This is a genomic window from Halobellus sp., assembly GCF_042218505.1.
Taxonomy (GTDB): domain Archaea; phylum Halobacteriota; class Halobacteria; order Halobacteriales; family Haloferacaceae; genus Haloquadratum.
The window spans coordinates 1-53,953 of record NZ_JBDGQZ010000047.1 but is presented as its reverse complement, the minus strand read 5'-3'; the positions used below and the strand labels follow the sequence as shown (position 1 = coordinate 53,953).

64 protein-coding genes, 2 tRNA genes and 1 pseudogene (1 of these 67 cut by a window edge) are annotated in these 53,953 nt (G+C 63.5%); 21 read left to right on the top strand and 46 right to left on the bottom strand.

What is annotated here, in order from left to right:
• The 5 genes from ABEI27_RS12460 to ABEI27_RS12440 form a co-directional block, all read left to right on the top strand.
• On the top strand, positions 1 to 759 hold the 3' portion of the coding sequence (locus ABEI27_RS12460) for a ring-cleaving dioxygenase (RefSeq protein WP_375799727.1). It extends 228 nt beyond the left edge of the window; only the last 759 of its 987 coding nucleotides appear in the window; the start codon falls outside the window, past its left edge; its stop codon occupies positions 757 to 759.
• Positions 756 to 1,403, top strand: coding sequence for an alpha/beta hydrolase (locus ABEI27_RS12455; RefSeq protein ID WP_375799726.1), 648 nt, complete (start codon positions 756 to 758; stop codon positions 1,401 to 1,403). The genes ABEI27_RS12460 and ABEI27_RS12455 overlap by 4 nt, the downstream gene beginning before the upstream one ends.
• A 73-nt stretch (positions 1,404 to 1,476) precedes the next feature.
• Entirely contained in the window at positions 1,477 to 2,367 is an 891-nt protein-coding gene (map, locus tag ABEI27_RS12450) for a type II methionyl aminopeptidase (RefSeq protein WP_375799725.1), read from the top strand.
• 5 nt (positions 2,368 to 2,372) lie between these two features.
• Positions 2,373 to 2,969, top strand: coding sequence for an HIT domain-containing protein (locus ABEI27_RS12445; protein ID WP_375799724.1), 597 nt, complete (start codon positions 2,373 to 2,375; stop codon positions 2,967 to 2,969).
• A gap of 121 nt (positions 2,970 to 3,090) precedes the next feature.
• Positions 3,091 to 4,122, top strand: coding sequence for a cation diffusion facilitator family transporter (locus ABEI27_RS12440; protein WP_375799723.1), 1,032 nt, complete (start codon positions 3,091 to 3,093; stop codon positions 4,120 to 4,122).
• Between the two features lie 31 nt (positions 4,123 to 4,153).
• Here ABEI27_RS12440 and ABEI27_RS12435 read toward each other — a convergent pair whose 3' ends face one another.
• The 30 genes from ABEI27_RS12435 to ABEI27_RS12290 all read right to left on the bottom strand — a co-directional run bounded on the left by ABEI27_RS12435 (position 4,154) and on the right by ABEI27_RS12290 (position 23,892).
• Positions 4,154 to 4,294 (bottom strand): hypothetical protein, encoded by a 141-nt coding sequence (locus ABEI27_RS12435; protein WP_375799722.1) that lies wholly within the window; start codon positions 4,292 to 4,294, stop codon positions 4,154 to 4,156.
• 516 nt (positions 4,295 to 4,810) lie between these two features.
• Entirely contained in the window at positions 4,811 to 6,064 is a 1,254-nt protein-coding gene (locus ABEI27_RS12430; RefSeq protein WP_375799721.1) for a tRNA (N(6)-L-threonylcarbamoyladenosine(37)-C(2))-methylthiotransferase, read from the bottom strand.
• A 72-nt stretch (positions 6,065 to 6,136) separates the two neighbouring features.
• Positions 6,137 to 7,282 carry an ABC transporter permease gene (locus ABEI27_RS12425; protein WP_375799720.1) on the bottom strand — a complete coding sequence of 382 codons (1,146 nt, stop codon included), beginning with the start codon at positions 7,280 to 7,282 and terminating at the stop codon, positions 6,137 to 6,139.
• Entirely contained in the window at positions 7,282 to 7,950 is a 669-nt protein-coding gene (locus ABEI27_RS12420) for an ABC transporter ATP-binding protein (RefSeq protein WP_375799719.1), read from the bottom strand. The genes ABEI27_RS12425 and ABEI27_RS12420 overlap by 1 nt, the downstream gene beginning before the upstream one ends.
• Entirely contained in the window at positions 7,947 to 9,137 is a 1,191-nt protein-coding gene (locus tag ABEI27_RS12415) for a hypothetical protein (protein WP_375799718.1), read from the bottom strand. Before ABEI27_RS12415 ends, ABEI27_RS12420 begins: the two co-directional genes overlap by 4 nt.
• 337 nt (positions 9,138 to 9,474) lie before the next feature.
• Positions 9,475 to 10,944 carry a preprotein translocase subunit SecY gene (secY, locus tag ABEI27_RS12410; RefSeq protein ID WP_375799717.1) on the bottom strand — a complete coding sequence of 490 codons (1,470 nt, stop codon included), beginning with the start codon at positions 10,942 to 10,944 and terminating at the stop codon, positions 9,475 to 9,477.
• 3 nt (positions 10,945 to 10,947) lie between these two features.
• Positions 10,948 to 11,448 (bottom strand): uL15m family ribosomal protein, encoded by a 501-nt coding sequence (locus ABEI27_RS12405; protein ID WP_375799716.1) that lies wholly within the window; start codon positions 11,446 to 11,448, stop codon positions 10,948 to 10,950.
• Positions 11,445 to 11,909 carry a 50S ribosomal protein L30 gene (locus ABEI27_RS12400; RefSeq protein WP_375799715.1) on the bottom strand — a complete coding sequence of 155 codons (465 nt, stop codon included), beginning with the start codon at positions 11,907 to 11,909 and terminating at the stop codon, positions 11,445 to 11,447. The genes ABEI27_RS12405 and ABEI27_RS12400 overlap by 4 nt, the downstream gene beginning before the upstream one ends.
• Entirely contained in the window at positions 11,909 to 12,562 is a 654-nt protein-coding gene (locus ABEI27_RS12395; RefSeq protein ID WP_375799714.1) for a 30S ribosomal protein S5, read from the bottom strand. Before ABEI27_RS12395 ends, ABEI27_RS12400 begins: the two co-directional genes overlap by 1 nt.
• On the bottom strand, positions 12,559 to 13,113 hold the full coding sequence (locus tag ABEI27_RS12390; RefSeq protein WP_375799713.1) for a 50S ribosomal protein L18: 555 nt from the start codon (positions 13,111 to 13,113) through the stop codon (positions 12,559 to 12,561). The genes ABEI27_RS12395 and ABEI27_RS12390 overlap by 4 nt, the downstream gene beginning before the upstream one ends.
• Positions 13,113 to 13,568 (bottom strand): 50S ribosomal protein L19e, encoded by a 456-nt coding sequence (locus tag ABEI27_RS12385; protein ID WP_375799712.1) that lies wholly within the window; start codon positions 13,566 to 13,568, stop codon positions 13,113 to 13,115. The genes ABEI27_RS12390 and ABEI27_RS12385 overlap by 1 nt, the downstream gene beginning before the upstream one ends.
• Complete coding sequence (locus ABEI27_RS12380; RefSeq protein WP_375799711.1) at positions 13,568 to 14,296, bottom strand: 50S ribosomal protein L32e; 729 nt, start codon at positions 14,294 to 14,296, stop codon at positions 13,568 to 13,570. Before ABEI27_RS12380 ends, ABEI27_RS12385 begins: the two co-directional genes overlap by 1 nt.
• A gap of 1 nt (position 14,297) precedes the next feature.
• Positions 14,298 to 14,834 carry a 50S ribosomal protein L6 gene (locus ABEI27_RS12375; protein WP_375799710.1) on the bottom strand — a complete coding sequence of 179 codons (537 nt, stop codon included), beginning with the start codon at positions 14,832 to 14,834 and terminating at the stop codon, positions 14,298 to 14,300.
• A gap of 4 nt (positions 14,835 to 14,838) precedes the next feature.
• On the bottom strand, positions 14,839 to 15,231 hold the full coding sequence (locus ABEI27_RS12370; protein ID WP_375799709.1) for a 30S ribosomal protein S8: 393 nt from the start codon (positions 15,229 to 15,231) through the stop codon (positions 14,839 to 14,841).
• Between the two features lie 2 nt (positions 15,232 to 15,233).
• Positions 15,234 to 15,410 (bottom strand): 30S ribosomal protein S14, encoded by a 177-nt coding sequence (locus tag ABEI27_RS12365; protein WP_089766856.1) that lies wholly within the window; start codon positions 15,408 to 15,410, stop codon positions 15,234 to 15,236.
• The gene (locus ABEI27_RS12360; RefSeq protein WP_375799708.1) at positions 15,407 to 15,934 is read right to left on the bottom strand and encodes a 50S ribosomal protein L5; all 528 of its coding nucleotides are present in this window, start codon (positions 15,932 to 15,934) and stop codon (positions 15,407 to 15,409) included. Before ABEI27_RS12360 ends, ABEI27_RS12365 begins: the two co-directional genes overlap by 4 nt.
• Positions 15,931 to 16,701: a 30S ribosomal protein S4e gene (locus tag ABEI27_RS12355; RefSeq protein ID WP_375799707.1), complete on the bottom strand. Its 771-nt coding sequence runs from the start codon at positions 16,699 to 16,701 to the stop codon at positions 15,931 to 15,933. Before ABEI27_RS12355 ends, ABEI27_RS12360 begins: the two co-directional genes overlap by 4 nt.
• A complete protein-coding gene (gene rplX / locus ABEI27_RS12350; protein WP_375799706.1) occupies positions 16,698 to 17,054 on the bottom strand; it encodes a 50S ribosomal protein L24 in 357 nt (118 codons plus the stop codon). The genes ABEI27_RS12355 and rplX overlap by 4 nt, the downstream gene beginning before the upstream one ends.
• A gap of 10 nt (positions 17,055 to 17,064) precedes the next feature.
• Positions 17,065 to 17,463, bottom strand: coding sequence for a 50S ribosomal protein L14 (locus tag ABEI27_RS12345; protein ID WP_089766860.1), 399 nt, complete (start codon positions 17,461 to 17,463; stop codon positions 17,065 to 17,067).
• A complete protein-coding gene (locus ABEI27_RS12340; protein ID WP_375799705.1) occupies positions 17,463 to 17,789 on the bottom strand; it encodes a 30S ribosomal protein S17 in 327 nt (108 codons plus the stop codon). Before ABEI27_RS12340 ends, ABEI27_RS12345 begins: the two co-directional genes overlap by 1 nt.
• Positions 17,780 to 18,262 carry a ribonuclease P protein component 1 gene (locus ABEI27_RS12335; protein ID WP_375799704.1) on the bottom strand — a complete coding sequence of 161 codons (483 nt, stop codon included), beginning with the start codon at positions 18,260 to 18,262 and terminating at the stop codon, positions 17,780 to 17,782. Before ABEI27_RS12335 ends, ABEI27_RS12340 begins: the two co-directional genes overlap by 10 nt.
• A 7-nt stretch (positions 18,263 to 18,269) precedes the next feature.
• On the bottom strand, positions 18,270 to 18,488 hold the full coding sequence (rpmC, locus tag ABEI27_RS12330) for a 50S ribosomal protein L29 (RefSeq protein ID WP_375799703.1): 219 nt from the start codon (positions 18,486 to 18,488) through the stop codon (positions 18,270 to 18,272).
• Entirely contained in the window at positions 18,488 to 19,405 is a 918-nt protein-coding gene (locus tag ABEI27_RS12325; protein ID WP_375799702.1) for a 30S ribosomal protein S3, read from the bottom strand. The genes rpmC and ABEI27_RS12325 overlap by 1 nt, the downstream gene beginning before the upstream one ends.
• Positions 19,405 to 19,875, bottom strand: coding sequence for a 50S ribosomal protein L22 (locus ABEI27_RS12320; protein WP_375799701.1), 471 nt, complete (start codon positions 19,873 to 19,875; stop codon positions 19,405 to 19,407). The genes ABEI27_RS12325 and ABEI27_RS12320 overlap by 1 nt, the downstream gene beginning before the upstream one ends.
• A 3-nt stretch (positions 19,876 to 19,878) precedes the next feature.
• A complete protein-coding gene (locus ABEI27_RS12315) occupies positions 19,879 to 20,301 on the bottom strand; it encodes a 30S ribosomal protein S19 (protein ID WP_375799700.1) in 423 nt (140 codons plus the stop codon).
• Position 20,302: 1 nt separating this feature from the next.
• Positions 20,303 to 21,034 carry a 50S ribosomal protein L2 gene (locus ABEI27_RS12310; RefSeq protein ID WP_375799699.1) on the bottom strand — a complete coding sequence of 244 codons (732 nt, stop codon included), beginning with the start codon at positions 21,032 to 21,034 and terminating at the stop codon, positions 20,303 to 20,305.
• Between the two features lie 2 nt (positions 21,035 to 21,036).
• The gene (locus ABEI27_RS12305) at positions 21,037 to 21,291 is read right to left on the bottom strand and encodes a 50S ribosomal protein L23 (protein ID WP_375799698.1); all 255 of its coding nucleotides are present in this window, start codon (positions 21,289 to 21,291) and stop codon (positions 21,037 to 21,039) included.
• A complete protein-coding gene (rpl4p, locus tag ABEI27_RS12300; protein ID WP_375799697.1) occupies positions 21,288 to 22,034 on the bottom strand; it encodes a 50S ribosomal protein L4 in 747 nt (248 codons plus the stop codon). Before rpl4p ends, ABEI27_RS12305 begins: the two co-directional genes overlap by 4 nt.
• 3 nt (positions 22,035 to 22,037) lie before the next feature.
• Entirely contained in the window at positions 22,038 to 23,054 is a 1,017-nt protein-coding gene (locus tag ABEI27_RS12295; protein WP_375799696.1) for a 50S ribosomal protein L3, read from the bottom strand.
• 4 nt (positions 23,055 to 23,058) lie between these two features.
• Entirely contained in the window at positions 23,059 to 23,892 is an 834-nt protein-coding gene (locus ABEI27_RS12290; RefSeq protein ID WP_375799695.1) for a putative RNA uridine N3 methyltransferase, read from the bottom strand.
• Positions 23,893 to 24,119: 227 nt separating this feature from the next.
• On the opposite strand from ABEI27_RS12290, the gene ABEI27_RS12285 reads away from it, so the two are divergent.
• From ABEI27_RS12285 to ABEI27_RS12270, 4 genes are all read left to right on the top strand, one after another.
• A tRNA-Gly gene (locus ABEI27_RS12285) sits at positions 24,120 to 24,190 on the top strand.
• A 293-nt stretch (positions 24,191 to 24,483) separates the two neighbouring features.
• Positions 24,484 to 24,735, top strand: coding sequence for a hypothetical protein (locus tag ABEI27_RS12280; protein ID WP_375799694.1), 252 nt, complete (start codon positions 24,484 to 24,486; stop codon positions 24,733 to 24,735).
• 153 nt (positions 24,736 to 24,888) lie between these two features.
• On the top strand, positions 24,889 to 26,049 hold the full coding sequence (locus ABEI27_RS12275; protein ID WP_375799693.1) for an AI-2E family transporter: 1,161 nt from the start codon (positions 24,889 to 24,891) through the stop codon (positions 26,047 to 26,049).
• Between the two features lie 193 nt (positions 26,050 to 26,242).
• Positions 26,243 to 26,569: an MTH1187 family thiamine-binding protein gene (locus ABEI27_RS12270; protein ID WP_375799692.1), complete on the top strand. Its 327-nt coding sequence runs from the start codon at positions 26,243 to 26,245 to the stop codon at positions 26,567 to 26,569.
• 63 nt (positions 26,570 to 26,632) lie between these two features.
• On the opposite strand, the gene ABEI27_RS12265 is transcribed toward ABEI27_RS12270, so the two are convergent.
• The 4 genes from ABEI27_RS12265 to ABEI27_RS12250 all read right to left on the bottom strand — a co-directional run bounded on the left by ABEI27_RS12265 (position 26,633) and on the right by ABEI27_RS12250 (position 31,734).
• Positions 26,633 to 29,860, bottom strand: coding sequence for a BGTF surface domain-containing protein (locus ABEI27_RS12265; protein ID WP_375799691.1), 3,228 nt, complete (start codon positions 29,858 to 29,860; stop codon positions 26,633 to 26,635).
• A gap of 510 nt (positions 29,861 to 30,370) precedes the next feature.
• Entirely contained in the window at positions 30,371 to 31,264 is an 894-nt protein-coding gene (locus ABEI27_RS12260; protein ID WP_375799690.1) for a hypothetical protein, read from the bottom strand.
• Positions 31,261 to 31,503, bottom strand: a complete 243-nt coding sequence (locus ABEI27_RS12255) for a hypothetical protein (RefSeq protein WP_375799689.1) — start codon at positions 31,501 to 31,503, stop codon at positions 31,261 to 31,263. The genes ABEI27_RS12260 and ABEI27_RS12255 overlap by 4 nt, the downstream gene beginning before the upstream one ends.
• A 42-nt stretch (positions 31,504 to 31,545) precedes the next feature.
• Positions 31,546 to 31,734, bottom strand: a complete 189-nt coding sequence (locus ABEI27_RS12250; RefSeq protein ID WP_375799688.1) for a hypothetical protein — start codon at positions 31,732 to 31,734, stop codon at positions 31,546 to 31,548.
• A gap of 87 nt (positions 31,735 to 31,821) precedes the next feature.
• On the opposite strand from ABEI27_RS12250, the gene ABEI27_RS12245 reads away from it, so the two are divergent.
• Positions 31,822 to 32,583: a competence/damage-inducible protein A gene (locus ABEI27_RS12245; RefSeq protein ID WP_375799687.1), complete on the top strand. Its 762-nt coding sequence runs from the start codon at positions 31,822 to 31,824 to the stop codon at positions 32,581 to 32,583.
• A 35-nt stretch (positions 32,584 to 32,618) separates the two neighbouring features.
• Here the strand turns inward: ABEI27_RS12245 and ABEI27_RS12240 are convergent, their stop codons facing one another.
• Entirely contained in the window at positions 32,619 to 33,794 is a 1,176-nt protein-coding gene (locus ABEI27_RS12240; protein ID WP_375799686.1) for a site-2 protease family protein, read from the bottom strand.
• 134 nt (positions 33,795 to 33,928) lie between these two features.
• Between ABEI27_RS12240 and ABEI27_RS12235 the strand changes: the two genes are divergently transcribed.
• From ABEI27_RS12235 to ABEI27_RS12215, 5 genes are all read left to right on the top strand, one after another.
• Positions 33,929 to 35,986 (top strand): DEAD/DEAH box helicase, encoded by a 2,058-nt coding sequence (locus ABEI27_RS12235; protein WP_375799685.1) that lies wholly within the window; start codon positions 33,929 to 33,931, stop codon positions 35,984 to 35,986.
• 235 nt (positions 35,987 to 36,221) lie between these two features.
• Entirely contained in the window at positions 36,222 to 38,072 is a 1,851-nt protein-coding gene (locus tag ABEI27_RS12230) for an SLC13 family permease (protein WP_375799684.1), read from the top strand.
• Between the two features lie 67 nt (positions 38,073 to 38,139).
• Positions 38,140 to 38,212: transfer RNA gene (locus ABEI27_RS12225), tRNA-Pro, on the top strand.
• Between the two features lie 648 nt (positions 38,213 to 38,860).
• Entirely contained in the window at positions 38,861 to 40,057 is a 1,197-nt protein-coding gene (locus ABEI27_RS12220) for a type I restriction enzyme HsdR N-terminal domain-containing protein (protein ID WP_375799683.1), read from the top strand.
• A gap of 27 nt (positions 40,058 to 40,084) precedes the next feature.
• The gene (locus ABEI27_RS12215) at positions 40,085 to 40,300 is read left to right on the top strand and encodes a hypothetical protein (protein ID WP_375799682.1); all 216 of its coding nucleotides are present in this window, start codon (positions 40,085 to 40,087) and stop codon (positions 40,298 to 40,300) included.
• A 44-nt stretch (positions 40,301 to 40,344) separates the two neighbouring features.
• Here ABEI27_RS12215 and ABEI27_RS12210 read toward each other — a convergent pair whose 3' ends face one another.
• Entirely contained in the window at positions 40,345 to 40,641 is a 297-nt protein-coding gene (locus ABEI27_RS12210; protein WP_375799681.1) for a hypothetical protein, read from the bottom strand.
• A 352-nt stretch (positions 40,642 to 40,993) separates the two neighbouring features.
• Complete coding sequence (locus ABEI27_RS12205) at positions 40,994 to 41,152, bottom strand: hypothetical protein (RefSeq protein ID WP_375799680.1); 159 nt, start codon at positions 41,150 to 41,152, stop codon at positions 40,994 to 40,996.
• A gap of 312 nt (positions 41,153 to 41,464) precedes the next feature.
• Here ABEI27_RS12205 and ABEI27_RS12200 point away from each other — a divergent pair, with 312 nt between their 5' ends.
• Positions 41,465 to 41,770: a hypothetical protein gene (locus ABEI27_RS12200; RefSeq protein ID WP_375799679.1), complete on the top strand. Its 306-nt coding sequence runs from the start codon at positions 41,465 to 41,467 to the stop codon at positions 41,768 to 41,770.
• Here the strand turns inward: ABEI27_RS12200 and ABEI27_RS12195 are convergent.
• From ABEI27_RS12195 to ABEI27_RS12185, 3 genes and pseudogenes are all read right to left on the bottom strand, one after another.
• A pseudogene (locus ABEI27_RS12195) lies at positions 41,771 to 42,477 on the bottom strand (type 1 glutamine amidotransferase).
• A 574-nt stretch (positions 42,478 to 43,051) separates the two neighbouring features.
• Positions 43,052 to 45,334, bottom strand: a complete 2,283-nt coding sequence (locus ABEI27_RS12190) for a hypothetical protein (RefSeq protein ID WP_375799678.1) — start codon at positions 45,332 to 45,334, stop codon at positions 43,052 to 43,054.
• A gap of 45 nt (positions 45,335 to 45,379) precedes the next feature.
• Positions 45,380 to 45,784 (bottom strand): DoxX family protein, encoded by a 405-nt coding sequence (locus tag ABEI27_RS12185; protein WP_375799677.1) that lies wholly within the window; start codon positions 45,782 to 45,784, stop codon positions 45,380 to 45,382.
• A 109-nt stretch (positions 45,785 to 45,893) separates the two neighbouring features.
• Here ABEI27_RS12185 and ABEI27_RS12180 point away from each other — a divergent pair, with 109 nt between their 5' ends.
• Positions 45,894 to 46,373: a peptidylprolyl isomerase gene (locus tag ABEI27_RS12180; RefSeq protein WP_375799676.1), complete on the top strand. Its 480-nt coding sequence runs from the start codon at positions 45,894 to 45,896 to the stop codon at positions 46,371 to 46,373.
• Between the two features lie 103 nt (positions 46,374 to 46,476).
• Positions 46,477 to 47,196, top strand: coding sequence for a hypothetical protein (locus ABEI27_RS12175; protein WP_375799675.1), 720 nt, complete (start codon positions 46,477 to 46,479; stop codon positions 47,194 to 47,196).
• A gap of 13 nt (positions 47,197 to 47,209) precedes the next feature.
• Here the strand turns inward: ABEI27_RS12175 and ABEI27_RS12170 are convergent, their stop codons facing one another.
• From ABEI27_RS12170 to ABEI27_RS12160, 3 genes are all read right to left on the bottom strand, one after another.
• Positions 47,210 to 47,860 (bottom strand): L-threonylcarbamoyladenylate synthase, encoded by a 651-nt coding sequence (locus tag ABEI27_RS12170; protein ID WP_375799674.1) that lies wholly within the window; start codon positions 47,858 to 47,860, stop codon positions 47,210 to 47,212.
• A gap of 69 nt (positions 47,861 to 47,929) precedes the next feature.
• Complete coding sequence (locus ABEI27_RS12165) at positions 47,930 to 48,439, bottom strand: redoxin domain-containing protein (RefSeq protein WP_375799673.1); 510 nt, start codon at positions 48,437 to 48,439, stop codon at positions 47,930 to 47,932.
• The gene (locus ABEI27_RS12160) at positions 48,439 to 48,708 is read right to left on the bottom strand and encodes a glutathione S-transferase N-terminal domain-containing protein (protein WP_375799672.1); all 270 of its coding nucleotides are present in this window, start codon (positions 48,706 to 48,708) and stop codon (positions 48,439 to 48,441) included. Before ABEI27_RS12160 ends, ABEI27_RS12165 begins: the two co-directional genes overlap by 1 nt.
• Positions 48,709 to 48,858: 150 nt before the next feature.
• Between ABEI27_RS12160 and ABEI27_RS12155 the strand changes: the two genes are divergently transcribed.
• Entirely contained in the window at positions 48,859 to 50,346 is a 1,488-nt protein-coding gene (locus tag ABEI27_RS12155; protein WP_375799671.1) for a hemolysin family protein, read from the top strand.
• Between the two features lie 19 nt (positions 50,347 to 50,365).
• Here ABEI27_RS12155 and ABEI27_RS12150 read toward each other — a convergent pair whose 3' ends face one another.
• On the bottom strand, positions 50,366 to 51,562 hold the full coding sequence (locus ABEI27_RS12150; protein ID WP_375799670.1) for an anion permease: 1,197 nt from the start codon (positions 51,560 to 51,562) through the stop codon (positions 50,366 to 50,368).
• A 5-nt stretch (positions 51,563 to 51,567) separates the two neighbouring features.
• On the bottom strand, positions 51,568 to 51,789 hold the full coding sequence (locus tag ABEI27_RS12145; RefSeq protein WP_375799669.1) for a hypothetical protein: 222 nt from the start codon (positions 51,787 to 51,789) through the stop codon (positions 51,568 to 51,570).
• A gap of 185 nt (positions 51,790 to 51,974) precedes the next feature.
• Between ABEI27_RS12145 and ABEI27_RS12140 the strand changes: the two genes are divergently transcribed.
• Entirely contained in the window at positions 51,975 to 52,820 is an 846-nt protein-coding gene (locus tag ABEI27_RS12140) for an ArsR/SmtB family transcription factor (RefSeq protein ID WP_375799668.1), read from the top strand.
• A 271-nt stretch (positions 52,821 to 53,091) separates the two neighbouring features.
• On the opposite strand, the gene ABEI27_RS12135 is transcribed toward ABEI27_RS12140, so the two are convergent.
• Positions 53,092 to 53,625 carry a metallophosphoesterase gene (locus ABEI27_RS12135; protein ID WP_375799667.1) on the bottom strand — a complete coding sequence of 178 codons (534 nt, stop codon included), beginning with the start codon at positions 53,623 to 53,625 and terminating at the stop codon, positions 53,092 to 53,094.
• A 102-nt stretch (positions 53,626 to 53,727) separates the two neighbouring features.
• Here ABEI27_RS12135 and ABEI27_RS12130 point away from each other — a divergent pair.
• Positions 53,728 to 53,953: cation diffusion facilitator family transporter (locus ABEI27_RS12130; protein ID WP_375799666.1), on the top strand; the 226-nt coding region annotated here is incomplete at its 3' end.

Below are 53,953 nucleotides of genomic sequence, written 5' to 3'. Positions count from 1 at the left end.
GCGGTCGCGACCGCTTTCGCCGTCCCCGAGGGAAGCCTCGATTACTGGGCGGACCGCCTCACCGACGCCGACGCGACGGTTGAGGGCCGACACACCCGGTTCGGTGCGGACGTGCTCTCGTTTACCGACCCCGACGGTCAACCGCTCGAACTCGTCGCGGCCGACTCCCCGATCGATCCCTGGCCGGGCGGTCCCGTCCCCGAGGAGTACGGACTCCGCGGCTTCGTCGGCGTGACCCTGCACTCCGGGGACCCGGAGGCGACCGCGAACGTGTTGGGTCGCCTCGGGTTCACCCGCGTCGGATCGACGACGGAACCGGACGACGGAGCCGACCGCGTTCGATTCACTGCCGAGGGCGATCACGCGACCGTCGTCGACGTCATCCACCGCGGTCCGCCGCGGGGTCGCCCAGGCGTCGGCACTGTCCACCACGTCGCCTTCCGCGTCCCCGACGAGGACACGCAGTTGGCCTGGCGCGACGAACGCAAAGACGCCGGACAGTTCGTGACGCCGCAGACGGATCGACAGTACTTCAGGTCGATCTACTTCCGCGGACCGGGCGGCATCCTCTTTGAGATCGCGACAGACGGCCCCGGATTCACGATCGACGAACCGGCTGCGGAACTCGGGTCGGAACTCAAACTGCCCGCGTGGCTCGAAGACGAGCGCGATCAGATCGAGGCGTCGCTCCCGTCACTCGCTGCCGAGACCGGCCCAGCGACCACTCCAGCAACGATGGACGGAGGTGCCGGCGAATGAGTGGAGCCGACCCCCACGCCGACCAGCCGATCCGCACCGCAGGCGTCTCGCCCGAGGATGCTGACGCGGCCGTCGTGCTCGTCCACGGCCGTGGCGCGCGCGCCGACGGAATGCTCCACCTCGCGCAGGAGTTCGCCCGCGAAGGCGTCCACTACGTTGCCCCGCAGGCTCAGCGCGGCACCTGGTATCCCAACCGCTTTCTCGCGTCGATCGAGGCGAATCAGCCACATCTCGACTCAGCCCTCGTGCATCTCGACCGCGCGGTCGAGGCCGCACAATCCGGTGGCCTTCCGGCCGAGAAGGTCCTCCTGGTCGGCTTCTCGCAGGGGGCGTGTCTCGTTTCGCACTTCGTCGCCCGCGATCCGAAACGCTACGGGGGACTCACGCTGCTCTCCGGCGGACTGATCGGCGAGGAGGGCACTGCGTTCGATTTCACCGGTGACGTCGGCGGGATGCCGTTCTTCCTCGGCGTCAGCGACGACGACCCACACATTCCGATGTCCCGCGCTGAGGGGACCGTCGCCGTCTTCGAGGAACTGAACGCCGACGTGCGATTCGACCGCTACCACGGTCGCGGACACGGCATCTTCACCGAGGAGATCGAGTATCTCGGTGACGTACTCGACGACGTCGTAGACGAGTAGACCACCTGACTGGGCGGCCGCGACGACTCTCGGCTTCGGAACCTCTTTTGTATCTTCGGCCGACAGTGTTTCTATGAGCCACGGACCACTCGACGACGAGACGATGGAGAAGTACCAGGAGGCTGGGTCTGTCCTCCGACAGGTGCTCGACGAAGCGGCCGAGAAGATCGAACCGGGCGTGACCCAACTGGCAGTCGCGGAGTTCGCCGAGGACCGCATCCTGGAACTCGCCGATGGCTGTGCCTTCCCCGCGAACATCAGCGTCGACGAGGAGGCCTCCCACGCCAGTCCCGGCCGCGACGACGACACCGAGTTCGGTGAGGAGTTGGTCTGTCTCGACTGCGGCGTCCACGTCGATGGGTACATTGCGGACGCGGCGGTGACGGTCGATCTCTCGGGGACCCCCGAACTCGTCGAGGCAGCCAAGGAGGCTCTCGACGCCGCACTCGACGTGGTTGGACCGGGCGTCGAGACCGGAGAAGTCGGCGCCGCAATCGAGGACGTGATCCGGGGCTACGGCTACACGCCCGTCCTCAACCTCTCGGGGCACGGTGTCGCCCAGTGGGACGCCCACACCGGGCCGACGATCCCAAACCGGGGAACCGAGCGCGGCGTCGAACTCGAAGTCGGCGACGTGGTCGCGATCGAGCCGTTCGCGACTACCGGGAGCGGAAAGGTCTCCGAGGGCACGAACGCGGAAATCTACAGCCTGGAGAACGACCGCTCGGTCCGGAACCGCGCCGCCCGGCAGGTCCTCGATCAGGTGAAAGACGAGCACAAGACGCTGCCCTTTGCGGCACGCTGGCTGGACGGCTCTCGTTCGGAGATGGCCGTCCGCCGGCTGGAACAGCAGGGCGTGCTCCACGGCTACCCGGTGCTGAAAGAGGACGACGGCGAACTGGTCAGTCAGGCCGAGCACACCGTTGTAATCACCGAGGACGGCTGCGAGATCATCACGACGTGAGCGAGATGGACCAGGTATTCGCCCCCTGGCGGATCGAGTGGGTCGAACGCGACGACCACGAGGACACCATCGACGGCTGCCCATTCTGCGTACTCCCCGAGCGCGAGGCGGACAGAGAGAGCCGGATCGTCGCCCGCAGCGACCGCTCGTTCGTCATCCTGAACAACTACCCCTACAACCCCGGTCACGTGATGATCATCCCCGACCGTCACACCGGTGAGTGGGGCGCGCTTTCCGACGCGGAACTCCTGGATCACACCCGTCTCAAGATCGCGACCATCGACGCGCTCGACGCCGCACTCGCGCCCGACGGCGTCAACGCCGGCGAGAACCTCGGTGGATCGGCCGCAGGCGGCTCGATCAGCGATCACGTCCACACGCACCTCGTTCCGCGCTGGAGCGGCGACACGAACTTTATGCCCGTGATCGGCGACACAAAGGTGCTCGTCGAAGCCCTCGACGACACTTACGACCGACTCCACGAGGCGTTCGCGTCGCTGTCGGCGGCAGCGCCCAGCGACAGGGACGGACGGGACGATCTCGAGGAACGAGACCACGACCCAGATCCAGATCGTGCGGTTCGGCTCCGTTTCGAGACCTGATCGTCCGCTGCGCTGTCCCGGTTCACGTCGCACTGTTGTGCCGTCTCTGTTCGCGTCGGTACTCTGCGCGCTGTCGTTCGGGACCGAAGCGACTTAGCCGTCCCACGGGAAGGTGCGATCAATGAGCGAGGACCGCAGACGCGTCGTCCGCCGGGTCGGGGCGGTCGTCCTCGGGGTCAACCTCGCGCTCGCGCTGGCGAAGGGCGGCGTCTGGTGGACGACTGGCAGTCTCGCCGTCGGTTCTGAGGCCGTCAACAGCCTCGCCGACAGCATTTACAGCCTCGTCGTCCTCGCCGGACTCTATCTCACAACCCAACCGCCGGACTTCGAGCACCCCCACGGGCACGAGCGGATCGAACCGTTCGTCTCGCTGTTCGTCGCGGTCGGCGTCTTCGTCGTCGGCGGCGCGGTGCTGTGGAACGCCACGACCTCGATCCTCGTGGGGTCCTACGGCGTCAACGGGGGAACCGCGGCGGTTGCGGTCCTCGTCGTCACTGCCGGCGCGAAGTACGGGCTCTACCGCTACTGCCTCCGGATCGGCGAGGAACGGCACTCACCCGCTATCGTCGCCGCCGCGCTGGACAACCGAAACGACATCCTCACTGCCGGCGCAGCGCTCGTCGGCGTCCTCGGCGCGTCCGCCGGCGTCCCCGTTCTCGATCCGATCGCCGGGGCCGTCGTCTCGCTCGGGATCTTCTACACCGGGTACGAAATCGTCCGCAACAACGTGAACTATCTGGTTGGAGCCGCGCCGCCCGAGGAACTCCGGCGGGAGATCCTCGCACGCGCGCTCGAACATCCGCAAGTCCGGGGTGCACACGACGTCGTCGCGCACTACGTCGGACCGGAGATCGACGTGAGCCTTCACATCGAAGTCGAGGGGCGGATGACGCTCTTCGAGGCGCACGACATCGAATCCGAAGTCGTCGAGTCCGTCGGCGCGATGCCGGAGGTCGACGACGTGTTCGTCCACGTCGATCCGAAGGAACTCGGCGAGTGGAAACCCAACGACGAGGCAGATCGACTCGTCGAATCCGAATCGGCTGACCGCGATAGGGGTGGCGGCGAATTCGATCCGGCGAGCGACGTTGAAGCCGACCGCGACGGCGAATCGAGGCCGGAAGACGACGCCGCTCCCGACCACTCGGCTTGACCCACCGAGAGTCGCTCGACGGAGAGATTACCTACGCGAGCGCTTCTCCGGCGACGAGAAGTTGAATCTGGCCCAACTCGGGGATGCGGAACTGGGCCTTCGCTTCGATCCACGGGGGTCGTCCGACCGGCGCAATTCCGGAGGCCTGGTCGCAGGCCGCGTTGTTGTCCACCCCTTGTGACGTACCCGTCGTACGGTGCGGGGCAGGCAGTCACCTCGCCGCAGTTGTCCGCGCCGCCGAGGCACGGGGCGTTGGCTTCGTCGTACCAGTTTTCGCCCGCCTCGACCCGGGACCGCGCGCGGTGAATGATCGGCGCGTCGGTCCGCTCGGGCGGATCGAAGACGACCACGTCGCCGCGACCGCTGAGCCGACTGTACCTGTCGGCGGCAGCGCTGGTGACGATCCCGCGGTCGTCGGCGACCGCGCCGCTGAAGCAGTCCGTTCCCGAGACCACTATCATATCGCCGCGCTCGAGTATGGCTCCACACTCGGGCTCTCGATCGCCACGAGTGGCGGCTACACACCAGCTACAGCAAAGAGCCCCGCTCCGACGACAAGCACGGTCCCGATCACAACAGCGACGTCGCGGAGGGACACCGTCGCACGCGACCGGGTCATTGACCCGCCGTCGGTGGCCGAAAAAACCCAACCGATCAGGTGTGTCGTCGTTCCCGTCTCGCACTCGGCTCAGATCGGATCGCCAAACGCGTAGACGGTCTGGTGGCTCGTCACGGTCACCGCGAACGTGTCACCTGGCTCGATCCCCTCCTCGGAGGCGTTCTGCACGATGATCTGCCGGTAGGCGTCGTCGCGGCACTTCATCGAATCGCCGGTTCCCTCTCTGACGGCCATCACCTCGCGGGTCTCGCCGACCATCGACTCGTACGCCTCCGCGACGATGTCGTACTTAAGTTCGGACATCTCCTTTGAGCGCTCCTTCTTGAGGGTTCCCCCGAGTCCCTTCAACTCGGCGGCGTCGGTGCCGGGCCGCTTCGAGAAGCGGGTGACGTTCACTTTCTCCGGACGGACCTCCCGGAAGAGCGCCATACTCTGGGCGTGATCCTCGTCGGTCTCCGTCGGGAAGCCGACGATGAAGTCCGTCGAGAGCGTCCAGTAGTCCAACGTCTCGTCGAACGTCTCGACAATCTCGGTGAACTTCTCGACGCGGTGCTGACGGCGCATCTCTTCGAGTACCGTATCGGAGCCCGACTGCACGGGCAGGTGAATGAAGTTGTAGAGTTCGTCGTGGCGGTCGAAGACGTCTGCCAGTTCGTCACGGATGCCGTGGATCCCACCGGGGTTCGCCATTCCCAGTCGAACTTTGAACTCGCCCTCGATTTCCGTACAGATCCGATCCAGAAGTTCGGGGAGCTTTCGCTCGCCCTCGTCCCAGCCGTAGACGCCGGTGTCCTGGCCCGTGATTCGAAGTTCGTTCGCTCCGGCGTGGACCAGTGCCCGGGCCTTCTCGACGTTCTCCTCGACCGGCGGGGAGTCGACGCGACCGGTCGCAAACTTCGTGATGCAGTACGAGCAGTTCGACAGACAGCCCCGGGCGATCGGCAGGATGCCGACGACGCCGTCGAGAACTGGCTCGGTTCCCGGGCCGGGCGTAGGGCACTCGCCGTTCGTGACGGCTGCGGGCACGTCATCCCAGTGGAGAACCTGCGCGTCGATCTCCTCCTCGCGGAACTCCTCGCCCTGTGCGAGGGCCATACAGCCCGTGATGATGAGATCTGCCGTCTCCGCTTCGAGTTCTTTGGCCCGACGGAGCATATTGCGCTCCGTCTTCTCGACCACCGTACAGGTGTTCATAATGGCGACGTCGGCCGCCTCCGGGCCGTCGACGGGGTAGTGGCCGGCGTCGCGGAGCGCACTCTCGATCTGCCGACTCTCGCCGCGGTTGGAGGTACAACCGTACGTCTCGATGTGGTATCGGGCCATTCAGTCACTCGTATGTACCGGATCTGCGGCCAAAAGCGCGACGATTCGGCCGACATCTCCGCCGCCGCCCGCTTAACTCCGGAGCGCCTCGACCGGCGGGTCGTTGGCGGCTTTCCACGCCGGATAGAGGCCGCTCAGCAGGCTGGCGACGACCGCAAAGCCGAAGCCGAGCAAGAGGTAGCGGAGACTCGCCCAACCGAACACGAGCGTCGCGTCCCCGGCGAGGACCTCGAAGGCGACGAGGCCGACGCCCAGCGACAGGAGCGCTCCGACGAACCCCCCGATGATGCCGAGGAAGGCGGCCTCGGCGAGGATCATCCGCAGGACCTCTCCACGGCGGATGCCGACTGCCCTGAGGACGCCGATCTCGCCCCGTCGTTCAATCGTGCTCATCAACATCACGTTGAGGATCGCGACGCTCGCGACGACCAGCGAGATCGAGCCGATACCGAGCAGCGCGAGGTTCAGCGTGTCCAGGAACGACCCGACGTTCTCCTGAATGCTCGCGAAGCTGGTGACGCTCAGGATTTCCTCGTTGCCCTCGTTGAACCGCGTTTCGACCGCGTCGGAGATCCGCTGCGCCTCGTCGCCGTCGGACGCGACGACCGTCACCGAGTCGTAGTGGTTCTGGTCTCTGAGCGCTGAGAGCGGTAAGACGAGTTCGCTGCCCCCACCGAACCCGCCGCCGCCGGACTCGATCAGCCCCCTGATTCGATAGAGTTGGCCGTCATACTCGACTGGGTCGCCGATTTCGAGCCCGAGCTGTCGTGCGGTGCTGTTAGTGAGCAATGCCCCGGAGCGGAGACGGTCAGGGTTGTCGCCCGAGGAAACCTCGTACAGGGCGCTCACCCGCGTCAATCCGGTCACGCTCACGAAACTCTCACTTCCGTCACGCGCCGTCAGCGTGGTGCTGTTCGTCTTTTCGGGGATGACGGTGGCGTCACCGACGACGTCTCGGATGCGATCCACCTGCTCTCGGGTGACGCCGTCAGTGGTGCTGTCCGTGCCGGACCTGATCGTCACCTCGTCGGCGATCCCGCCGAGATTCGACGTCGCCTGCTGTTGGATCGCGACGCCAGCCATCCCGAGCGAGGCGATGGCGACGACGCCGATGATGATTCCGAGCGTCGCCAGCGCCGTGCGGACTCGGCTCCGTCCGAGGTTCCGCCAGGCCATCCCGACGCTCGGGATTCGCCACAGGAGGTCGGTGATACTCATCAGCCGATCACCCCGTCGACGAGGTTCACCTCGCGGTCGGCGTACTCCGTCAGTTGCTCGTCGTGCGTGACCGCCACGATGGCGATGTTCTCCGCTTGTTTGAGGCGCGTGAGTTCGTCGAGGATGGTCGCGCCGGTGTCCTGATCGAGATTGCCCGTCGGTTCATCCGCTAGGAGAATATCGGGCTCGTTGATCAGTGCTCGCGCGAGGGCGACCCGTTGCTGCTGGCCTCCCGACAACTGATCCGGCGTGTGATTCAACCGATCGCTCAGACCGACACGCCCGAGCAGGTCGACCGCCCGCTCGCGCCGGTCGACGTCGGTATCCCACATCGAGGGGAGTTCCACGTTCTCGGTCGCGGTCAGCATCGGCAGCAAGTGAAACGCCTGGAAGACGAAGCCGATCCCCGACCGGCGTTCCTCGGTGAGTTCGTCTTCGCTGAAGTCCGTCACGTCGTGGCCGTCGAGGTGGACGGTCCCCTCACTCGGCGTGTCGAGCAGGCCGATCATATTGAGCATCGTACTCTTTCCCGAACCGGACGGCCCGATCACCGTCACCATCTCGCCGCGGCTGGCAGTAAAATCGACGCCTTTTAACGCCTCGATCGTCTCCTGACCGCTCTGGTACCGCTTCACCACGCCGTCGAGTTCAATGACGCTCTCGCTCATTGTCGCCAGCGGTAGATTCCGGCTCCGACGACGACGAGCGCCACGACGGCGCCCCCGATCAGCGTGAGCGGCAGTCCACCGGCGGTACCTGTGGGCCCGGCACTGCTGGGACCGCTTCCGGGGGCGGCTCGCTCGGCTCCGAGGACCGTCGCGGACGCGGGATCCACCTGCAACCGCTGGGTCTCCGTCACGCGCTCGTCGTCGACCACGTAGGTGATTTCGACGGGGATCGTCGATACCGACGCGTTCGGCGGGGTCGATGCGGTGAGTTCGAACGTGGCGAACTCACTGCCCTCGACCGCCCCGACGAAGTACTCGCCGGACGGGGCGACCGGGCGCACCGCCTCTGCCTCCGGAATCCGCACGAGGACGGACTCCGCATCCGTCGTGCCGAGGTTGGCGGCGTCACCCTCGATCCGGAGGCCGGCACCGGTCCGTGTCGCTTCGACGCTCGTCAGCCGAACGTCGCCGCGGACCGGTGCATTTTCGTCGAGATCGACGTCCAGCGTAGTGTTGTGTGTCGCACCGGCGGCCTCGTAACTTGCGGTGACCGTCATCTGTTCGCTGGCGAGGTCGTCGGTATCGAACGTCGTCGACTGGCTCGCACTGGGTTCGACGTCGAACAGGAAGTTCCGACCAATCCGTTCGCCGTCGGCGCTCGCTGTGAGTTCCACGTCGGTGAGGTTCGCGTTCCCGTAATTTGTGAGCGTGACTCTCGTACCGGAACTGTTGGCCGCAGACTCCGCCGTCAGGTCGGCCTTCACCGTCGGCTCGCTCACGTCGACGTAGATCGGGTAATTGTACCGCTGGAACCCTCCGCTGTGTCGTACGACGACGTTGACAGTGAGCCGCTTCTGACCGGGGTTCTCGAACGTCGCCGACACCGGAATCGAGACCGAGCCGCCGGGGGCGACCGCGCCGAGATTCTCTACGCGAGCATACTCGGTTGTCGTTCCGGGTTTCCGAACGTAAATATCGGTTATCGTGGCGGTCGAGTCGCTCTCTTGGAGGTTCGATATCTCCGTCTCGATCGTTACCTGCTCGCCGGTGTTCGGATCGTCCGGCGTCACCGTGACCGACGACACCTGGATTGCCGGTGCGGCCGCAGCCGGCGTTATCGCGACACCGGCACCGCTGATTACGAGTGATACCACGACGACTACGCGGAGGAGGGCTGACCAGTTCATCGTGTCTCTGGGGGACTGTGGGCGGTCGAAATCTGCTGGGCGGCAGTTGTGTGCGGACCGCATTCTGCGAACCGCAGCGGCCCGTGTTTCACCGACAAGGATGGTCGCCGTAATAAAAAGAATGCGGGTTTCGGCGATTACGATAGCGTCCCTCCCAAATCAAATCACTGTCATCGGACGTGGGGTTCCGGTCGGGTATCGTCGTTGTCGACCACGTGGGACGGATTTCGCTCGCGAACGGGTGCAGAAGCGTTACCGGACGTCCACATTCGGGACGACGTCCAGCGGGACAGTCAGCAGAAAACTGAACCACTGCCCACCGGTCGTGCCCGCCGCCTCAGTTGTTGAACATCTGGCGCATCATCGGGTGCATCTCCATCAACTGCTCCTCGGCGATCTCTTCGTACAGTTTGTACGTGATAGAGACCGTGAGCAGCAGCCCCGTTCCGGAGACGCCGCCGATGGTACCGAGCATATTCGCCAAGACGGCCAGGAGTCCCACCAGTGCACCACCGATGACAGTCACCTGTGGGATGTATCGCTCCATCACTTTCTCGATGACCTGCGGGTTCCGGCGGAATCCGGGGATCTGCATCCCCGAGTTCTGGATCTGCTTGGCGGTCGCTTCGGGGCCCATCCCCGTCGTCTCCACCCAGAAGATCGCGAAAATCGCGCCGCCGATGATCATAAACGTCAGGTCAATGAGGACCCGGACGGCGATGGCACCGGGATCCTGGGAGGTGAATCCGAGGAACCACATCCAGTCCTGTCGGGACTGGATCGGCGCCATATACCAGAACAGGCCACCGGTGACCTGCCCCTGGGTGTACTGACCGATCCAGGTGGGCATCCCCGCCCACCAGTTGTTCAGGATCTGCCCGAGGAACTGGAGGTTCGCTTGCAGCGCACGCACGAGGATCATCGGTAGGACGCTCGCGTAGATGAGCTTCACGGGGAAGCGACCGCGGGCGCCCTTGACATTGGCGTGCGAGAGCGGAATCTCGACCCGGACGCTCTCAGCGTAGACGACGATTGCGAAGATGAGAAGCGTCGTGATGAGCGCGAGAATCTGCCCCTGGCCGAGGAAGATATCCGAGAGCCCGCCGGCCGTCAGCGGCGATCCGATGTCAACGGCACCGGTGACGATACCGATCCACGTCGGGAAGAGGCCGCTCTGCCCGCCGAGACTCTGCCAACTGAACAGCCCGGCGACGAGCTGCTGGCTCACGCCGGCGATGATGAACAGGCCGACACCGGAGCCGACGCCCCACTTGCTCACGATCTCGTCCATAAACAGGATGAGGACGCCGCCGACGAACATCTGTGCGAAGATGATGCCGCGGACGCCGCCCATCCCGATGCCGAGCGACTGCGCGAGCGCCTCGCTCGGTGGCAGGAAGTTCCCGGCAAAGACCATCGGGAGCCCCGTCAGACAGATCATCACGACCACCAGTAGCTTCTGGAGGCCCTGATACAGCACCTGATCACGGGGGTCGTTGGTGTCCAATCCGAGCAGGTCGGCACCGCCGAGCAACTGCAGCACGATGCTCGCCGTGACGATCGGCCCGATCCCGAGTTGCAGGATCGAACCCTGTGACCCAGCGAGGATACTACGGAACTGCCCGTAGAAGTCCCCACCCTGGCCGCCGGTTTGTAGGCCGAACATCGTCACGTTCGTCAGGAAGAAATACAGCACGAGAATCCCGGCGGTCCAGCCGAGCTTCCGGCGGAACGGGACGTGCCCCTCCGGACGTTCGACTGACGGCATCCGCGTCAGCACCGGTTCGGCGGCCTCCTTCCATCCCATAGATTATTCCTCGTCGTTCTCGTCTTCTTCGGCTTCGGCTTCAGCCTCGGCGAGGAGTTCCTCGCCGCGTTCGGTGAGCTCGACACTGCCACCGGCGTCCTCGATGAGGTTGATCGCACTCTCGGAGAACGCGTCGGCGACGAGGTGGAGCTCTTGCCGGACTTGACCACCGCCCAGCACCTTCACGATGCCGGCGTCTTCGACGTCGTCGGCGACATCGCGTGCATCGACGTGGTACGCGTCGCCCTCGGTCTCGGCGACCCCGTCGGCCGCGAGCAGGGCTACGTCCTCGTCGATCTCACTGACGTTAACCTCAGCGACGGTTCGCTGGGAGTCGTCCGGCCGCTTGAAGCCGTGTTTCCCGATCGGTTCGTAGTTGTGGAACTCGTGTTTGTCGCGACCGGCACGGCCGCGACCGCCCCGATGACCGGCACCGCGGCGATTCTTGTGGGTGCCGCCGCCGTGCGTGCGCGAGCCCCGCTGGCGTCGTTTCTTCGAGGTCATCGCATTGCCTCCAGAAGTTCGTCGATTTCCTCGGTGTTATGCTTTCCGAGCTGACCTCCTTCGGTTGTCGGGTGCTTCTGGCCTCGGTGGCCGCCGCGCGGCGGGTGCAGCCGGAGAACCGGCGAGAGGCCCTGCTCGCGCAGTGTGGTTTCTTCTTCGATGAGCGCCTCGGCGAGCGACCCGAAGTCGTCGTACTCGGTGTGCTCGGCCAGCCACGCCTCGTCGACGTCGGCATCGCCCGAGTCGGGCTCCACGCGTGTGCGGAGGATGGTCTCGACGGCGTCCACGCTTGGCTCGCCGTGTGCGACGTACTCGTTAACTTTCGTGATCATCCCGCGGTACGTCTCCGTCTCCGGGACGAACGCGCAGTGATTCACGCGGTGGATGTTGAGCATTTTGAGTGTATCGTGCACGTCAGTGCTCATATTGACCTCGCCGCGGAGTTGAACGATCGCTTGCATCACTCGTTGACCTCCGCTTCCCGCTGCTTGGCCGCGGCGCGTCGAGGCGTCCGCGACTGTGAGGCGTTTTTCAGCGCGTTGTACGTCGCTTTCGCGAGGTTGACCGTCGTCCGCGTGTTCCCGTTCGAGCGGGTCCAGGCGTCCTGGACGCCCGCCAGTTCGAGGATGTTGCGGACGGTCTCGGCCGCCGCGAGCCCGAGTCCCTGCGGGGCGGGCATAATCTCGACGGTGACCGAACCGGCCTTGCCCTCGGCCTTCCGGGTGAGGGAGTTGACGCCGCCGGCGGAGTCCTCCCAGGATCCCGAGCCTCGGTCGACCGAGATGATGTTCAGCTTCGCGACGTCGATCGCCTTCTGAATCGCGGAGCCAACCTGGTCGTCCCGTGCTTCGGCGTAACCGAGGTAGCCGTCGCGATTACCGATTGCGACGACACAGCGGAACTTCACCCGACGGCCGGAGTCGGTCATCCGCTGGACCATATTGATGTCCAGCACCTCGTCGTCCAGCCCCGGAAGGAGCTGATCGACGAGTTCCGGCTCTTTAAGTGGCAGTCCCGTATTGAGGGCCTGCTCCATCGAGGTCACGTCGCCGTCCTGTACCATTCGGCCGAGCCGCGTGCGCGGCGTCCAGCCGTTGTCGTTGCGTTGGCTCATACGTCCTCCTGCAGTCGTTCGAGCACATCGTCGAAGTGCTCGGGTAGGTTCGTGGCGTCGAAGTCCCCCGAGTAGAGGGGCTCGTCAAGCTGTTCGGCGTACTCGGCGATGTGTTCGCCGCGGTTACGCGACCAGTCTGCAAGCACCGACTCGTTGTGCGGAATCTCGAGGCCAGCGTCTATTGCTCCTTCCTGCACCGCGAACACCTTGTTACCGGGCGTCGCAGTGTTCAGTCCGATGTCGAGGACGGCCTCGTCGAGGCCGGCCTGGCGGGCTCGCGTTCCAGCGAGGAATCCCGTGAGATACGCGCTCGGAAGGTTCCCAGTGGGAGCCTCCCAGCCGTATTCGGCGAGATCCTCGGAGGACGCGGCCGCGTGCGTTTCGTCTCCGTCGGGTCCGGGGGTGATCAGCTGCGCCCTGATGTGACTGTTGCTCACGCGAGCAACGAGGCGGGGCTTGCCCGATTTCAGCAGGCGCAACCTCTGATGGTAGTCCGTCCGGACCTCGCGGCGACGTCGCATCGGCACCTTGTAGCGTGGTCCTGTTGCCATTATTCTATCTCTACGTTGTAGTTGTTCTGTAGGTATGCTTCGAGCCGCGCCACGTCATCGAACTCGCCGCCCGACGCCTTGTTGTACGCTTCGCGGTACTGCGTCGGTGTGAGCGGTCCGTCGTCGCGCAGTTCCTTCAGACGACGACGCTGTGCGCGGATGCGGCTGACCCATTCGTCTTTCGAGTTCTTCCGGCCGCCGGACCGCCCTTTGCGGGAGCCGGGGCCCTTGCGGTGGCCGTACGCGCGCTTCGCTGCGCGCTCGCGAGCGCGACCCTTGGAGTTCCCTTTCGCGTCTTTGGCGCGAATAGTTCCCTCATCGACCAGGTCACGGATGTCCTCGCGGGTGATGGCGTCCGCAATCTCGGACTGTTCGTCGGGATCGAACCAGACGCGGTCCTTACCGACGTCGAGAACGTCGGCGGCCATACGTTTCTGTGCTTTCAGATCCGTCATTACTCTTCGACCTCCACTTCGACATAGGTCGGATTGAGGACGCGGATCTCGCGGTCCTCGGCTGCCTCTTCGATCTTCTCACGCTTGCGCCCGCCGACCTTCGAGGCGATGCGGACGGCCTGCGTGTCACCGTCGACACCCTCGAGATCGTCGACGTTGTGGACGCGGACCTCCTCGAAGCCCGAGGGGTGGAGTCCGCGGGCGGCCTTCGGCGAGCGGAAGCCCGCTTCGACCATATCGCCCTTCCCTTTGATGCCGCGGCGCTGCTTCGAGAGGTTGCCGCGGGGTTTGCGGTAGGATTCGGGGACGCGTTTCTTCGCGTGGTACTTCTGTCGACGGAACGCCGGCTTGCCCTCGCGGTGCTTCTGGCCGAGTGCACGCGCCGTCTCGTCGTCGAGTTCGGGCGTCTTGTCGGCGTAGCCGCGGGGACGAAGTTCCGTTTCGACCTCCTCGTCGGCTTCTTCGTCCTCGCTTTCGTCTTCGACTTCGGCCTCGGTCTCTTCGGCGACTTCGAGTCCGCCCACGTCGGCCTTGATCCGGGCCGCCAGGGCGTTACCGACGCCGTCGACGTCTGCGAGTTCTGACTGACTCGCTGCCTTCACGTCGTCGACCGACTCGTAGCCGGCCTCACGCAGCGCGTCGGCCTTCGAGGGGCCGACACCGCTGATGTCTTCGAGCGACTCGATTGCGTCGTCGTTCTCGGCTTCGACGTCTTCATCTTCGGACATTTCAGGCACCTCCAGTTTGCGGCTTCTGCGTGATGTAGACGCCGTCCTGGAAGACGCGCGTGTCCTTGTCCGTCACGCGAGTGAGTTGTTCGATGTCGGCGGCGGTCTGCCCAACGTCCTCTTTCGAGGGACCCGTCAGGGTGACCACTTCGCCGTCGACCTGTACGTCTGTGTCTCCGCGGATCGGCGTCCGTCGCGAGGACTTCTCTCCGAGGAAGTTCTCGATGACGACTTCGTCGCCATCGACGTTGACCTGCATCGGGAAGTGGGCGTAGTAGACTTCCATCTCGTACGTCCAGCCTTCGGTGACCCCGTGGATCATATTCGACACGTGGCTCTCGAAGGTCCCGACGGTCGCGTTCGTCTTCGCGTCCGATTCCTCGGACTCGACGACGACGGTGTCGCCCTCGACGCTGACGCTGACGGAGGGGTACCACAGCGTCCGCGTGACGCTGCCGTTCGGCCCCTCGACCGTCAGATCGAGGTTGGAGACCTCGGCGGAGACCTCGTCCGGAATCTCTATTTCTACTCTGTTCATTGTCTCAGTACACGTAGGCGATTACCTGTCCACCGATGCCCTCGTCGCGGGCGTCGTAGTGGCTCATAACGCCGTGGCTCGTCGTGACGATGAGCGTCCCGTAGTCACGGGCGGGGAGGTATCGCTTCTCCCACTTCTCGAACTCGTCTGCGCCCGCAGAGTAGCGGGGCTTGACGGCACCACATTCGTTGATTGCGCCGTTCAGTTCGACCTCGAATTGGCCGGCTCTGCCGTCGTCGACGAACTCGAAGCCGTCGATGTACCCACGGTCGTAGAAGACCTCGAGGACGGAGCCGATGACGTTTGAGGCGGGCTGTATCTCGTGCGACAGGTGCCCGACGCTCTCGGCGTTGTCCACACCGGCGAGCGCGTTGGCGAGTGGATCGTTTCCTGCCATAATTATCGGTACTTCTTGAATCCCATCTCGCGGGCGACCTCGCGGAAGCACTGGCGGCACAGGTAGATCTCGTACTTACCGACGAGACCCTGATTTCGGCCGCAGCGACGGCACTCGTGGGTCTGTCCCGTGCGCCGACTCGCGTGCTCGCCCGTCTGTTCTGTTTCTGATTCGCTCATACGTCTGTGACCTCTACGTCGAAGGCGTTCTCGAGGAACGCGATGGCGTCCTCGGGTGTCAGTCGGTGCGCCTGTGGGATCGAACGCGACGCCTTGTCGCGCTTTTTCACCCGGTAGCCCGGGCGAACGAGGTTGACCGTCACGTCCAGCCCGTAGATCCCGATCTGGGGATCGTACTCTTGGGAGGGGAACTCGGTGTGTTCCTGGACGCCGAAACTGAAGTTGCCTGTGTCGTCGAACTGCCGCGCGTTGAGATCTGCAATCGGCAGCGCCGTCTCCAGGAACGATTCGGCATCGTCGCCGCGAAGAGTGACCTTCGCGCCGACAGGATCACCGGAGCGCGCACCGAACTGCGTTGCGGCGCGCGTCGCCGTCGTTCGGACGGCTTCCTGCCCGGCGATCTCTTCGAGGATCTCCTCGGCGTTCGCGAGTTCGCGACCGCCCTCGCCGACGCCCATATGGGCGACGACCTTCTCGATCCGAGGCTCGCGCATCTCGTGGAACGACGCTTCGCTCTCGCTCATTCGTCGTCACCTCCGTCAGCGTCGGATTCGGCGGCCGTCTCGTCGTCGATGGCCACCGTGTCGTCGGCCTCGTCGTCGTCGACGAAGTTCTCGTCGATCACGACGACGTAAGCTTCGATTGTCTCGAAGGCCGCGTCGTCAGTATCGACGATGACGGTGTTGTCGCCGCTTCCGGCCGTCACGGTGATCTCGTCGATCACGCCGATCTCGCCGGAGTGCGACCCGTCGACGGCAGTGACCAATGCGCCCTCCTCGTAGGGGAAGTGCGCAACGATCTCTTTGTTCTCGTTGTCGATGACGAGCGAGTCCTTCGTGCTATACTCGCTTCCGTCTTCGACGCGGAGGTTCGCGCCGTCGTGCAGCGTCAGTTGCGTCTCGCCGCCCGAGACCAACTGCTTGCCGACGATCTTTCCGAGGCGGCTGCCGGCTGCGTCGGCGTCGATCGGGGTCAGCGCGAGGCGTCCGCCTTCTTGGGGAAAGACGCGGTAGTACTCTTCGCGCTCGGTGAACGCGAGGATGTCGAACATCCCCACCGGGCGCTGCTCGTCGGAGATCTCGTCGCCGTTGACGAGGACTGCGCCCTCGTTCAGTGCGTAGCGGGCCTCCTTCTTCGAGTCGACGTAGCCGAGCACGTCCCGAAGCAGGATGAGAAGGGGAACCCCGTCCTCACCGTGCGGGCCCGCGCCGGCCTTGACCGTGAACGTTCCCGTCTTCCGCTCGACGGGCCAGGCGTTCGGTGCCGACAGTCGTTTCTGGTGTCGGGTCATTCGTTATCCTCCGTGAGTCGCGCCTCGCGGCGGTCGTCTTCCAGGTCCAGTGCCGTCACGCGGAGATTCGACGCGTCGAGCGGCCGCGGCACTTCCTCGCCGTCGGCCTTCTCGATCGTCACGTCCTCGACGTGCACGACGGTGTCGCGGAGGTCTACCTCGACGACTTCGGCTTCTGTACCGGCGTCGTCGCCGCGGAGCACCTCGACGGTGTCGCCCACGTTGACGCGGACGTTGCGCTGGCCGTACTCCTCGCGGAGTTCGTCGGACAGCGTCGATCGGACCTGATCCTGCCGCTCGTGTAGGGGCGCGTTCTGCGTCCGTGTTCGCTGTTTGTGTGGTTGTTTGGTCATACGTTACACCTCAGACGATCATCGTCGCCGTGGAGGCGATGCTCCCGAAGCGCTCGGCCACTTCGCGCGCGATTGGACCCTTGATCTCGGTCCCGCGAGGCTCCTCCATCTCGTCGATGATGACGGCGGCGTTGTCCTCGAACTTCACGCGCGTCCCGTCAGGCCGGCGGATCGGTTTCCGCTGGCGGACGATGACGGCCTGCAGCACCTGGCGGCGCATCTCCGGCGTCCCTTTGGTCACCGAGACGGTGATCTGGTCGCCGATGCCCGCCTTCGGGTGTCGGTTCTTGGTTCCTGAGTAGCCCTTCACGCTGATGACCTTCAACTGGCGTGCGCCAGTGTTGTCGGCGCACGTGATGAGCGAGCCTCGTTCGAGGCCTTTGGTGACGTCGGCTTTCAGCGCCTCCATCACTCCTCACCTCCGAGGGTCTCGACCACGACGTGAGCCTTGGTCTTCGACAGCGGTCGGGTCTCTGCGATGCGTACCGCGTCGCCTTCCGCGAGATCCACGCACGGGGGTGCGTGGGCCGGAACGCGACTACGCCGCTTCATAAAGCGGTCGTACTTGGGAACGTGAACGTCGTATTCACGTTCCACAATGACGGTTTTCTCCATATCGGTGGAGGCGACCGTGCCCTCGAGCGTCTGTCCCCGCACGGAAAGTGTCCCGTGGAACGGACAGTTCTCGTCGGAGCAGGCCTCCTCCGGTTCTTCTACGTTCAGTCCTATCGCCATAGTGTGTCACCTGCCTTTTCGGTCCGCAAGGCGGGTCGTGAGAGCAGTCGTGTGCCATCCACCGTAACGTAGGCCGCGCCCTGGCAACGGCCAGACTGACCGGCTTCCAATCCGCCGGCAGTTTCCGACCGAAGTTCGGACGCGGTCCCCGACGCCTTCGCAGCGTCGGCGGCTTCATCTGTGCGTTCGTGTCCGCGTTCGTCGTTACCCGCTCCGGACGGGTCGTCCGGGGCGGGAAGCTCGAACTCCAGCGTGGAGCCCTGCTTCGGCACCTGTTTCACCCGAGTCGAGCCGTCGTCCGCGCTCTCGGCGGATGAGGCGTCGCTCTCGCTGACGTCGACGTGTAGGGTCTGCATCGTCTCGACGACGACGCGGCCTGCGGTCCCGACGAGGTCGGAATTGGGCGCGTCGACGACGGCCACGCGGAGGCCGTTGAGTTCGTGTCGTGTCAGTGTCTCGGGTGTCAGTGCCATCGGGATCTTACTCCTGGTCCGCGTCGAAGTCGCCTTCTTCCTGTTGGATCGTCTTGATCCGCGCGATCGTCCTCTTCAGTTCGCTGACGCGCCCCGGGTTCTCCGGGGCACCGCCGGCGGCCTGAACGGCCCGCGTGTTGAGCAGTTCAGTTTCGAGCTCCTCGAGCTCGGCTTCGCGCTCTGCGGCCGTCATATCGCGGATCTCTTCGGCGTAGAGGATCGCCATTACTCCTCACTCCCCTCGTCGGCCGCTTCCATCTCATCGAGGAGTTCTTCGGCCTCGGCCTCGACGTCCTCGTCGAGTTCGTCGAGTTCCTCTTCGACGTCGGATTCGGTTGGCACGTCGACGTCGTCGTCGACGTCCGCAGTCTCGGTGGACTCTTCGACGACCTCTTCGACGACTTCCTCGTCGATGACCTCTTCAGGCGTCTCGTCGGGAACCTCGACGTCCTCGTCCTCGCCGACGTCGGGGATCTCTTCGGGTTCTTCCTCGAGGAGTTCCTCGACGCCTTCGCTCTCTGCAACCTGCTCGACGGGTTCGACGTCCACGTCCTCGTGGATCTCGAAGTCGTCGGGCAGTTCTGCACCCGGCGGGATGATTTTCACCGTCACGCCGATCGTGCCGAGTTTCATCACGGCGACGCCCTGCCCCTCGTCGACGATCTCCTGGGCGGGTTCGCCGTTGTGCTTGATGTAGCCACGGTTGAACTTCTCGACGCGCGAGCGCGCGCCGGTGACCTTCCCGCTCAGGACGATCTCGGCGCCGAGTGCGCCGGACTCCATAATGCGGTCGATCGTCGTGTGGCCCGCCTTGCGGAAGTACCAGCCACGCTCGAGCGCGTTGGCCAGCCGATCCGCGACGATGCGGGCGTTGAGGTCCGGTTCGTCGACCTCCTGCACGTCGATCTGGGGGTCGTCGAGGTCGAATCGCTCTTCGAGTTCGCGGGTGACCTTCCGGATGTTCTTTCCGCCCTTGCCGATGACCATCCCGGGCTTTTCGGCCTTCAGAACGATCTGGGTACCCATCGGAGTCTTCGCGACGTCCATCCCGCCGTAGCCGGCGCGACCGAGTTCGTCAGCGAAGAACTCGTCGATCTGTGAGCGCTGCAGTCCGTCTTCGATGAACTGGTGTTCGTCGGCCATTAGACTTCGACCTCCTCGGGTTCTTCGATGATGAGTTCGACGTCGCACTCGACCGTGTTCCACGGATCGGCGCTACCGAACGCCCGGGGCTTGCGGCCCTGGCGCTCGCCGACCTTGTGGGGGGCGACGTGTTTGATGACCATCGAGCGGCCCTCGAAGCCCTGCTCGTTCGCGTTCGACGCGACGTTGTGCAGGAGTTCGAGGAACGCCTTCGACGCCTTCTCGGGGTACCGTCCCGCGTCCCAGCCGTCGATGTCCGAGCGGTGACCGACGCCGGTGTTGTGCTGCCGGAACGGTACGGACTGCTTCTTGTCGATGACGTCTTCGAGGTAGGATTCGGCGTCTGCGACGGTCATCCCCTTGATCTCGCGGGAGACGGCCTTGCTGTGCTTCAGGCTGATGGGCCGCTCGCGGAGCATTCCCTTGGCGGTGGTCTCCGGGTCGGCCTCGACGCTGTAGTTGATACCCATAGGTTATTTGAGCGGCACGAACTTCGAGGACCGGGTCGCGCCGATTCCGGCCTGCCCGTGTTCGACCGACGTCCGGGTCAGCTGGAATTCGCCCAGATAGTGCCCGATCATCTCGGGTTCGACGCGGACGCGCTCGAACGACTGCCCGGTGTATACCTCGAACGTCTTCTCGACGAAGTCGGGAAGGACGGGCATATCTCGGAGGTGCGTCCGGATCGGGTCGTTGGCCGTCTCTTGGACGCCGGCCTCGCGGGCCTCCTCCAGCAGTTTCTCCTGCTGGATGGAGAGTCCTCGGTTAATGGTTCGCCGCTGTCGAGCGGGGAGCAGTTCCGCGACCTCTTCGAGCGACATCTCCTGCAGCTCGTCGAGCGTGTAGCCGCGGTAGGTGAACTCACCTTCGCGGCCGGTACGGTATTCCGAACTCATATTAGTCCTTGCCTCCTTTGCCACCGCGACCGGTGCGCTTCGAGGCGATGTCGCCGACTTTCCGTCCCGGCGGGGCGTCCCGCGAGACGGACTTCGGCTGTCCGGGGTGCTGTCGGCCGCCGCCACCGAACGGGTGGTCGACGGCGTTCATCGCGACACCGCGAACGCGCGGCCACTTGATGCCGCGGGCTTTCATCTTGTGGTGCTTCTTACCGGCCTTCACGAACGGCTTCTCCGTTCGACCGCCACCGGCGACCACGCCGACCGTGGCGCGGCACTGCGGGTTCAGCCGCTTGACCTCCCCGGAGGGGAGTTGGACGACCGCCACACGGCGGTCGTGTGTCATCAGTTGCGCGCTCGTTCCGGACGCGCGGGCGAACTTCCCGCCGTCGCCGGGTTGGCGCTCGACGTTACAGACCGGGACCCCTTCGGGGATCTCAGCGAGCGGGAGCGTGTTCCCGGGCTTGATCTCTGCGCTCACGCCGACCTGAATTGTGTCGCCGACGGCGACGCCCTCGGGTGCGAGGATGAGGCGCTGGTCGCCGTCCTCGAATTCGATGGCGACGACCGGCGCGCTGCGTGCGGGGTCGTGTTCGATGTCGACGACCGTCCCGGAGACGGTGTCGCTCGATTCAGCTTTCTTGTGCGAGAGTTCGGCCTTGTAGCGGTGTGACGGCGCCCGGAACGTGGACGTGCCGCGGCCGCGACGTTGACCTTGAATTCGTCGTCCCATTATCAGAACACCCCGATTCGTGAGGCGACTTCCTGCGCGTCGTCGTCCTCGTGGAGTCGGACGGTCGCCTTCTTTTTGCCCTGCGGTGTCACCTGTGTGTTGACGCTCACGATCGACACCTCGTAGCGGGATTCGACCTCGTCGGCGACTTCGCGCTTCGTGGCGTCGAGGTCGACGATGAACTGGAGTTTGTTGTCGAAGTCCATCTCGTCCATCGCCTTCTCGGTGACGAGCGGATGCTCGATGAGCGAACTCATCGCGAGGCCACCTCCTCGACTGCGCTCTCGGTGAAGAGCGTGAGTCGGCCGGCCTGCGTGCCGGGCGCGAGGTCTTCTGCGCTCACGTCGGATGCGGTGACCACATCGGCACCGGCGAGATTCCGCGCCGCCTTTGACGGCTCGTCGCTCGTGACGAAGAGGATCGATTTCGGTCGGGTGTACTTCCGCCCACGGGCCTTGCCCTGACCCGCCTTGACCTTCCTGTTCTCGTCGGAGCGCTCGATGTCGGCGTGAACGCCGAGCGCGTCGAGCAGTTCGACGACCTCTCGCGTTTTCACGAGGTCCTCGAAGTCGTCAGCGACGACGAGCGGGAGATCGACGTCGTCGTCGAACTGGTGACCGCGCTCGCGGACGAGTTCTTCGTCCGTTGTGGCGGCGAGCGCTGAGCGAACGGCGAGCTTCCGCTCTTTGTCGTTGATATCTTTACCCTGGTCTTTCTCTGCCTTCGGCGGGTGTGCCTTCCGACCTCCGACCGTGTGCGGAACGCGTCGTGCACGCCCGTTCTCGCGGGGATCGTGCGACATCCCGCGGCCGCTGCCGAACGATTCGGCCGGAGTTCGAAGCCCTGCGAAGGGATCGGCACCGTACGCCTGTTTTCGGTTGGCCTGCGCGGCGACGACAGCGCGCTCGATGAGGTCCGGACGGAAGACCGTCTCGAAGACCTCGGGAAGGTCGAGCGTGCCGGCGTCCTCGCCGTCCAGGTCGCGAATTGTTGCCTTCATTGGTTAGCCCTGATTCGATTCGGTCGACACATAGCGCACCTCGGGATCGAGGCGCGGTTGGTCCTTCGGTCGGACGGCCGGACGGAACCGAAGCAGGCGCTTGTCGGGGCCCGGGAGCGAGCCCTTGACGAGCGCGTACGGTCCGTCGACTTCGCCGTAGCCGACGAAGCCGCCGTCGACGGTCGGTTCACTGCCCTCACCGATGTCGATGAGGCGCTTGTTCAGTTCTGTCCGCTGGTGGTAGCCCGTCTGCCCCTGCTGGGGAACGGTCGAGCGCACGCGAGAGGGGTTCCACGGACCGAGGTTACCGATCCGGCGCCGCCATCCCTGGCGGGCGTGTTTGCCCTTCCGCTTCTGGACGCCCCACCGCTTGACGGGGCCCTGTGTCCCCTTGCCCTTGGTGACGCCGGCGACGTCGAGATACTCGCCGGCGCGGAAGACGTCGGCCATCTCGTGTTCGCCGCCGTTCTCGAGGAGTTCGAGTCCGAAATCGACGCGCTCGTCGACCGAGCCGCCGCCGATTCGGGTCTCCATTACGTCGGGCTTCTTTTTTGGTACGTTCTTCATCCCGCCCGGAACGGTGTGGGTGATGAGTCGGACGTCGTCGACGTCACCGGCCTCCATCGCATCGCGGAGGTCGTCGGCGTCGCGCTCGAAGGTGTCCTCGTTCGGGAGGTCGAGGATGCGGTCGAGGTCTTCGTCGAACTCACTGGCCCACACTTCCGTGAGGGGCTTTGCACCGTACGGTGTATCTTCGTAGGCTCGAAGGGCGACGGCGCGCATCAGTGGCGTCTCGACGACGGTCACCGGCACGGCCTCCTCCATCCCTTCACGGGGGGAGTTGGCCTCGTCGTTGACCATCATCACCTGGGTCATCCCGGCTTTGTAGCCGGCGAAGCCCTGGAGACCGGGCGCGCCCTCGTCGTCGGGCCACGACCGGATACGTGGGACTTCCTTGGCCGCACGCTGGCGCGGGCTGAAGCCCATCGAACCTTTTCGTGGTCTGTTTGGTTGTGGCATATGATCACTCCGTGAGTGTCAGGGACGCGAGCGAGGCGAACATCGCTTCTTCGGTTCGCACCGTCTCGCTGCCCTGCCGCGGAATCGTATTTAGCCAGAGGTCGAACCCCGGACCGTCAACGGGTTCGACCGTATCCTCGAGGGTGATGTCGAGGATAGCCGGAAGCCCGCGGCCTGGTGACCCGAATACGACTGTCGCCCCCTCGCGCTCGATGCGCGAGGCGAGTTCCGGCAGCCGTGTCGTTGTCAGTGCCTCGCCGAAGCGGGACGTCGCGATTCGGACGCCCGCGTCGGCGCGGCCGAGTGCTTCCTCGAGGTCCGTCCGGGACACGTCGAAGCCCGCGAGGGGCTCATCGACGATCCGCGCACGGACCGGTTCTCGCGAAGAGATCCTGATGGCGACGCGTGCTCCCTCCGCGACCTCCATCGACGGAGGCACGTGGAGAGAGACCGGGTGTTGCAGTTCGCAATTGACCCGAACGCGGCCGTCAGGTCCGACCTCGGTCACGATTCCCTGTGTTAACGACCCCGAATCGGCTGACTCGGAGCCGGTCGTAGACGGGACGCGGAGGGGCGGCAAAACACCGACGTACTCCAGTTCGTCGCGTCGCCCCCACAGGTCCTTTCGGAGGTGTGGTGGCGTGGCAGCGTATCGAAGCACCGTTTCGACGAACTCGCCCCCGAACCGCCGTTCGCCTTCCCAATCGGAGAAGACGACTAGGCGGTCCGCCCGGAACACCGTCGCCGCACGGGCGACGTAGCCGAGTTTGCGAGTTGCCTCGCGCTTGTCTTCGGCTTCCCGGACGAGAGAGGACGGCACGAGTACGGTCAGCGTCATACCGATCCCTTCAGCGTCACGTCTAGACTGTACCACTAATACCGGAGGGGACGGTAAAAGAGTAGCGAAAGCTCGCGGTGGGTGTGAGGCCGTCACACTCCGGTTGGCGGGCGTTTCGTGCTCTGGCAACCGTGGTACGATACCCCACGCCATCGTCCGGTTTCCCTCCGATTCGCAAGTCTTATTTACGAATCTCGCATCGCTTGAGACGCAGACGAACGCACTACGCGCTGGTAGTGTAGTGGTATCACGTGACCTTGCCATGGTCACAACCTGGGTTCAAATCCCAGCCAGCGCACTTCTCTCAAACTCAACCCACCAGCAACGCGCCTCGTCGCGCTGCGACACCTGAGTTGAGTGAGTGTACACCTGGATTTGCGCCCGACGAGTCGCAGCGCGCGAACGGAATCGGTGTGACACCTGCATTCGAACCGATAACCCCGCGATGAGACAGTCCGTGGGTAATCGGGTTCAACCGAAGCGGTGAACAGACGGTCCATACCCAACAGTCGTGTCGGCAGAGGTCAGTTGCACAGGCGGCGGTATATTGGGAAGGCTAGCGCTTAGATGCCCAGCGCCTAATGCTAATATATGCACTGGGAAAGACGGCGCGAACTAGAAGGCGGAAAAGAATTGGGCGTCTGGTTGCTCATCGACGATGGTACCGTCGAGAATGAACTGTACGTCGAGACCCACGAGTATCGAGGCGGCGATTTCGATGTGTACACTGCGTCTCCTGACGGCGAGTGGGACCACCACGGTACCTTCGACACGGCTGTGGACGCATTTGACGCGGCTCTCACGCAGATCGAGGAGAGTCAGTTCTCTCTCGAAGGTCCCTGAACGACCGTTTTTTTTGCGGAGTGCTCTCACCAGACAGTGAACGGGCGCGCTGTACTGATCGCCTGGCAACCCGGCCGAGAGCGTGATCGAAACGGTTGTCCTTCCACCGGCAACAAAGTCATATTTTAGTACGGACACGGAGACGCTCGGGGTATGAATGGGAACCGCCTGGTCGTCGCCCTCTTCGGTATCCTCGTCGCTATCGTCATCGGTGTGCTCGCCTTCGAGTTCATTGCCCCGCTGACGATTTCGGTGTTCCTCTACTACTCGACGCGCCGCTATCACCACGCCCTCAGTCGTTTCCGGCTGCCCGCGAACGTCCGGGCCGCGGTCGTGATGGCCTCCCTGGCTATCCCGTTGATGCTGTTGATCAGTTACGCGGCAGTGCTGCTCGTCATCGAGGCACGACAGTTCATCCAACAGTACGCCCTTATCGACGTCGCCAGTCGGAACTTCGAGTGGTTCGCCGGCATCGACGAGATTCCCGAATTCAGCGTTCAGGGACTCTACAAAGCCTATCAGGCCGGTGATCTCCAGCCCTTCATCGACTTCGCCACCGAGCACGCGGCGTTCCTGACGACGCTGATCTCGGATTTCTTCCTCAACCTGTTCGTCCTGGTGATCGTGACCTACTACCTCCTGATCGACGGCCACCGGATCAGCGAGTGGCTCCTGCAGTTCGACGACGGGGCGATCATCCGGGAGTACCTCGAGGCCGTCGATCGCGAACTGGAGGCCGTCCTCTTCGGGAACCTCCTGAACGTCTTGGCGATCGCGCTGATCGCGATCGGCTCGTTCAGCGCGTACAACACGTTCGTTCCGGCCGCCGCGGAGGTCCCGTATCCCGCACTCGCCGGCGCGCTCACCGGGGTCGCGAGCCTGGTTCCGGTCGTCGGGATGAAGATCATCTACGTCCCCCTCACGATCGCGACCGCGCTCCCGATCGCGCTCAACGGCGATCCGGCGAACCTCCTGTTCGTCGCGGGGTTCTTCGCTGTCGCCGTGGTCGTCGTCGACACGATTCCAGATCTCGTGTTGCGGCCGCTACTCAGCGGCGAGGACACCCACGTGGGGATGTTGATGCTGGCGTACACGCTCGGTCCGGTGGTGCTCGGTTTTTATGGCCTCTTCCTGGCCCCGATGTTGTTGGTCGTCGGGTTGACGTTCGCCAACACCGCACTCCCGCGACTGCTCGAGAACCCGTCGGCCGGCGGGGACTCGGCGTCGACCACCACGCAGAGTGAACTGTCGGAGGCGAGCAACGCCGACGAGACGGACGACTCGGCCGGCCTCGACGAACAACCCGCCGGGTGAGGGGTTGTCGGCGCCCCGGCCTGCTGGCGCTCGGTCCACTACCCACCATTTGCGGTTCCCCTCCGGTTCTCCTCCACTGGTCGAGGCAGTCCGCCGCCGAAGCGGTGCACCTGATCCGGGCGATTTCCTTCGCGGTCACCCGTTGCAGACGTCGAGTAAACCGTTTTTGCGTCCCGCGCTCGAATAGTCAGCAATGACCGTCATCGCACTGCTCAGCGTCGCCCCGGTGATCGAGGGAAGTATGGCCGAGGAAGTTGCGGCCGCCGTCGACGCGCTCGAGTCGTTCGACGTCGAGTACGAAACGAATCCGATGGGGACCGTGATCGAAGCCGACGACGTCGGCACGCTCTTCGCGGCAGCGGAGGCGGCCCACTGCGCTGTCGACGCGGACCGAGTGAGCACCGTCCTGAAGATCGACGACAAGCGGACGAGCGATACGACCGCCGAAGAGAAGGTAGACGTCGTCGAATCACAACTCGGACGACCCGCCCGAAGCGACCGAACGGAACCGAACGGCTGATCCGAGCACCCGGTCGCGACCGGTCGTGACTCGCTGTCGAACTCGACGGTTACCTCCCCGTCCTCAACCTCGGCGGAGGGCCAGCAGCGCGGCCCCTGCGAGGGCGATCAGCGCGGTCGCGACGCCGAATCCGGGCGTCGTGGTCGGCGTCTGGACGGTGGGAATCTCCGTTGTTGTCGTTCCGGGCGTCGCGGTGGTCCTCGTCGGGGTATCGGTCGTCGTCGTTGTCGTCGTGATGGTCGTGGTCTCCTCCGGCGTGTTCGTCGTCGCGGTCGGGATCACCGGCTGAACCGTCCCCTCAACTTCCAGATCGGACGCCGGACTCGTTCCGGTCACAATCACCGTGTACGTATCACCGGGGCTGGTATCGTTGAACGACAGCGTCACGAGGAACTGTCCGTCTGAGTTGACCGTCGTCGTTCCGGTCTTCAGGAACGGGGGGCGCACTCCGTCGCCACTCCGGACGCGGATCGTCAGTTCTGTTCCGGGCGCGACCGTCGTTTCCCCGAAGACTTCCTGGCCGCTCGCCGCCGTGACGTTGAACGGTTCGTTCATCGTGAACTCCGCAGGTGTCAGGGAGTAGCTCGCCGAGACGGTCTGATCGTTATCTCCTCCCGTCAGGTCGAGGTTGTTCTCGTCGTCACCGAAGACAGTGAACGACGCGTTGAGGCCCTCGTTGTTACCGATGCTCCCGTAGTTGTTCTCGCCCGCATCAATCACGCCGTCGGTGTCGGTGTCTTCGACACCAGCGGGTCCGGAGTCGCCCGTCCGTGTAACGATGTAGTACGTGTTGTTCTCGGAATCAGCGATGACGCGGGAGTTACTCGCGTTCATTTGCAGGATCAGCGGATCCTGGTTCGCACCGGGATCTCGCTGTTCGACCGTAAAGCGCGCTGCTGGGGAACTACCGGTCCCGTTCGCGAATGTGAAGAACTCCGACGTGACGGTCTCTTCGCCGCGGGCGTCGAGTGCGCCCTCGAGACCAGACGCTTGGAGTTCATAGACGATGGAGTCACCGAACGCGATCTCGGAATCGCGTGTGAGCCAGTCGCCCGTCGCCGTCAGCACGTCCGCCGTATTGTCGAGATCGCCGTAGCGGTTCTGTGGTGCGGTCCAGGTTCGAAGCGTGGTAGTCCGCCGCGGTCGGAGATCGAGCTGAGCGACGTCCGTCACTCGCCCATCAACCGAGGCTTCTAAGGGATAGATCTCTGCGTCGAGGAGGTCCGAGACACCGTTCGTCACCTCGCCGCTGACGATTTCGTCATTCTCGCTGACGCTAAAGACCTCGTTTTCGCTATTGAACGATCCAGTTCCGTACGACGTTGCGGCGTACGTGTTGAAGTAGACAGTCACCTGTCCGTCCTGATCGTCGCCGCCGGCGTCTCGAACAGTCACGTTCGCTTCGTAGCCGACGTTGTCACCACCGATCAGTAGCGTCGCCTCGTCGGTATTCGCCAGTTCGACTACGATGGCAGCGACGTCACCCCGTTCCTCTTGTGGGACTCGGTTCGGGAAGGTCGCCTCCGTGTCACCGGCTTCACGCACGGTGATAGTGTCTGACTCGTTCGAGACGCCCGATGTCGTGTCTGTGACCCGGACAGTGTACTCACCAGTTTCGAGCGAAAGCTGTTCGAGATCATACCTGAACTCGTAGTTCCCCTGGCCCGAAAGCTGTACCAGTCGTTCACTCACGCCCTCAGGGATTTCCCCGTCGTCGTTGAGGAGTTCGAGTCTGACCTCACGGCTGCCCGCTCGTGCTTCAACCGTGCCGTCTATGCTCCCGGCGTTCGTCACATTTTGATCGTCGACTGAAACTGAGAGGCCGAGACTTCGCACCGTAATCGAGGCCGTGCCCTCGCCAGTGATGTCGGCCTCGTAGTCGCCGGAGGCGCGCTGCTCAGTTCCGAATACGAACACGCGGCTGTTGGTCCCTGTCGATCCGTCGAAGAAGTAATTATTGTTGTCGTCTGTTGCTTCGACTACGACGCCCGTACCAGACGAGGAAGCAACGATGGAGACGTTCGCTCCATTGTACGCGGTAGCGCTATCGCCGGCGGCGACCGACGTGGGCGCGAATCTAACGCTTCTGTTGCCCGTGTTCGTGAGCGCGTTCCCGTCGGGATCGGTGATACCGTTCTGCAGGTCGAGCGTCATATCCTGGCTGTAAGTCTGGTCGAGTTCGATGACGGCGCGACCTTGCGCCTCGCTGACGCTGACTATCCCGTTTCCGTTTGTCAGCTGCCCCTGACCTTCCACGTAAAGCGCGTAGTTCGAGCCGAAGTTCTGGACGTCTTCGGAGAACGAGACCTCCACGACGGGCGTGTTGTCCGACGGCCGTACGTACTGAATCGCGTTCAGGGCCTCCGGATCGCCGGGCGAACCGCCCTGATAATTGACAGTGATCGTATCCGAAAGTGAGGCCGACTTTCCGTTCGGATCCGTCCCGTTGATATTGAGGGTATACTGAGATGATTCTTGTCCCGATGGAACCGCAGGACTGGTTAGGTTGACATTCCCCGTCAGGTACACCGTCTCAGTCGATGGTTGTTCGTTGAACGTAAACGTCGTTCCGCTCCGCGAGGGAGTATCGCTCACCAGTCCCCCACTGGCGTTTCTGAGAACGACATCGTCACTCTCGTAGCTGAACTCGCTCGGGACTTCTATCACGAACTTCGAGAGGACGCTTGTGTTTACGCCAGTGAACGAATAATTGAACCGATGAGTGTTCTCTGTCGAACCGTTCACTGTGTTCGGCTGGAATGCGTTCTCCTCTGTGACCTGAAGCGGTGGGACGTTCTCGACGGTAATCGACGACCCGACGGTGGACGCACTCCCATCGTTGTCGCTTGCAGTAACCTCCGGCGTGTACGTCTGGTCGGAGTTGACTGACGGACTGCTGAGATCGATACTCCCCCGGAGGTAGACCGTCGAGGTCGAGGAATTCCCGGATAACGTTACGTTGTTATCGCTCTGGACGGTGGGGGTGTTATTGATCGTTCCTCCTGTCTCGTTGACTAGTACGACGCTGCTGGCGTCATCGATGGTGAACGCGCTGGGAATCGTGAGATTGACCGTGACGTTGTCGCTCGTGTTGACGCTGCTGATAGAATAATTGAAATTGAACGTCTCTGAGGTGTCCTCGGAGACAGTGCTCGGGTCGAACGACTGTTGTTCTGTCACGCCGCTCACGGCTCCTGCCGACCCGGTGAACGCAACGCTGCCGGCGACGGCTGACAGAACGATAACGACTGCGAGCGATACGGCGCGGATTCGGGAGGTATCTCGTGTCATAGCTTGGGGATTACGTGGGGATCTCAGGTCTCACTGCGGCTGTTCGGGCGACTGGACTGACTGTGCCTATGTGGGGACCTGCCGGCGTGGGGGCTCGCCGCCGACGTTTCGGGCGCACTCGTGTGCGGCACAGTCGGGTGTCTGCGTGAATAATATATATACGGGGACATAGTCTTTGTGTGATCCATCGCCGTGACGCATCGATCCAGTCCGCCGGATTTTCGGAGAGTGCTCGTCGCTGCCGCCAGAACTACCATATTTCGATACGCTTCCCCACCACAGACCGCGACGGCGACTCGGTCGAGATTGACGTATGCACCGCTGTGACCTGAGCCAGACTGCGGGTCCATCTTCTGACGTGCCGACGAGCCAAACCCCGGGCGTCAGAAGCACCGTTATGCGGACGAGAGCGTGGCTGAAGAGTCGTGATTACGTTCGTTGTCAGCAAGACGGGTGTGAAGGCGGGAGTTTAGCACCGTTTCTTCTCCCAAACGTTCCGTCCCCGTCGTCTTACGCGGGCCGAGCGTCGGTTCGCATCCGGTCTGCCGATTCCGGGACGTAGATGTTGGTCGAGATGGCCTCGGTCGCTCCCGGACTCACGGATTTCAACGAACCGGTCCAGGTCGATAGCGACTCGTCGCCGTCGTAGAACTCGACAACTACCTCGACGTCAGTCGCCTCGCCCTCGTTGCGCACAGAGATGTCGAAAACCGCGAGGTCCCCAGCGACCGTTTTGATCTCCTGCGGCTGGCCAGCCGCGTCACGGCTGGTCGCATCTGTGACGGTGAGGTGGCCGGCGCTGTCTCCGATGTACCGGAACAGTCCGTCGCTTATCCGCTGGTAGACCTGGTACTCCGGGGTATCCTCGTCGAGGATCACGCTAATCGGGTTCAGATCTGCCCGCAGGTCGCTCGCAATGGACATCCGGTTTTCGGGGTTCATTTTGAGCCGCCGGTAGTCCTCGATGAAGGGTGTCAGCTGGTCGGGAAGGTCCCCATCGAAGTGCGCCTGCAGTTCGCGGAGTTCCTCGTCGAAATTAATCATCGGCGGCAACGACGCTGAGACCTGCTCCTTGGGGACCCAGGGTTTGTCGTCTTGCACCGTGTCCGAACCTGCCTGGGGCGTCGATTCGGTCGTCTCGTCGAAGTAGTTCAGCGAGTCGAGCAAGGCGGCGAACCCGGCACTGACGACTGTGATGATGATCACACCGGCCGTGAGCAGGTGCGACACCGGAGACGGCAACGTGAACTGGAACAGCGCGATGAACACGCACGTGACGATCCCGATGGTGAGCAGGAACGACCCGAGGTTGGGGTCCGACCCGGTGAGGAATTCGATTCCCTTGAGAAACCCCGACTGTTCCGACGAACCGTCAGATTGCGGCTGTGATTCGGGCTGAGTCACTGTGTCTCGGCAGCGGTCTGGACGTTTGACTGCTGTGCGTCGATAGCCCGCCTGAGCACCTGTATAAGATGCGAAACCCATAGCCCCGCAGTGAAACCGAACAGGGTCCCGACAGTCGTGATCCGAATGACCTCCCGAAACGGCGCGAACGCCGCGAGGATACAGAGCCCTCCGAAGATTACCATCATCACGTACTGGACCCGTGTACCCCTATTTGCGCGGCGTAGCTCGTCTAGCATACATTGCAGGAACGTGGCCAGAGGCAATAAATCTGCATATACTCACACCGGGGACGACTCGCTGGAGGTCCCCACCAGCCACGTCCCGACGGTCAGAAATAGCGCCGCTGGGACGAGTGCGTAGGTCGAAAACGCCGACGCGTTCGGCAGCATAGCCGGCACAAAAAGCACCGATCCAACGAGGATGAGCGCGAGGCCGGAGAGCACGCGGGTGTCGTCAAGTGCTGTCATAACCCGGGATTCGTGCCGGAGAATATGGATGTTCCGCTTTGCAGTGCGCGAAGACGGGCTTAAACGGTCACCTCCCAACCAATGGGTATGAACGCTGCAATCGTCACGGTCGGCAACGAACTGCTCGCGGGCGATATCGAGAACACGAACGCGACGTGGCTCGCGGGGGAACTCACCGCCCGCGGCGTCGACGTCGCCCGCATCATCGTTGTCCCCGACGAGGAACCCCTCGTCGCAGAACGGATCCGCAAGTGGCGCGAGCGATTCGACGCCGTGCTCGTCACCGGTGGATTGGGTGGGACCCCGGACGACGTCACGATGGCCGCCGTCTCGGACGGCCTCGACCGCGACCTGGTCGTCAATCCCGTCGCCGAGGCGAACGTTCAGGAGACCATCGATCGGATCTTCGAGGAGAATCCGGATCTCGACTTCGAACTCCGCGCGGAGTGGTACGCATCGATGCCGGCGGACGCGACACCGATCCCGAATCCCGAGGGCCTCGCGCCCGGATGCGTCGCCGACAACGTGTACGTCCTGCCGGGGATTCCTGAAGAGATGCGTGCCGTCTTCGATAACGTCGCCGCCGAGTTCGCGGGCGACGTCGACGCGCGGACGCTGTACTCGCCGGAACCGGAGGGAGCGCTCGCCTCCGCTCTGGGGGACGTCGCCGAGGAGTTCGGCGTCCGAGTCGGGAGTTATCCGAATCGAGAAGCCAGCCGCACTCGACTCAAACTCACTGGCGACGACGCGGCGACTGTCGACGAAGCGGTCGCATGGCTCCGCGAAGCGGCGGACTTCGAGCTCACCTCAGCGGCGGAAACTGAGTCGGACGAATCGTCTGCGAACTGATCGAATCGCCGCTCGGCACACTGTCTCCATATCGTTTACCGCGGGTTCGGGAGGCTCGAGGTGTCCCGCGGCGACAGCGACGACAGGGTCCCGCGCGATTGAATGATGTTGAACGCCGTCATAAGATCCGAGCGGGAGATGAGCCCGACAATCTCGTCCCGGTCGTCGACCACTGGAAGCCGCCCGACGTCGTACTCCTGCATCCGTTCGATGGCGGTCATCGCGTCTTCATCTGGACTGATTGTCGCTAGGTCGTCGGACATCACCTCGCCGATGCGATAGGCGTCGCGTTCGACCTCCCGGACCGATCGGGTGTCGTCGAGTGTGACCATCCCCACCAGGCGGTCGCCGTCCATCACCGGATAGCCCGTGTGCCGCTCGGTGAACATCCGTTCGAGCAGTTCCGCGACGCTGGTATTCCTGTCGACGACGTCGAGGCGGTCGCGCGGCGTCATCACGTCTTCGACCGTGACATCCTGGAACGCGGCCTTCATCACCGTCTGTTGGGCCTCCGAAGACGCGCCCATATAGATGAAGAACGCCAGTGCGACGAGAAACAGGTTCGCGAAGAGGCCGAACAGGCCGAGCAGGAAGGCGAACACCTTGCCGACCTCGGCGGCAATCTGTGTCGCCCTCGCGTGTGGTCGATTCCGTGCGAGCAGCGCGCGGAGTATTCGTCCGCCGTCCATCGGAAAGCCGGGAAGCATATTGAAGATCGCGAGTACAACGTTGGTCAGCGCGAGGTAGCCGACCACAAACCTCACCGGATCGAGCGTTCCCGACAGGGCGAGGAACGCGACAAAGGAAATCGCCCCGAGCGCGACGCTGACGATTGGTCCCGCGATAGCGATCGACAGCTCCTGCCGCCAATCTTCGGGCATCTCGGCGAAACTCGCGACGCCGCCGAAGAGCCACAGGGTAATGGAGTCGATCTTGTAGCCGAAACGCATCGCGACCAGCGAGTGCCCGAACTCGTGAAGAAGCACACAAAAGAAGAGTCCGAGTGCCGCTGCCGCGCCGAGGACCCACTGCACCGATCCGGCGGTGAGCGCCCCGACATCGATCGTCGAACCGAACAGGTCGTTCACGACCCCGGTCAACTGAGCGACGTCGTTGCCGATGAGCCACGCGAAGAACGGCAGTACGAGGAGGAACGTGAGATCGAGTTTGACCGGGATACCGAACGCACTACCAATGCGGATGCCACGCATAGCGATACGTAGTCGGTGACGGGACTTAAGTCCAATCGGGGGTGCCCACGCTCCCGTACCCACCGACAGGCCCTGCACAGGGGGGAACGACCGCAGACGAATCGCTGAAATACCTGCTTTCCATAACAGCGGATGTGTCTCAACAGGTCGGCCGCGTCGACACGCTCTTTCTCCACGAGTCCGGGGACGACTTCCTCGTGGTCGTCGAGCGCGACAGCGAGCGCGTCTTCCGCGCCCGTCTGGAACTGAAGGAGACCAGCGCCGGCCCGCGGCCCGCGAAATTCAGGATCAAACGCGGAACAACGGAGGAGCCACGCGACCCGAGTCAGTTCGTCGAACTCGCGCGACGCGCCTCCCGGATCCGGATCTCCGAGCAGACCTCGAAGGGTCGCCGGCGGGAGTTACAGGAGATGCTGGACGGCTACCAACTGGATGCGCTGGTCGTCCGTACGTGCCGCTACTGTGCGTCCGATGGCCGCTACTCGCCGATCACGGATGAGACGGCGATCAAGACCGATCGCGAGTACATCTGTCCGGACTGCGCGACGCGCGAACTCGAACGAGAACTCGATTTCTCGGCCTCGGGACGACTCACCGGGGCGGCCCAGGATCGCCTCGAGGATCTCCTCCTCGAAACGCAGGATCTCGATCGCATCTCGAATCTCCTCTCGGGCGGCCTCGACCCCGACCTCACCAAGTTCGACACCGTCAGCGCGACGACCGACGAGGTGGACCTGGTGAAAACTTCGACGCTCGACCTCCACCCCGAGCTCCAGCGGCGCGTTGAGGACCGCTTCGAGACGCTCCTTCCGGTGCAGTCGCTCTCGGTCGACAACGGACTGTTCGAAGAGCGCGATCAACTCGTGGTGAGCGCCACGGCGACCGGGAAGACGCTCGTCGGCGAACTCGCGGGACTCGACCGCGCCCTGAAGGGCGAGGGCAAACTGCTCTTTCTCGTTCCGCTGGTCGCGCTCGCGAACCAGAAACACGAGGACTTCGAGGACCGATACGGTGACCTCCTCGACGTCACGATCCGCGTGGGTGCCTCCCGAATCAACGACGACGGCAACCGTTTTAACCCGAACGCGGACGTCGTCGTCGGGACCTACGAGGGGATCGACCACGCACTCCGGACGGGGAAGGATCTCGGCGACATCGGCACGGTCGTCATCGACGAGATCCACACGCTAAAAGAGGGGGAACGTGGTCACCGCCTCGACGGACTGATCAGCCGACTCAAGTACTTCTGTGAGGAGCGCGAGCGTCGACGCGACAGCTACGATGGGGCTCAATACGTGTACCTCTCGGCGACGGTCGGGAACCCCCGATCACTGGCCGAGCGTCTCCGCGGGACGTTAATCGAGTTCGAAGAGCGCCCGGTCCCAATCGAGCGCCACGTGACGTTCGCTGACGGGCGTGAAAAGCCCGACATCGTGAACAAGTTAGTCCGGCGGGAGTTCGACTCGAAGTCCTCGAAGGGCTACCGCGGGCAGACAATCGTTTTCACGAACTCCCGCCGACGGTGTCACGAGATTTCGCGGAAACTCGAGTACGCCTCCGCGCCGTATCACGCCGGCCTCGACTACGGCCGCCGGAAGCAGGTCGAACGGCAGTTCGGCGATCAGGATCTGGCAGCGGTCGTGACGACCGCGGCGCTCGCAGCCGGCGTCGACTTCCCGGCCTCACAGGTGATCTTCGACTCGCTGGCGATGGGCATCGAGTGGCTTTCAGTCCAGGAGTTCGAGCAGATGCTCGGTCGGGCCGGCCGCCCGGACTACCACGACCAGGGAACCGTCTACCTCCTGGTCGAACCCGACTGCACCTACCACAACTCGATGGAGATGACCGAGGATGAACTGGCGTTCAAGCTCCTGAAGGGCGAGATGGAAGACGTGCTGACGCACTACGACGAGACCGCCGCCGCCGAAGAGACCTTGGCGAACGTCGTCGTCGCCGGCAAGCGCGCGAAGCGGTTGAACGACCGGATGGTCGGCGACGTGCCCACGAAGCACGCGCTGGGCAAACTCCTCCAGTGGGAGTTCATCGACGGCTTCGAACCTACAGACCTGGGGCGCGCGGTCTGTCGGCACTTCCTCTCGCCGAGCGACGCCTTCAGCATCCTGGATCTGATCCGCTCCGGGACCGAACCGCACGATCTAATCGCAGAGATGGAACTGCAAGAAGAGCGCTGAGTCGGGTGTCGTCCACCGACGCTCCCGCCTCGCCGAGCCCGACCTCGTCGCTCCGTCCTGTCTCGGATTCGTCTGGCGAACAGGCGGCACACCGCTCAGGCTCCGCGCCGACGTGCCGCACACCCGCTGTCCGGCGCGGAATCGCGTTCAGCGCACGGGGCATCTGGTCCCGCCCTCGTAGATAAACTCACGCCGTATCCCACAGTCTTTTGCAGGACCGCGGTGACTCCCGGCTGTGGTCTCGATTACGCCGGCGACGCTCGTCGTCTTCCTCGTGGTTCTCGGTGCGCTCGCGCTCTTCGTACTCGAGCCGGTCCCGGTCGATATCACCGCACTGGGCGTGCTAGTCTCACTGGTGCTGATACAGCCGGCCTCGGCGATCGCTGCGGGCTACGGACTGCTCTCGGAGCCGATCGTCCTCTTCGCCGACTACCCGGCCGACGCGCTGTCCGGATTCTCCAGCACGGCCACGCTGACGGTGCTCGCGATGTTCATCCTCAGCGAGGGTGTCCAGCGAACGGGCGTCATCCAGCGGCTCGGTGCGATGATCGCCTCGTTTACAGGCGATAGCGTCGACCGGCAACTCGGCGCGACGATCGGCGTCGTCAGCCCGATTTCGGGGTTCATTAACAACACCGCGGCAGTCGCGATTCTCCTCCCGATGGTGACAGATCTCGCCGAGCGGGGCGGGACGTCGCCGTCGAAACTCCTCTTGCCGCTCTCGTATGCGTCGATGTTCGGCGGAACGCTCACGCTGATCGGAACCTCGACGAACATTCTCGCCTCGGAACTGTCCGGACGGCTCATCGGTCGATCGTTTACGATGTTCGAGTTCACGCAGCTCGGAATCGTAGTGTCGACCGTCGGTGCCGCATACCTGCTGACGGTCGGCAAGTGGCTGACGCCCGAACGGATCCGACCCCGGCAGGATCTCACCGAAGAGTTCGAGATGGGCGAGTATCTGACGGAGATCGTCGTGCGGGAGGAGTCTCCACTCGTCGGGCAACAGGTCCGGCGCACACTCGTCGAGACTGATTTCGACGTCGACCTGATTCAACTGATCCGCGGCGACGAGATTTTTTTGGAGCCCCTCGGACCCAAGCAGATCCAGGTGGGTGACGTGTTCGCACTCCGGACCGACCGCAACACGCTCGTCGATCTGCTCGACGTCGAAGGCCTCTCGATCGTTCCGACGGCAGTCGACGAGGCGGAACTCGAAGCGGGCGAGTCCAGACAGAACCTCGTCGAGATCGTGATCTCCCCAGGGTCGTCGCTCGTCGGTGAGTCGCTGGCTTCGGCGGGCTTCCGGCAGCGGTACAATGCGACGGTGCTTGCGCTCCGGCGCGGGCAGGACCTCATTCGCCGGCGGATGGACGACGTCACGCTCCGAGTCGGTGACACGCTGCTGGTGCAGGCGACGGCCGACAGCATCGAGCGGCTTGACGCGAACCGCGATTTCATCGTCGCGCAGGAGATCGAGACGCACGACTACCGCGAGTCCAAAATCCCGGTCGCGCTCGGAATCGTTCTCGGCGTCGTCGGACTCGCAGCGCTCGACGTCCTGCCCATCGTCGTCTCTGCGCTCGCGGGCGCGCTCGGGATGGTCATCACCGGGTGTCTCCGACCGCCGGAACTCTACGACGCTGTCCAGTGGGACGTGGTCTTCCTGCTCGCCGGGGTGATCCCGCTCGGGATCGCACTGGAGGCGTCCGGCGGCGCGGCACTGCTGGCTGATCTCGTGGTCGCCAGCGGGGACCTGCTCCCAATTGTCGGCGTCCTGGCGGTGTTCTATCTCTTGACTGCGCTCCTGACGAACGTGATCTCGAACAACGCGAGCGTCGTGTTGATGATCCCCGTCGCCGTCGAGGCCGCACAGGCACTCGGTGCGAACGCCTTCTCGTTCGTGCTGGCGGTCACTTTCGCGGCGTCGACGGCGTTTATGACGCCCGTTGGGTACCAGACGAATCTCTTCGTCTACGGTCCCGGCGGGTATCGATTCAGCGACTATCTTCGGGTCGGCGGCCCGCTGCAGTTGATCCTGGGCGCCGTCACGACCGTCGGCATCGTCGTCATCTGGGGGCTGTGAGCGGTCGATCCCGTGGTCGCCGACCGAACGAAATGCTTTACTCGGTGTCGGATCGACCTAGAGATGCGGGACCGTGGGTTAGCCTGGTATACTTCGGGCCTTGGGTGCCCGTGACCCCGGTTCGAATCCGGGCGGTCCCACTTCTCTCGGGTGGTCGAGATTCGCACGACAGCGGTGTGTCCCCTTTATATATTGTCGTGTTCTCGACCGTAGATTCCAACCACGGCACGGTCGCACCCCTCCGCCGTAGTGGGCTTCACGAGATACGAGCGTCTGTAATCTTATAACTCTATAGGCCTACAAACAGGCGTTTCAGAGATTTTACTGCTTGTTCCGACCTTCGTGACGCGCCTGTATGGACCGTTGAAGCGGGGCTATTCTCTCTGGGTCAGCCCGTGAACGTAGACTTCGATTTTGGGCCGTTTGAGAGCCGTAGAGAGACGTTCCGTGTTTTATCGCGTCTTTCCCACGGAGTACGCTCTCCACGAAGAGAGCGGTCGCTACGCTGTCTGCTGGTTTTGGGTCAGAGGAAGGGGCGATATTTGGAAAATTTTCCATACCTCTGGAGTTGCCGCACAGTCCCCCGGATGCTCTATCAAGATAACGAGTGCGACAAGTCAGTCGGCGTGTCGGATCTCGCTCTCTATGTAGTCGTCTGAAGTCGTCTTCTCGGGGGCGACCCCCCCACCAGATACTGACGAGACCGATAGGCAAAACGCCTCCAAACCGTGCTAAACTCTTTTTTATAGGTGGATTGAAGTAGAGGCCGACGCTGACCATCTGATACGATGGACGGTGAGGCAGTCAGGAACTACGTCGGCCAGTCGCAGACGCTGTTGGAGGCCTCACCACAGATGGACGAGGAGAATACGAAGGTCAAACTTATTCAACCGTTTGTAGACCTTCTGGGGTGGAATTTCTACTCAACCGAGGTCCAACTCGAATACACCGTTCAGATGGGAACGCAGTCGTCGAAGGTCGATTACGCTCTGATGGTTGGTGATACACCAGTAGTGTTTATCGAGGCAAAGCCCGCACGGTCTGACCTCACCGAGAGCAACGTTCGACAACTCCAGAGCTATATGCGACAGGAGTTGTCCGTCGACTGGGGCGTCCTGACGAACGGAAAAGACTTCGAGATTCTCAGCGTTACCGGTGACGATAGCCAAGACGGTGAAACCTCGATTGCCACTTTCGACTTGGATGAGATGGCAGAGAACCCTGATATACTGGAGATACTGACGAAAGACGCAATTCAGTCAGGCAGGGCCGACGATATAGCACGGCAACTCACACAGACAAGCCGGGCTATCCGCCGGCTGAGCAACCGCGAAGAATCGATTGCCGGACGACTTGCCGAGGTATTACGGGACGAACTGGGTGAGATACCACTCGACTTTGAGGAGCAAAGTCTCGATTATGTTCACGATCTTCAACACGCCCTCCGCGAACGACGTGAGTTCATAGGAGAGTCGACTACTGACGATGGCGACACATCAGGTGACGACATATCTGAAGACGACCCCGATACGGGGGAAGTCAATATCGAACCCACTGATAACACCGTTGCCGGGACGATAGGTCGGACTGATATAGAAGGTGACGAGGACGCACAGGTAGCCGTGTTCCCGACTCGCGAGTCTGGTCTCACCTTCTTATCAGAGAACAACGCTTGGGGCTTCGTTCGTGTCGGGCGAGATTTCGACTATGTAGCGATGTATGTCACGCAGAACGCTCGTGAAGTACAGTACTTCGCCAAAGTCCGGGATGTCGTTGTACCAGAAGATGCAGAACTCACTCGTGAACCGACTGCGTACGTCGATAGGTCCAAAATTGCCGATAACAAGATGGTAGTCAGGTTTGAAGCCGATAGTCTCTATCAACTCGAAGACCCGATTCCGTACGAAACTAAATACCCGCAAAGTCTCCGCTATACGACGCTTGGGGAGTTCAGAACAGCCGAAACGACCGACGATATATTATAAAGGCCGCCTCCGAGTTGCCGGGAAGGTGTGGCTACACAGGCGTCGCATCCTCAACGGCTTCAGCAACTCTATCGAGAAACGCAGAGTCGTAGTCTTCCCCAACTGGATCTCAGTCTCCTTGCGGGACTCGTCTTCGGGGCCTTCCTCCTCGGGCGTCTCTGTGGGGTCGTCCTCGGCCCGGAAGTCCTGGACGACCTCCTCGATCGAGTTGTACTGCTGGAGAATACTATCGCGTCCCGCTGAAATCCGAAACTATTGCCTCAAGATCGTCCCGCGTGTCTCGGCGCTCACTTCCACGTGACGTAATTAAGCGACGCGAGCGCGAGAAACTGAACGCCCCGCAACCCAGTGAAAAACTGCTTGGCAAACATACTGTCGGAGTACAACGTCCCCCACTTGACGAACGAGTAGATCATCATCACGTTCTCGACGAACATCACAGCCGCAAACGCGACCAATCCCAGAAGCAGAAACGTCCGGAACTCCCGATAGTTCGACACCCAGACGAATCCGGCTGCTCCGAGTAGTATCACATTGAGGCCGGCTAACGTAATTGCGGTGGCGACCCAACTGAACGCAACCATCTTTCGGTCTACACGCTAGTCAACGCTCGCATCCAAATAAAATCACGGCCTGACCCAGCGGCTGAGGGCCCAAAATACAGACAGTTCACTACCTTGAGCAGGCTACTTTCATACGCTGTGTAGAACCTGCGTTACGGACTCGTGTCGAAGAAGGTTGCACTCGGCGCTATGTTTGGCTCTGTCACCAGCATACCCCCACTGTCTGCAGTCACCAGCCAGACCAACGCGAAGCTGATTCCAGAACTGATTGGGCGGAGGTCGTCGATTAGATCTTGGAAGTTCGACATCCGCCATCTCTCGGACGAGTATGTAAAAAATCCAGTGTCGGTCGGCTTCCCGGTTGTTGCGCCCCTCAGGTATCCTGACTCGGCACCGTTGGGGGACCGCCACACTCAGGGCACTCGGCGTTAACCCGCACCCTCTCCGTTTCCCACTTCTCGCCACAGTCGGTGCACTCGTAGGTGTACGTCGTGTCGGGCCTGATGAGGCTCCTGAGTTTTTCCATCACCATACTCACGTAGAACTACGGACTCCGCAAAAATAAGCGCTATGCAAAGAATTATAAGTTAAACGTCTGCTCATCGGGACGTTCTCTCGAACCCTTCGTACTGAGTGAGTCCACAATCGAGAAGTGAGACCGAACGACGTGCGAGATCCGCACGGTATTTTTCTCAGAGTCGTCCCCGGCTCGCCCACGTCCTGTCAGTAATGCCGTGACCGACTCATCACGACTAGTCTCACTGTTTGCCGGTGATCGCCACCCACGTTCACGGCGATCGCCGATGAGAGACGAGACTAGTCGTGATGAGACGGTCACGTCTCCGTGTTCCATCACGCACAAGCAGGCTTCCAGTTCCGTCCCGCCGATGCCGAAGACGGTTTTGAGGAGGCCTTCTACCGTCGGTTCGACCGGTGGCTGCGTCCCGCCGATTGCTTTCACGTCTCGGTTACAACACTGGAGTCCGAGGGCTCCGACAGCGAGGGCGTCGCAACTGGGGCACTGTACCACTTCGGGCGGCTCGCTTCGGGCCATACTGGCCCTGCGAAGAGTCGTCAAATAGCGGTGCCGCGGGTGTCCGCGAGGCTGCACAACCTCCCGCTCGTGACGATCTTCGGCGTTCCCCCGTGATCACCGCCGTACTCGTCTGGAGGTGACCTCCGATACGTGGTCGGCGAAGTTATCGAACAACTGCGTCGTCTGCCGCGCTGCGGTGTCCTCTTCCTCGGTGATGTCGTCGAGGACAGCCTGTAGTTCTTCTTCAGCGAGTACGTCTTCCTTCTGCTGGGTCACGTACTCGGCCATCTCGCGGTCGTACCCGGGATGAAACTGCACAGCAAACGTGTTGTTGCGTCGAAAGCCGTGGATCCCGTAGTCGTTCTTCGCGAGCACCGTGGCCCCCAGCGGGGCCTCGACGACCCGATCGGCGTGCGTCGTGAACGCGACGAACTGCTCGTGGACGCCCGCAAGCAGTGTGTTCTCCTCGTCGTGTTCGACCGTGCGATAGCCGATCTCGTACCCGTCCATCACCGCAACGCGCCCAGCCAGGACACCGGCGAGTAACTGGTGGCCGTAGCAGACCCCAAGCGGTGGGATCCCGGCTTGACAGCGCCACTGACCCAGCTCTCGAGTCGCGCAATCCATTCGCGGTCCCAGTAGATGGAGGCCCACGAGCCAGTGATCACGACGCCGTCGTAATACAGCATCTCGGGGAGTTCACCCGAGGGCGCGTGAAACTCCACGAGACCGACGTCGAGGACGCGCCGGAAGTGACGTTTCGTCTTCTCTGCGGACTGTGCCGCGTTTAGTAAAGCGATTCGTGGCTGATCCGCCGGCAGTTTCGGCCCTCGAACGTCCGGTCTCGCTGGTTCCACGCGACCGCGTCGCTTCGCTCATCATTCGACTCTACGTTGTCTGATGGTGTCATTTACTCGATGGCTGTGGGGTCAGTCGGCGTCAATCGAACTCGTCCGATACACGTCCTGTTCGAGCAGCGAAGCGGCGTCGAACCGCACTTCGCGCGTCCGTCGGCGTCAGTCCCTCGCCGCGAGTTCCCCGCGGCGCGAGCGGTCCGTTTACCACCACATACCTGATGAACATTGCATCGTCCGTCGCTCTCGTAGCCGGTGTCGCGGTCACCGAATTCAAAGGGGTTTGATACTCGTGCATCGCTTCCACTGGCTCACAGATTGCGTTCGTGCTCTCGTTTGGGATGCCGAGGAAATCGCTGGGCGTCCGGCATCACGTCGTTTGTTCAAGCAAACTTCCCGGGGCCGCCCCGCTCGTCGCGACCCGTCCGCGCCGTACATATCGAATTTGACCAATTACTATGAGAATCGACTATCTCTGATCGGGACCGTACCAAATCGGTATCGTTGAACGCTCAGGTAGCCCGACTGGAGTAGCCGTAGCTCACAGCTTCGTCAGACGCTGTGCCTGTACCGCTCGTTGTCCCGCCTCTTCGACGCGGTTTCGCGCCGCGTTCTGTAGCGGGTCCGGAACGTCGCCCGAAGCGGCCTCAATTTCCTCAGCGACGCGTCCGAGCGCCTGCTCGACCGCCTGCAACTGTTGATCTGTTCCCGCCCGGTCGCCGTTCCTGGCGTTCTCCGCCGCCCGCTTCGCCGCTTCGAGAATGGCACTGAGCGCGGTGAGCAGTCCGCGGAGGGCGTTTGCCCGGCCACCGCCGTCGGTCACGGATTCAGCGTCGTCGTCCACGAGATTCTGTAGTTCTTCCTGTGTCTCCGCCGTGATCGACACGAGAAATTCCGCCAGCGACGTCTTCCCGGTGTCGGGGCGCTCGATCCGGAGACGCGAGTCGTCGTCGGGCCCCGGGTTCACCCGGAAGGCCCCGATGGCACCGTCAGCGTCCCGCACTTCGGTCGTGTACGCTCCGCCGCGGTGCACGTAGACCGCGTCCGACCCCGCCAGCGGCGACTCGTACAGGCGTCCGGCGAAGTCGTCTGCGACCGCGAGATCGGTCAGTTCGGCGTCGGTCCCGTCGGCGTTGACCTCCAGTTTCCGGGCGTTTTCGCGGGCTACGAGCGGGATCTCGCCATCGACGCCGCCCACTGTGATCCGCTCGCCGGGTGTCTGGCGCGCGGTCTCGTCCGCTGGACTCGTTTCCCCAGCGGTCGTGTCCGTCCCCGCAGCCGTCGATTGCGTCGTCATCGCCGGGGATTCCGGACTGACCGTCGCGTCACGCGCCGTGGTCGTTTCGCCGTCGGTCTCGTCCGCCGTCGTTGGCGTGCTCGTCGCGCCTTCGCCAACGGCGATCCGTTCGCTGTGTGGGGCCCGACCGGCCCCGTTGACGGTCAACCGGTGCTCGCCAGTCGCGACATCCCGGGCCACGACGACGCCGCGAAACGTCGGGATCGCTTCGGGATCGCTCTCGATGAGTGCGACGGCCTCGACGTTCGTCTCCTGGGTCGTCAACCCCTCGTCTTCGGGCGCGTCGTCGGTCGTCACTGCTTCCGTGACCCGTGAAACCACCGTGTTGATCGGCGCCGCGCCGCCGATTGCGTCGTACCGGTCAGCCAGCGCCGAGCGGTGATTGGGGTCGGTGATGTCCGCGGCGGGATTCTCGTATCGCGGTTGGCCCCACGGTGCGCCGGTCGTCGTAATGTGACTCGCGACACCGTCCTCTGCGTACTCCGGGACCGCGAACTCGTAACTTAATTGTGGCCCAGTGAAGTCGACGATGTTTTCGATTTCACTTGTCGGGACGAGATCGTAGGCGTGCTCGCTCGCCGTCTCGTCGCCCTCTGACCCGGTGTTTCCGTCAGCCTGGCCTCCGTGTCTGAAGATTATGCCGGTCGCCCGCGCCGGGAGGTCTCCGGGCGGCGACGAGAGCGAATCGAAGGACCGGATGGTCAGCGACGGCGGGAGCAACGACTCCCGATCGACATTCGGGAGACGCTCGTGTTCGTAGATAGGCGCGCCTTCATACGCAGGAACGAGATACGGGAGTCGCGCCCTCTCGTCGCGCGGGAGGCCGTACGCGAGCGGCAGTTCGGAGATGTCCTGGAAGCTGGTGATGGCGGAGTTAGTGATGTCCGCCAGCAGATCCGGGCTGGGCAGTCGCTGAAACGCGTCGAACTGATCGTTGATCGAGAGCGCACTGGAGTGTGAGCCGAGTTCCGCGAGCAACCGCGGGACGGTCTCGGGGTCGGGGTCGAGAAACTCGTTGTTTGGGACCTTCCGAGAGTGCGAACTCGCGACGAACAGTTGCGGTTCGCCGGTGTCGGTGTCGACGAACACGTGAAGCGCTTCCCAGTCGTGCCAGTGGAAGTTCGTCGTGAACTGATCGAACGCGGAGTACAGCCAGAACTGCACGACTGCCAGCGGGGAGTTCTCGTACTCGACGGCGTTGTAGAAGACTGTCGGATTCGGCGGTTTCGTGGCCGGGTCGTAGCGCTCGTGATAGCCGTCGAGAGCGTCGAATCCGTCGACGACCGTCTCGCCGTCCTGTTCGCTCGCGTACGGTCGAGGATCCGTCGGAAACCACGATTCGGCAGCGTCGAAGTACAGCGTCGGAGCGAACCGCTCGGCGAGTTCTCTGGCGAGCGATTCGCCGGCCGCCGTCGTCTCACCGTCGCGTTCGCGTTGTGTGAACGAACAGCCAGCGACCGAGGCGGTCCCGACACTCCCGAGCGCGGCGAGCAGGGCCCGGCGACTGAGCCTTGAATCGTCGATCATTCGGGCGTGTTTGCCCCGGTGATCCGGTTTCTCACCGTCGCAGCGTCATTTCCACGCTTCGCGCAGGAACACCAGCGCGCCACCGATCATCGTCAGGTTGCCGAAGAACGCCAGGCGCTCGCCGCCTCTCGAGCCCTCGTCGGCGTTCCAGAAGTCGTGCATCGTCGCGGTCACGACGGTGAGAAACGTGATAGTCGCGCCCGTCGAGATGCGCGGGAAACGCCAGAGCGCGACCCCGATACCAGAAACGAGCATCATCCCGGAAGCGAAGGGAGCAGCGATCTCTGGTATCGGAACGCCGGCGGATTCGGCGTACTCGATGTTCTCTTCCATATCTCGGAAGTCCTCTGAAGCCTGGAGAGCGAGTCCGAGTCCCAGCAGCACCCGGCCGAGTCGCGAGGGTGCCTCGCGGTCGGCGGTCTCCGTATCGAAGTCGACAACATCGGTCATACCCACTCACACTCGCGCACTGCTGAAAAGCGTTCGCCCCCGAACCGTATCACCTTCTCGGGGGTTCTCCTTCCGACAGCGTATTCCCGACGGCCATCACACCTCCGGTATGACCGTCGAGCCTGGTGACGAGATCGCCGTCGAATACGTCGGGCGATTCGAGGACGGTACCGTCTTCGGGACCTCGAAGTACGAGGTCGCAATCGAACACGAGTTAGCAGACGACCGCGAGGCCGACCCAGATTCGTACGAACCGCTCACGTTCGTCGTCGGCGACGGACAGGTCATCGAGGGCCTCGATCAGGCCGTCCGTGGGATGTCCGTCGGCGAGTTCGACACCGTTCGGGTGCCGCCCGAGGCAGCCTACGGCGAGGTCCGTGAGGATCGGATCCGCGAGTACGACGCGCAGACGTTCGAGTCGATGGTCGGTGACTCACCGGAAGTCGGCCTCCACGTCCACGCGGAGAACGGACTGCACGGGGACGTGGTCGCCGTCCGTGAGGACACTGTCGAGGTCGACTTCAACCACGAACTCGCGGGGCGGACGCTGGTCTTCGAGGTCGAAATCGTCGATGCAGCACTGCGGTGAAGCCAGACTGGTGGCGAACCGACCTGGTGCAACCCTGTCCGGACCGCCGGACGACTGAACGCAGCACGAGCGTTCAAGTGGGATAACGGGACCACTCCGCGCTGTGCCCGAACACTCCGAAACGATCCCCATCTCGCATCTCGCCCGCGCCGCGTACTGCCCCCGGCAACTCTACTACGCCCGCCGCGATGACGACTTCACCCCGCCGGAACGCGTCGCCGCCGTCCGCGATCTCGCCTTCGCGTACGAGGACCTCCGCGCGACGAGCGAGGAGGCTCTCGCCGACCGGCCGATCGAGGTCTCGCCTGCGACCTACCGCGCGAACCTCGGGGCGCTCGCCGATCGTGAAGACTACGACGCGCTCGTCGATCCGGACGTCCGTGACGCGTTCCTCCGGGGGCGGGACTGCCACGGGATCGCACACAAACTCCTCGGCGTCACTCCCGATCCCGGCGATGCAACTGAGACAACCGAAGAGACGCCGCCGCCGACGCCGACAATCGTCTCGCCCGGGACGCCGCCGCCACGCGGCGTCTGGGAGCCTCAGCGGGTCCGGGCCGTTGCCGCCGCGAAGGCACTGGCCTGGGAACGCGGGCGTGCAGTCCCGCGTGCGCTCGTCGAATATCCGACGCACGGGATCGTCCGAACGGTCAGGCTGACGACGCGGAACAAGAGCGCCTACCGTCGGGTGCTGTGGACGGTCCGCTCGATGTCGGGAGTGCCCGGCCGAACCGACGAGACCTCGAAGTGCGACGCCTGTGAGTATCGGCAGACCTGCGGGACGAAGACGCGCTCGCTGAAAACGTTGCTCGGGTTGGGGTGAAGCGACCGCTGCGCTACGTCTGGACTTCGGGTCCGCTCCCAGTCTCATCGGTGAGCCACGCCACGATCGCATCGGCCATCGCACCCCGGCGGTGAACGACGTTCCGCTCGGGATCGACGACCGTGCTCTCACTTCCCGGGGCCTCCCCGGCATCGACGACTGCGCCGACGGCCGCTCGGAGCGACGCATCCAACTCTGTGACCTGTGTCACGCTCGGATTCCCGCTGCGGTTCGCACTCGTCGCGGTCACGGGAATGGGCGCGACCCGCTCGAACAGCGACAGCGCGATTTCGTGATCGGGGATCCGCACGCCGACGCGGTCGCGGCCGGCGGTGACGACGTCCGGTAGGGTGGGATCCCGCTCGACGACGACGGTGACCGGTCCGGGGAGAAACGCCTTCATAAACCGGAGCGCACGCTCACTCGGGCGAGTGTACCGCCGTGCTCCAGCGATCGTCGGCACGCCGACCGAGAGCGGCTTCGAGCGGTCCCGACCTTTCAGATCGAAAACGCGTTCGACCGCGTCGGCGTCGCTCGCGTCGGCTCCGAGCCCGTACACCGTTTCCGTCGGGTAGACGACAGGCTCTCCGGCTTCGATCGCTGTCGCCGCACGAGCGAGGGGGATGTCGTCTCCGCCGTCCGGTACCGCGTCGAAGTTCTTCATTTGCACACAGTATGCTGGTCTGCGGGCAAGAGGGCTACGGGTCGAACCATCCGACTACCCCTGCGCCATTCAGATGTGGTCGGCAATCGCCGCCTCGATTTCGTCGTACTCGGGGAACGCCGGCCACTCGCTTGCGACCCAGGCGTACTGGACCGTCCGGTCTTCGCCCAGGAGGAAGACGGCCGGTCTGGGCTCGATGACGCCGGTCATTCCGTCGAGGTCGTGGTCGATCCCGTACGCCTCGGCCACGTCGGCCGCGGGGTCCGAAAAGAGGCGCGCCCCCTCAGCGCGCTCGTCGAGCAGCGCCTTGTGCTCGTACGGCGAGGAGATCGAGACGCCGATCACCTGGACGTGGTCGGCGAACCCGCGGTCGTCGAACTCGTTCAATATGTACGTCGTGGGGAAGGCGCCGTCCATCGGGTGAAACGTCAACAGCGTGGGGCCCTCGGCGACGACCGACGAGAGGGACGCGTCCTCCCAGTACTCCTCGTTCACCAGGGGGCGAGTGAAATCCGGCGCTGTCTCGCCTTCCTCCGGATGGTCCGCCGCCGGAAGCGAGACGACCTCGAAGTCGACCATCAGGCCGCACCCCCTTCGCCGTAGGTGCTCTGCAGGTATTCGACGATGTTCGCCGATTCGGACATCGTCACGCCGGTGTTCTCGTCGACGATCGCCGGCACGCTTCGCTTGCCGGAGATCCGCTTGACGACGTTCCGATCGGAGTGCATCGGCTCGACGAAACGCGACTGGTACGACAGGCCGAGTTCGTTCAGAACGCGGACGACCCGTTCGCAGAACGGACACGCTTGCAGTCGATACAGGGTGAGTTGTGGGTCGGAGTCGCTCATACGTCCGATACGAACGACGCTTCCCTAAGCCCTTCGCACGCGGTAGTCCTCACAGGGGGTGCAGAACCGCGCCACGGCGGTCCGTGTCTGCTGCCCCGACGCTCCGAGGGCAACTCTTAATTCCCGTGCCAGACAAAGAGACGTGTTCGTATGGGCTTATCTCCGCCACTCGTTTCTCTCGCCTTTCGGAGCCTTCTCGACATCGGCGATCCAGCCGCGTTCTCGGCTGTCGCCGAGCGACTAGCACGGCACCTGTTTGCCGGAGGTGCCGCCCTCGCTTCGAGTGCCGTCCTCCAGACGGTGCCGATCACCGACACGACGGTCACAATCGCGGGTGCGATCGCCGTGCTTCTCCTGATCGGGTTCTCGGCGTTCTTCTCCTCGTCGGAGATTGCGATGTTCTCGCTGGCGAAACACCGCGTGGACTCGCTGGTTGAGGCCGGCGTCCCGAATGCGGAGACCGTCTCCGAGCTCAAATCGAATCCGCACCGCCTGCTCGTGACGATTCTCGTCGGAAACAACATCGTCAACATTGCGATGTCGTCGATTGCGACTGCCATCGTCAGCATCTACTTCGACCCCGGGGCGGCCGTCTTGGCTTCCACGTTCGGGATCACGACGCTCGTCCTACTGTTCGGTGAGAGCGCACCGAAGTCGTACGCCGTGGAGAACACCGAATCGTGGGCCCTTCGGATCTCGCGCCCGCTCAAGTATTCCGAGTACGTCCTGCTCCCGTTGGTCGTCGTCTTCGATTACCTCACGCGCGTGATCAACAAGGTCACCGGCGGTCGCTCGGCCATCGAGACCTCGTACATCACCCGCGATGAGATCCAGGACCTCATCCAGACCGGCGAGCGCGAGGGCGTCATCGAGGAAGAAGAACGGGAGATGCTCGATCGGATCTTCCGGTTCAACCAGACGATCGTCAAGGAAGTGATGACTCCGCGGCTCGATATGACGGCCGTCGCGAAAGACGCTACCATCGACGAGGCGATCGAGACCTGTGTCCAGTCCGACCACGAACGGGTACCCGTCTACGAGGGCAATCTGGACAACATCATCGGGATCGTGACGGTCCGCGACCTCGTGCGTGAGAAGCATTACGGCGTGGGTACTGCCTCGTTGACTGACATCGTTCAGCCCACGCTCCACGTCCCCGAGTCGAAGAACGTCGACGAACTGCTGACAGAGATTCAGGACAACCGCCTGCGAATGGTGATCGTCATCGACGAGTTCGGGACGACGGAAGGACTCGTCACCCTGGAGGACATGGTCGAAGAGATCGTCGGCGACATCCTCGAGGACGACGAGGAGGAGTCCTTTGAGTACGTCGGCGACCGCGAGACGCTGGTCCGCGGCGAGGTCAACATCGACGAAGTCAACGAGGAACTCGGTCTGGACCTCCCGGAGGGCGAGGAGTTCGAGACGCTCGCGGGATTCGTCTTCAACCGCGCGGGCCGCCTCGTCGAGGAGGGCGAGGAGATCACCTACGACGGGATCACCATCCGGATCGAACAGGTCGACAACACCCGGATTATGAAGGCGCGGATCACGACCCCCGAAGAACCGGTACTCGATGCCGCGGAGGAAAACGTCGAGGGCGTCGAGGCGGATTCGGAGTCGCTACCGCAGGAGTGAGGCACTCGATTGCGGGCGGTTACAGCACGATCTCCAGTCCGGTGAAGGCCGCGTAGGCGACCCCGAACGCGAGCCCGAGCGATCCCGCCCACGCGAGCACGGTCTTGAGCATCTTCTCGCGGCTCACGCCCGCACCGCCGGCAGCGTACCCGCTCCCGATGATTGCGCTGACGATGATCTCGTTGAACGAGACCGGAATCCCGAGCGCGACTGCCGTCTGGGCGATTGCGAACGACGGGATCATCGCGGCGATCGATCGGCGCGGCCCCAGCGAGGAGTAGTCCTGCGAGAGGGCCTTGATCATCCGCGGTGCGCCGGTCCACGACCCGACGAGGAGACCGAGACCACCGCCGACCAGAAGCGCCGGAAGCGGGACCGACACCGCATCGAGGAGGGGAACGAGCGGCCCGATTGCGAGGCCGACCTGGCTCCCACCAGCGGAGAACGCCACCAACCCGCCGAGAACCAGCAGAAACCGTCGCTGTCCTTGAGCGAGATTCTGGACTACTTCACGCCGGACCAGCGCGGCGGAGACGCCGACGAACAGTACCGAGACGGCGGCAACCCCGAGGTCGATGCCGACGACTGGGAGGAGTATCGGCGGCGTTACGGCCGCGCCGACCTCCGCAAGCGACCGGCCAGATTCGCCGCCAAGCACGGCGAACCGAATGTTTGCGACCAGCAGGCCAACCACCCCGCCAAGTGCGGGGACCGCGGTCGTCTCGGGGATGGACTTCTTGCGGAGCAACCGCGCGGTTCCGTAGGCGATTCCGCCGCCGACGAACGGAGTCAGTACCCACAGCGCCGCGATCTCCTGGTACTTCGCGATCGCTGGCCCGCCGCCGGCGGCAAGGCCGACGCCGACGACCGCGCCCGTGACGGTGAAGGCGGTCGCAATCGGATACCCGGCGAAGACGCCGATTGCGACGAGCGCGGCCGCGACGATGAGCGCGACGGTCGACGCCGTGGCCGTCAGAACGGACCCGACGACGAGTTCGGTCCCGACCGCCTCCGTGACGTTCGCGCCTTGGAGGACGGCCCCAGCCAGGCCGAGCACGCCGACAATGAACCCGGCGCGCATCACCGAGATTGCGTTCGCCCCGACAGCAGGGGCGAAAGGGGTCGATCCCGATGACCCCGCACCGATCGACCACGCCATAAAGAGACTCGCGAGCGCGGCGACGACGAGCGTCGCAAGCACAGCGGCCGCAGCCATACGGCTTACTTCCCCCGGTACCCTTCGTCGAAACCGTCCCGGAGTCCCGTCAGCGTCCGGCGTACGAACAGGTACGCGAAGAAGACGAACGTGAGTAGAAACGCCACGAGGAGGATCAACGCGGGGTTCGACGCGATGAAGTCGACCGCGACGTCGACCTGAGCTGGGTCGCCACCGGCCTCGACCGGACGGGATCGGCCGATAAGTCCCGGCTGACGGGTTATCATAGCCCTCGCTTTCCCCGGCGCTATTAAAGACGTTTCGCCGTGGGGTCGTCGTGGGCCATCTCACTGATGTGGACGCTTCCCTCCCCCGGCTGACGCTCTGCACGGCCAGAACGAGTCGCCGGGAGGTGCCTGTTCGGAAAGAGGGGGAAGACTCATCACATACGCGTGAAAATCGTCGCGGAGAGATGGCCGATCTCCTGCCCTCCCGGCCAGAGATTTCCGACGATAACAAAGAACCGCGCGTCGTCGGACTCGACAGCGACGACGTCGACGACCTGCTCGCCGCAATCTCTTCGGAGACGGCGCGGCAGTTGCTCTCGGAGATCCACGAAGAACCGGGTCCACCTTCTGACCTTGCTGATCGCATCGATACGTCGATCCAGAACGCCCAGTACCATCTGGAGCGCCTCGAATCAGCGGGGCTCATCGACCCGGCCGGGACGGCCTACTCCGCGAAGGGCCGGGAGATGACGGTCTATGCTCCCTCGGACCAGGCGCTCGTTGTCGTCGCGGGGAACGAAGCCGACACCAGCGGGCTGCAGTCGGCCCTCACGCAACTCCTCGGTGGACTCGGGGTCGTCGCGCTCGGGAGTGTCGTCGTCGATCGACTCGCACGGGCTGGAGCGGGGCCGAGTCTGGCGACCAGAAGCGGTTCGGGCGGAGCAAACGGCGGTGATGGTGGTGCAGCCAATCTCAACGATCAAGCGACTGCGGAGCTGTCCGCGACGCCGACGCCCGAAGCCGCGTCCGCGACACAGACGAGCGACGGCGGGATCAGCGTCGCGGAGGCGACCCAGACGGCGACGCCCGCGGAGACGGCGACACCGACTCCACAGCCCGAATCGACCGAGACCGCAGCCCAACTCGCGACCGATGCGGCCCAGACGGCGGTGACTACGTCGGCCGGGGGCGGTGGCGGGGGCCTGTTTGAGATGATCGGATCAGCTATCGGGGGGCTCCCGCCCGGTGCGTTCTTCTTCCTCGGTGGCGTCGTCGCCCTCTCGTTCGTCGCGCTAATCTGGCGACAGTAGCCGCAGGCTCGATCGAGACGATAAAATCCATCTTTGAGTCTACGTCGCTTATTTTACGATACCGTTCTTTGGTGGTAGTGAGGGTCGAAGCCCCGCCGGACTGCCGGCCAGTAGTCACCGCCCGGCTCCCCACCCTTCCGGGTCAACACTCGCCGCAATCGCTCCCTGCCCCCTCCGAATCGCGGCGATTGGCCGACACCGGCCACCGGCTCCGACCTGCGTCGATTCTTTCTCTCCCCTGTCCTCTCGAGCGTCATCTCCGTCAGTTAACTCACCGACTGCGTGCCGTCCCGCTGCCGTCAATGACGAAGGATTCGAACGTCTCGCCGCCGACAGTGACGAGTTCCCCGTCGATCCCGCCATCTGGTAACCGCTGGAATTCCGCGTGTGCCGCCCGATTCCCCCGTGGCTGAGCGTGACTGCCCGGATTGAGGAGGATGACTTCGCCGCTCGGGTCGTAGGTGGGGCGGTGGCTGTGCCCGAAGAGCACTACGTCGGCGGCACGTTGGCGGCCGAACAGCGATAGCGCGGTTGATCCACCGCGCTGGGTGTGTGTCATCGCGAAGGTCAGCCCGGCGAAGGTGAACGACCGGGCCTCGGGAAGCCGATCGCGGATCCCGCTGTCGTCGTTGTTGCCGGTGACGCCGAGCAGCCGGTCCGCCTCGGACTCGAAGGCGTCGAGAACGGACTCGCGCATAAAGTCACCCAGATGTGCCACGATGTCGGCCTCGCGGACGGCTCGCAGGGTCCGCCCCGTGAGTCGATGGGAATCGGTACTGTGCGTATCGGAGACGACGACGAGCATAGCCGTTCTACGTCGGCCGACGACAAGAAGTGTCCGACAGAAGCGTTTCGGCGCTGGACCGCGGTGGAAACCACTTTATCCCCCTCGCCAGAGTAAACCCGTATGGCCGGAAGCAAAGGCGTCGTCCTCGCAGCCCTCGTCGCGAACGGTGCCATTGCCATCCTGAAGTTCCTCGCATTCCTCCTCACCGGGAGTCCCTCGATGCTCTCGGAGACGTATCACTCGGTCTCCGATACGGGCAATCAGATATTCCTCCTGCTCGGGATCCGGTACAGCAACAAGGCAGTGAGCCGCGAACACCCCTTCGGCTACGGGAAGGCACAGTTCT

Bases quoted from the DNA above. Each gene is read 5' to 3' on its own strand.
- ABEI27_RS12455 (WP_375799726.1), top strand. From the start codon at position 756: ATGAGTGGAGCCGACCCCCACGCCGACCAGCCGATCCGCACCGCAGGC.
- map (WP_375799725.1), top strand. From the start codon at position 1,477: ATGAGCCACGGACCACTCGACGACGAGACGATGGAGAAGTACCAGGAG.
- ABEI27_RS12445 (WP_375799724.1), top strand. From the start codon at position 2,373: ATGGACCAGGTATTCGCCCCCTGGCGGATCGAGTGGGTCGAACGCGAC.
- ABEI27_RS12440 (WP_375799723.1), top strand. From the start codon at position 3,091: ATGAGCGAGGACCGCAGACGCGTCGTCCGCCGGGTCGGGGCGGTCGTC.
- ABEI27_RS12430 (WP_375799721.1), bottom strand. From the start codon at position 6,064: ATGGCCCGATACCACATCGAGACGTACGGTTGTACCTCCAACCGCGGC.
- ABEI27_RS12425 (WP_375799720.1), bottom strand. From the start codon at position 7,282: ATGAGTATCACCGACCTCCTGTGGCGAATCCCGAGCGTCGGGATGGCC.
- ABEI27_RS12420 (WP_375799719.1), bottom strand. From the start codon at position 7,950: ATGAGCGAGAGCGTCATTGAACTCGACGGCGTGGTGAAGCGGTACCAG.
- ABEI27_RS12415 (WP_375799718.1), bottom strand. From the start codon at position 9,137: ATGAACTGGTCAGCCCTCCTCCGCGTAGTCGTCGTGGTATCACTCGTA.
- secY (WP_375799717.1), bottom strand. From the start codon at position 10,944: ATGGGATGGAAGGAGGCCGCCGAACCGGTGCTGACGCGGATGCCGTCA.
- ABEI27_RS12405 (WP_375799716.1), bottom strand. From the start codon at position 11,448: ATGACCTCGAAGAAACGACGCCAGCGGGGCTCGCGCACGCACGGCGGC.
- ABEI27_RS12400 (WP_375799715.1), bottom strand. From the start codon at position 11,909: ATGCAAGCGATCGTTCAACTCCGCGGCGAGGTCAATATGAGCACTGAC.
- ABEI27_RS12395 (WP_375799714.1), bottom strand. From the start codon at position 12,562: ATGAGCCAACGCAACGACAACGGCTGGACGCCGCGCACGCGGCTCGGC.
- ABEI27_RS12390 (WP_375799713.1), bottom strand. From the start codon at position 13,113: ATGGCAACAGGACCACGCTACAAGGTGCCGATGCGACGTCGCCGCGAG.
- ABEI27_RS12385 (WP_375799712.1), bottom strand. From the start codon at position 13,568: ATGACGGATCTGAAAGCACAGAAACGTATGGCCGCCGACGTTCTCGAC.
- ABEI27_RS12380 (WP_375799711.1), bottom strand. From the start codon at position 14,296: ATGTCCGAAGATGAAGACGTCGAAGCCGAGAACGACGACGCAATCGAG.
- ABEI27_RS12375 (WP_375799710.1), bottom strand. From the start codon at position 14,834: ATGAACAGAGTAGAAATAGAGATTCCGGACGAGGTCTCCGCCGAGGTC.
- ABEI27_RS12370 (WP_375799709.1), bottom strand. From the start codon at position 15,231: ATGGCAGGAAACGATCCACTCGCCAACGCGCTCGCCGGTGTGGACAAC.
- ABEI27_RS12365 (WP_089766856.1), bottom strand. From the start codon at position 15,410: ATGAGCGAATCAGAAACAGAACAGACGGGCGAGCACGCGAGTCGGCGC.
- ABEI27_RS12360 (WP_375799708.1), bottom strand. From the start codon at position 15,934: ATGAGCGAGAGCGAAGCGTCGTTCCACGAGATGCGCGAGCCTCGGATC.
- ABEI27_RS12355 (WP_375799707.1), bottom strand. From the start codon at position 16,701: ATGACCCGACACCAGAAACGACTGTCGGCACCGAACGCCTGGCCCGTC.
- rplX (WP_375799706.1), bottom strand. From the start codon at position 17,054: ATGACCAAACAACCACACAAACAGCGAACACGGACGCAGAACGCGCCC.
- ABEI27_RS12345 (WP_089766860.1), bottom strand. From the start codon at position 17,463: ATGGAGGCGCTGAAAGCCGACGTCACCAAAGGCCTCGAACGAGGCTCG.
- ABEI27_RS12340 (WP_375799705.1), bottom strand. From the start codon at position 17,789: ATGGCGATAGGACTGAACGTAGAAGAACCGGAGGAGGCCTGCTCCGAC.
- ABEI27_RS12335 (WP_375799704.1), bottom strand. From the start codon at position 18,262: ATGGCACTGACACCCGAGACACTGACACGACACGAACTCAACGGCCTC.
- rpmC (WP_375799703.1), bottom strand. From the start codon at position 18,488: ATGGCGATCCTCTACGCCGAAGAGATCCGCGATATGACGGCCGCAGAG.
- ABEI27_RS12325 (WP_375799702.1), bottom strand. From the start codon at position 19,405: ATGGCCGACGAACACCAGTTCATCGAAGACGGACTGCAGCGCTCACAG.
- ABEI27_RS12320 (WP_375799701.1), bottom strand. From the start codon at position 19,875: ATGGGTATCAACTACAGCGTCGAGGCCGACCCGGAGACCACCGCCAAG.
- ABEI27_RS12315 (WP_375799700.1), bottom strand. From the start codon at position 20,301: ATGAGTTCGGAATACCGTACCGGCCGCGAAGGTGAGTTCACCTACCGC.
- ABEI27_RS12310 (WP_375799699.1), bottom strand. From the start codon at position 21,034: ATGGGACGACGAATTCAAGGTCAACGTCGCGGCCGCGGCACGTCCACG.
- ABEI27_RS12305 (WP_375799698.1), bottom strand. From the start codon at position 21,291: ATGAGTTCGCTCATCGAGCATCCGCTCGTCACCGAGAAGGCGATGGAC.
- rpl4p (WP_375799697.1), bottom strand. From the start codon at position 22,034: ATGAAGGCAACAATTCGCGACCTGGACGGCGAGGACGCCGGCACGCTC.
- ABEI27_RS12295 (WP_375799696.1), bottom strand. From the start codon at position 23,054: ATGCCACAACCAAACAGACCACGAAAAGGTTCGATGGGCTTCAGCCCG.
- ABEI27_RS12290 (WP_375799695.1), bottom strand. From the start codon at position 23,892: ATGACGCTGACCGTACTCGTGCCGTCCTCTCTCGTCCGGGAAGCCGAA.
- ABEI27_RS12280 (WP_375799694.1), top strand. From the start codon at position 24,484: ATGCACTGGGAAAGACGGCGCGAACTAGAAGGCGGAAAAGAATTGGGC.
- ABEI27_RS12275 (WP_375799693.1), top strand. From the start codon at position 24,889: ATGAATGGGAACCGCCTGGTCGTCGCCCTCTTCGGTATCCTCGTCGCT.
- ABEI27_RS12270 (WP_375799692.1), top strand. From the start codon at position 26,243: ATGACCGTCATCGCACTGCTCAGCGTCGCCCCGGTGATCGAGGGAAGT.
- ABEI27_RS12265 (WP_375799691.1), bottom strand. From the start codon at position 29,860: ATGACACGAGATACCTCCCGAATCCGCGCCGTATCGCTCGCAGTCGTT.
- ABEI27_RS12255 (WP_375799689.1), bottom strand. From the start codon at position 31,503: ATGCTAGACGAGCTACGCCGCGCAAATAGGGGTACACGGGTCCAGTAC.
- ABEI27_RS12250 (WP_375799688.1), bottom strand. From the start codon at position 31,734: ATGACAGCACTTGACGACACCCGCGTGCTCTCCGGCCTCGCGCTCATC.
- ABEI27_RS12245 (WP_375799687.1), top strand. From the start codon at position 31,822: ATGAACGCTGCAATCGTCACGGTCGGCAACGAACTGCTCGCGGGCGAT.
- ABEI27_RS12240 (WP_375799686.1), bottom strand. From the start codon at position 33,794: ATGCGTGGCATCCGCATTGGTAGTGCGTTCGGTATCCCGGTCAAACTC.
- ABEI27_RS12220 (WP_375799683.1), top strand. From the start codon at position 38,861: ATGGACGGTGAGGCAGTCAGGAACTACGTCGGCCAGTCGCAGACGCTG.
- ABEI27_RS12210 (WP_375799681.1), bottom strand. From the start codon at position 40,641: ATGGTTGCGTTCAGTTGGGTCGCCACCGCAATTACGTTAGCCGGCCTC.
- ABEI27_RS12205 (WP_375799680.1), bottom strand. From the start codon at position 41,152: ATGGTGATGGAAAAACTCAGGAGCCTCATCAGGCCCGACACGACGTAC.
- ABEI27_RS12190 (WP_375799678.1), bottom strand. From the start codon at position 45,334: ATGATCGACGATTCAAGGCTCAGTCGCCGGGCCCTGCTCGCCGCGCTC.
- ABEI27_RS12185 (WP_375799677.1), bottom strand. From the start codon at position 45,784: ATGACCGATGTTGTCGACTTCGATACGGAGACCGCCGACCGCGAGGCA.
- ABEI27_RS12180 (WP_375799676.1), top strand. From the start codon at position 45,894: ATGACCGTCGAGCCTGGTGACGAGATCGCCGTCGAATACGTCGGGCGA.
- ABEI27_RS12170 (WP_375799674.1), bottom strand. From the start codon at position 47,860: ATGAAGAACTTCGACGCGGTACCGGACGGCGGAGACGACATCCCCCTC.
- ABEI27_RS12165 (WP_375799673.1), bottom strand. From the start codon at position 48,439: ATGGTCGACTTCGAGGTCGTCTCGCTTCCGGCGGCGGACCATCCGGAG.
- ABEI27_RS12160 (WP_375799672.1), bottom strand. From the start codon at position 48,708: ATGAGCGACTCCGACCCACAACTCACCCTGTATCGACTGCAAGCGTGT.
- ABEI27_RS12155 (WP_375799671.1), top strand. From the start codon at position 48,859: ATGGGCTTATCTCCGCCACTCGTTTCTCTCGCCTTTCGGAGCCTTCTC.
- ABEI27_RS12150 (WP_375799670.1), bottom strand. From the start codon at position 51,562: ATGGCTGCGGCCGCTGTGCTTGCGACGCTCGTCGTCGCCGCGCTCGCG.
- ABEI27_RS12145 (WP_375799669.1), bottom strand. From the start codon at position 51,789: ATGATAACCCGTCAGCCGGGACTTATCGGCCGATCCCGTCCGGTCGAG.
- ABEI27_RS12140 (WP_375799668.1), top strand. From the start codon at position 51,975: ATGGCCGATCTCCTGCCCTCCCGGCCAGAGATTTCCGACGATAACAAA.
- ABEI27_RS12135 (WP_375799667.1), bottom strand. From the start codon at position 53,625: ATGCTCGTCGTCGTCTCCGATACGCACAGTACCGATTCCCATCGACTC.